Source organism: Flavobacterium bizetiae (assembly GCF_902804475.1).
Lineage (GTDB): Bacteria > Bacteroidota > Bacteroidia > Flavobacteriales > Flavobacteriaceae > Flavobacterium > Flavobacterium bizetiae.
In genome coordinates this window covers 1-57,671 of sequence record NZ_CADCSU010000083.1, presented here as the reverse complement: position 1 = coordinate 57,671, position 57,671 = coordinate 1, and the positions used below count along the sequence as shown (strand labels likewise).

Annotated in this window: 54 protein-coding genes (1 of these 54 running past the window's edge); 36 read left to right on the top strand and 18 right to left on the bottom strand. The window is 34.3% G+C overall.

The window, feature by feature from the left end; all coding sequences use genetic code 11:
- The 6 genes from FLACOL7796_RS09990 to FLACOL7796_RS09965 form a co-directional block, all read left to right on the top strand.
- On the top strand, window positions 1-422 hold the 3' portion of the coding sequence (locus FLACOL7796_RS09990; protein ID WP_173970651.1) for a T9SS C-terminal target domain-containing protein. Its footprint begins 544 nt before the window's first position; the window shows 422 of its 966 coding nt (coding positions 545-966); its start codon lies beyond the left edge, outside the window; it ends in the stop codon at window positions 420-422.
- A 91-nt stretch (window positions 423-513) separates the two neighbouring features.
- Window positions 514-2,376 (top strand): ABC-F family ATP-binding cassette domain-containing protein, encoded by a 1,863-nt coding sequence (locus FLACOL7796_RS09985; RefSeq protein ID WP_173970650.1) that lies wholly within the window; start codon window positions 514-516, stop codon window positions 2,374-2,376.
- A 141-nt stretch (window positions 2,377-2,517) separates the two neighbouring features.
- Window positions 2,518-2,883 (top strand): four helix bundle protein, encoded by a 366-nt coding sequence (locus tag FLACOL7796_RS09980; protein ID WP_173970649.1) that lies wholly within the window; start codon window positions 2,518-2,520, stop codon window positions 2,881-2,883.
- 46 nt (window positions 2,884-2,929) lie between these two features.
- Window positions 2,930-3,382, top strand: a complete 453-nt coding sequence (locus FLACOL7796_RS09975; RefSeq protein ID WP_173970648.1) for an FKBP-type peptidyl-prolyl cis-trans isomerase — start codon at window positions 2,930-2,932, stop codon at window positions 3,380-3,382.
- A 200-nt stretch (window positions 3,383-3,582) separates the two neighbouring features.
- Complete coding sequence (locus FLACOL7796_RS09970) at window positions 3,583-4,125, top strand: hypothetical protein (protein WP_173970647.1); 543 nt, start codon at window positions 3,583-3,585, stop codon at window positions 4,123-4,125.
- Window positions 4,126-4,211: 86 nt separating this feature from the next.
- A complete protein-coding gene (locus FLACOL7796_RS09965) occupies window positions 4,212-4,673 on the top strand; it encodes a GNAT family N-acetyltransferase (protein WP_173970646.1) in 462 nt (153 codons plus the stop codon).
- A 108-nt stretch (window positions 4,674-4,781) separates the two neighbouring features.
- Here the strand turns inward: FLACOL7796_RS09965 and FLACOL7796_RS09960 are convergent, their stop codons facing one another.
- Window positions 4,782-6,332 (bottom strand): SDR family NAD(P)-dependent oxidoreductase, encoded by a 1,551-nt coding sequence (locus FLACOL7796_RS09960; protein ID WP_173970671.1) that lies wholly within the window; start codon window positions 6,330-6,332, stop codon window positions 4,782-4,784.
- A 170-nt stretch (window positions 6,333-6,502) separates the two neighbouring features.
- Between FLACOL7796_RS09960 and FLACOL7796_RS09955 the strand changes: the two genes are divergently transcribed.
- Complete coding sequence (locus tag FLACOL7796_RS09955) at window positions 6,503-7,282, top strand: O-methyltransferase (RefSeq protein ID WP_173970645.1); 780 nt, start codon at window positions 6,503-6,505, stop codon at window positions 7,280-7,282.
- A 54-nt stretch (window positions 7,283-7,336) separates the two neighbouring features.
- On the opposite strand, the gene FLACOL7796_RS09950 is transcribed toward FLACOL7796_RS09955, so the two are convergent.
- Window positions 7,337-7,996 carry a DUF6565 domain-containing protein gene (locus tag FLACOL7796_RS09950; protein ID WP_173970644.1) on the bottom strand — a complete coding sequence of 220 codons (660 nt, stop codon included), beginning with the start codon at window positions 7,994-7,996 and terminating at the stop codon, window positions 7,337-7,339.
- Window positions 7,997-8,311: 315 nt separating this feature from the next.
- On the opposite strand from FLACOL7796_RS09950, the gene FLACOL7796_RS09945 reads away from it, so the two are divergent.
- From FLACOL7796_RS09945 to FLACOL7796_RS09895, 11 genes are all read left to right on the top strand, one after another.
- A complete protein-coding gene (locus FLACOL7796_RS09945) occupies window positions 8,312-8,998 on the top strand; it encodes an ABC transporter ATP-binding protein (RefSeq protein ID WP_173970643.1) in 687 nt (228 codons plus the stop codon).
- 101 nt (window positions 8,999-9,099) lie between these two features.
- Window positions 9,100-9,669, top strand: coding sequence for a cob(I)yrinic acid a,c-diamide adenosyltransferase (locus FLACOL7796_RS09940; protein ID WP_173970642.1), 570 nt, complete (start codon window positions 9,100-9,102; stop codon window positions 9,667-9,669).
- Window positions 9,670-9,884: 215 nt separating this feature from the next.
- A complete protein-coding gene (locus tag FLACOL7796_RS09935; protein ID WP_007138072.1) occupies window positions 9,885-10,106 on the top strand; it encodes a DUF2795 domain-containing protein in 222 nt (73 codons plus the stop codon).
- A gap of 87 nt (window positions 10,107-10,193) precedes the next feature.
- Window positions 10,194-13,538, top strand: coding sequence for a preprotein translocase subunit SecA (gene secA, locus FLACOL7796_RS09930; protein WP_173970641.1), 3,345 nt, complete (start codon window positions 10,194-10,196; stop codon window positions 13,536-13,538).
- Between the two features lie 251 nt (window positions 13,539-13,789).
- Window positions 13,790-14,167: a hypothetical protein gene (locus FLACOL7796_RS09925; protein WP_232067348.1), complete on the top strand. Its 378-nt coding sequence runs from the start codon at window positions 13,790-13,792 to the stop codon at window positions 14,165-14,167.
- A 214-nt stretch (window positions 14,168-14,381) separates the two neighbouring features.
- Window positions 14,382-15,185, top strand: a complete 804-nt coding sequence (locus tag FLACOL7796_RS09920) for an MbnP family protein (RefSeq protein WP_173970640.1) — start codon at window positions 14,382-14,384, stop codon at window positions 15,183-15,185.
- Between the two features lie 232 nt (window positions 15,186-15,417).
- Window positions 15,418-16,458 carry a cytochrome-c peroxidase gene (locus FLACOL7796_RS09915; protein WP_173970639.1) on the top strand — a complete coding sequence of 347 codons (1,041 nt, stop codon included), beginning with the start codon at window positions 15,418-15,420 and terminating at the stop codon, window positions 16,456-16,458.
- Window positions 16,459-16,988: 530 nt separating this feature from the next.
- Window positions 16,989-17,948 (top strand): transporter family protein, encoded by a 960-nt coding sequence (locus FLACOL7796_RS09910; protein WP_173970638.1) that lies wholly within the window; start codon window positions 16,989-16,991, stop codon window positions 17,946-17,948.
- Between the two features lie 242 nt (window positions 17,949-18,190).
- The gene (locus tag FLACOL7796_RS09905) at window positions 18,191-18,568 is read left to right on the top strand and encodes a hypothetical protein (protein WP_232067347.1); all 378 of its coding nucleotides are present in this window, start codon (window positions 18,191-18,193) and stop codon (window positions 18,566-18,568) included.
- A gap of 92 nt (window positions 18,569-18,660) precedes the next feature.
- The gene (locus FLACOL7796_RS09900) at window positions 18,661-20,820 is read left to right on the top strand and encodes a TonB-dependent receptor (RefSeq protein ID WP_173970637.1); all 2,160 of its coding nucleotides are present in this window, start codon (window positions 18,661-18,663) and stop codon (window positions 20,818-20,820) included.
- A 183-nt stretch (window positions 20,821-21,003) separates the two neighbouring features.
- A complete protein-coding gene (locus FLACOL7796_RS09895; protein WP_232067346.1) occupies window positions 21,004-22,602 on the top strand; it encodes a PepSY-associated TM helix domain-containing protein in 1,599 nt (532 codons plus the stop codon).
- A gap of 282 nt (window positions 22,603-22,884) precedes the next feature.
- On the opposite strand, the gene FLACOL7796_RS09890 is transcribed toward FLACOL7796_RS09895, so the two are convergent.
- The 4 genes from FLACOL7796_RS09890 to cysC form a co-directional block, all read right to left on the bottom strand.
- Window positions 22,885-23,547 (bottom strand): TrmH family RNA methyltransferase, encoded by a 663-nt coding sequence (locus tag FLACOL7796_RS09890; RefSeq protein WP_173970636.1) that lies wholly within the window; start codon window positions 23,545-23,547, stop codon window positions 22,885-22,887.
- Window positions 23,548-23,619: 72 nt separating this feature from the next.
- Window positions 23,620-24,579: a sulfotransferase family protein gene (locus FLACOL7796_RS09885; protein WP_173970635.1), complete on the bottom strand. Its 960-nt coding sequence runs from the start codon at window positions 24,577-24,579 to the stop codon at window positions 23,620-23,622.
- A gap of 4 nt (window positions 24,580-24,583) precedes the next feature.
- Entirely contained in the window at window positions 24,584-25,267 is a 684-nt protein-coding gene (locus tag FLACOL7796_RS09880) for an aspartyl/asparaginyl beta-hydroxylase domain-containing protein (RefSeq protein WP_173970634.1), read from the bottom strand.
- 27 nt (window positions 25,268-25,294) lie between these two features.
- The gene (gene cysC, locus FLACOL7796_RS09875) at window positions 25,295-25,816 is read right to left on the bottom strand and encodes an adenylyl-sulfate kinase (protein ID WP_173970633.1); all 522 of its coding nucleotides are present in this window, start codon (window positions 25,814-25,816) and stop codon (window positions 25,295-25,297) included.
- A 285-nt stretch (window positions 25,817-26,101) separates the two neighbouring features.
- Between cysC and FLACOL7796_RS09870 the strand changes: the two genes are divergently transcribed.
- The 4 genes from FLACOL7796_RS09870 to FLACOL7796_RS09855 all read left to right on the top strand — a co-directional run bounded on the left by FLACOL7796_RS09870 (window position 26,102) and on the right by FLACOL7796_RS09855 (window position 31,413).
- Entirely contained in the window at window positions 26,102-26,803 is a 702-nt protein-coding gene (locus FLACOL7796_RS09870) for an SIR2 family NAD-dependent protein deacylase (RefSeq protein ID WP_173970632.1), read from the top strand.
- Complete coding sequence (locus FLACOL7796_RS09865) at window positions 26,800-27,492, top strand: sterol desaturase family protein (RefSeq protein WP_173970631.1); 693 nt, start codon at window positions 26,800-26,802, stop codon at window positions 27,490-27,492. Before FLACOL7796_RS09870 ends, FLACOL7796_RS09865 begins: the two co-directional genes overlap by 4 nt.
- Before the next feature lie 89 nt (window positions 27,493-27,581).
- Window positions 27,582-28,928 (top strand): adenylosuccinate lyase, encoded by a 1,347-nt coding sequence (gene purB / locus FLACOL7796_RS09860; protein ID WP_173970630.1) that lies wholly within the window; start codon window positions 27,582-27,584, stop codon window positions 28,926-28,928.
- 235 nt (window positions 28,929-29,163) lie between these two features.
- Window positions 29,164-31,413, top strand: coding sequence for a cation:proton antiporter domain-containing protein (locus FLACOL7796_RS09855; protein WP_173970629.1), 2,250 nt, complete (start codon window positions 29,164-29,166; stop codon window positions 31,411-31,413).
- A gap of 95 nt (window positions 31,414-31,508) precedes the next feature.
- Here FLACOL7796_RS09855 and FLACOL7796_RS09850 read toward each other — a convergent pair whose 3' ends face one another.
- Both FLACOL7796_RS09850 and FLACOL7796_RS09845 read right to left on the bottom strand, forming a co-directional pair.
- Window positions 31,509-32,147 (bottom strand): peroxiredoxin, encoded by a 639-nt coding sequence (locus FLACOL7796_RS09850; protein ID WP_173970628.1) that lies wholly within the window; start codon window positions 32,145-32,147, stop codon window positions 31,509-31,511.
- A 111-nt stretch (window positions 32,148-32,258) separates the two neighbouring features.
- Complete coding sequence (locus FLACOL7796_RS09845; RefSeq protein ID WP_173970627.1) at window positions 32,259-33,170, bottom strand: AEC family transporter; 912 nt, start codon at window positions 33,168-33,170, stop codon at window positions 32,259-32,261.
- Between the two features lie 118 nt (window positions 33,171-33,288).
- Between FLACOL7796_RS09845 and FLACOL7796_RS09840 the strand changes: the two genes are divergently transcribed.
- From FLACOL7796_RS09840 to meaB, 3 genes are all read left to right on the top strand, one after another.
- On the top strand, window positions 33,289-33,696 hold the full coding sequence (locus FLACOL7796_RS09840; RefSeq protein ID WP_173970667.1) for an Rrf2 family transcriptional regulator: 408 nt from the start codon (window positions 33,289-33,291) through the stop codon (window positions 33,694-33,696).
- A gap of 57 nt (window positions 33,697-33,753) precedes the next feature.
- Window positions 33,754-34,395, top strand: coding sequence for an NAD(P)-dependent oxidoreductase (locus tag FLACOL7796_RS09835; protein WP_173970626.1), 642 nt, complete (start codon window positions 33,754-33,756; stop codon window positions 34,393-34,395).
- Window positions 34,396-34,568: 173 nt separating this feature from the next.
- Window positions 34,569-35,657, top strand: coding sequence for a methylmalonyl Co-A mutase-associated GTPase MeaB (gene meaB, locus FLACOL7796_RS09830; RefSeq protein ID WP_173970625.1), 1,089 nt, complete (start codon window positions 34,569-34,571; stop codon window positions 35,655-35,657).
- A 26-nt stretch (window positions 35,658-35,683) separates the two neighbouring features.
- On the opposite strand, the gene FLACOL7796_RS09825 is transcribed toward meaB, so the two are convergent.
- From FLACOL7796_RS09825 to FLACOL7796_RS09815, 3 genes are all read right to left on the bottom strand, one after another.
- A complete protein-coding gene (locus FLACOL7796_RS09825) occupies window positions 35,684-37,465 on the bottom strand; it encodes an LTA synthase family protein (RefSeq protein ID WP_232067344.1) in 1,782 nt (593 codons plus the stop codon).
- A 213-nt stretch (window positions 37,466-37,678) separates the two neighbouring features.
- Entirely contained in the window at window positions 37,679-37,906 is a 228-nt protein-coding gene (locus tag FLACOL7796_RS09820; protein ID WP_055095484.1) for a hypothetical protein, read from the bottom strand.
- A gap of 177 nt (window positions 37,907-38,083) precedes the next feature.
- Window positions 38,084-39,469 (bottom strand): MATE family efflux transporter, encoded by a 1,386-nt coding sequence (locus tag FLACOL7796_RS09815; RefSeq protein WP_173970623.1) that lies wholly within the window; start codon window positions 39,467-39,469, stop codon window positions 38,084-38,086.
- Between the two features lie 191 nt (window positions 39,470-39,660).
- Between FLACOL7796_RS09815 and FLACOL7796_RS09810 the strand changes: the two genes are divergently transcribed.
- Complete coding sequence (locus FLACOL7796_RS09810; protein WP_173970622.1) at window positions 39,661-40,176, top strand: hypothetical protein; 516 nt, start codon at window positions 39,661-39,663, stop codon at window positions 40,174-40,176.
- A 236-nt stretch (window positions 40,177-40,412) separates the two neighbouring features.
- Entirely contained in the window at window positions 40,413-41,348 is a 936-nt protein-coding gene (locus FLACOL7796_RS09805; RefSeq protein WP_173970621.1) for a DUF6268 family outer membrane beta-barrel protein, read from the top strand.
- A 2-nt stretch (window positions 41,349-41,350) separates the two neighbouring features.
- Here the strand turns inward: FLACOL7796_RS09805 and FLACOL7796_RS09800 are convergent, their stop codons facing one another.
- The 6 genes from FLACOL7796_RS09800 to FLACOL7796_RS09775 form a co-directional block, all read right to left on the bottom strand.
- Window positions 41,351-42,064: a LytR/AlgR family response regulator transcription factor gene (locus FLACOL7796_RS09800; protein ID WP_173970620.1), complete on the bottom strand. Its 714-nt coding sequence runs from the start codon at window positions 42,062-42,064 to the stop codon at window positions 41,351-41,353.
- Between the two features lie 524 nt (window positions 42,065-42,588).
- Entirely contained in the window at window positions 42,589-43,638 is a 1,050-nt protein-coding gene (locus FLACOL7796_RS09795) for a sensor histidine kinase (protein WP_173970619.1), read from the bottom strand.
- 115 nt (window positions 43,639-43,753) lie between these two features.
- Complete coding sequence (locus tag FLACOL7796_RS09790) at window positions 43,754-44,350, bottom strand: porin family protein (protein ID WP_232067343.1); 597 nt, start codon at window positions 44,348-44,350, stop codon at window positions 43,754-43,756.
- Window positions 44,351-44,689: 339 nt separating this feature from the next.
- On the bottom strand, window positions 44,690-46,480 hold the full coding sequence (locus tag FLACOL7796_RS09785) for a cytochrome-c peroxidase (RefSeq protein ID WP_173970618.1): 1,791 nt from the start codon (window positions 46,478-46,480) through the stop codon (window positions 44,690-44,692).
- A gap of 96 nt (window positions 46,481-46,576) precedes the next feature.
- On the bottom strand, window positions 46,577-48,034 hold the full coding sequence (locus FLACOL7796_RS09780; RefSeq protein WP_173970617.1) for a PhoX family protein: 1,458 nt from the start codon (window positions 48,032-48,034) through the stop codon (window positions 46,577-46,579).
- Window positions 48,035-48,228: 194 nt separating this feature from the next.
- Entirely contained in the window at window positions 48,229-49,110 is an 882-nt protein-coding gene (locus FLACOL7796_RS09775) for a PPK2 family polyphosphate kinase (protein WP_173970616.1), read from the bottom strand.
- A gap of 381 nt (window positions 49,111-49,491) precedes the next feature.
- On the opposite strand from FLACOL7796_RS09775, the gene FLACOL7796_RS09770 reads away from it, so the two are divergent.
- The 9 genes from FLACOL7796_RS09770 (at window position 49,492) to FLACOL7796_RS09730 (ending at window position 55,771) form a co-directional block, all read left to right on the top strand.
- The gene (locus tag FLACOL7796_RS09770) at window positions 49,492-49,935 is read left to right on the top strand and encodes a hypothetical protein (RefSeq protein WP_173970615.1); all 444 of its coding nucleotides are present in this window, start codon (window positions 49,492-49,494) and stop codon (window positions 49,933-49,935) included.
- Window positions 49,936-49,944: 9 nt separating this feature from the next.
- Window positions 49,945-50,781 (top strand): DUF6929 family protein, encoded by an 837-nt coding sequence (locus FLACOL7796_RS09765; protein WP_173970614.1) that lies wholly within the window; start codon window positions 49,945-49,947, stop codon window positions 50,779-50,781.
- An 11-nt stretch (window positions 50,782-50,792) separates the two neighbouring features.
- The gene (locus tag FLACOL7796_RS09760; protein ID WP_173970613.1) at window positions 50,793-51,263 is read left to right on the top strand and encodes a hypothetical protein; all 471 of its coding nucleotides are present in this window, start codon (window positions 50,793-50,795) and stop codon (window positions 51,261-51,263) included.
- Window positions 51,264-51,624: 361 nt separating this feature from the next.
- Window positions 51,625-52,125, top strand: a complete 501-nt coding sequence (locus tag FLACOL7796_RS09755; RefSeq protein WP_173970612.1) for an RNA polymerase sigma factor — start codon at window positions 51,625-51,627, stop codon at window positions 52,123-52,125.
- A 2-nt stretch (window positions 52,126-52,127) separates the two neighbouring features.
- Window positions 52,128-53,093 carry a hypothetical protein gene (locus tag FLACOL7796_RS09750; protein WP_173970611.1) on the top strand — a complete coding sequence of 322 codons (966 nt, stop codon included), beginning with the start codon at window positions 52,128-52,130 and terminating at the stop codon, window positions 53,091-53,093.
- Window positions 53,094-53,183: 90 nt separating this feature from the next.
- Window positions 53,184-53,591 carry a TonB-dependent receptor plug domain-containing protein gene (locus FLACOL7796_RS09745; protein ID WP_173970610.1) on the top strand — a complete coding sequence of 136 codons (408 nt, stop codon included), beginning with the start codon at window positions 53,184-53,186 and terminating at the stop codon, window positions 53,589-53,591.
- Between the two features lie 138 nt (window positions 53,592-53,729).
- Window positions 53,730-54,317, top strand: a complete 588-nt coding sequence (locus FLACOL7796_RS09740; RefSeq protein WP_173970609.1) for an LURP-one-related/scramblase family protein — start codon at window positions 53,730-53,732, stop codon at window positions 54,315-54,317.
- Between the two features lie 112 nt (window positions 54,318-54,429).
- Window positions 54,430-55,146 carry a 3-ketoacyl-ACP reductase gene (locus FLACOL7796_RS09735; protein ID WP_173970608.1) on the top strand — a complete coding sequence of 239 codons (717 nt, stop codon included), beginning with the start codon at window positions 54,430-54,432 and terminating at the stop codon, window positions 55,144-55,146.
- Window positions 55,147-55,261: 115 nt separating this feature from the next.
- Window positions 55,262-55,771 carry a hypothetical protein gene (locus tag FLACOL7796_RS09730; protein ID WP_173970607.1) on the top strand — a complete coding sequence of 170 codons (510 nt, stop codon included), beginning with the start codon at window positions 55,262-55,264 and terminating at the stop codon, window positions 55,769-55,771.
- A 281-nt stretch (window positions 55,772-56,052) separates the two neighbouring features.
- Here the strand turns inward: FLACOL7796_RS09730 and mtaB are convergent, their stop codons facing one another.
- Window positions 56,053-57,387, bottom strand: coding sequence for a tRNA (N(6)-L-threonylcarbamoyladenosine(37)-C(2))-methylthiotransferase MtaB (gene mtaB / locus FLACOL7796_RS09725; protein ID WP_173970606.1), 1,335 nt, complete (start codon window positions 57,385-57,387; stop codon window positions 56,053-56,055).
- Window positions 57,388-57,671: the final 284 nt, after the last annotated feature.

Here is a 57,671-nt window from a genome sequence, read left to right as displayed (position 1 = left end):
AGGACAGTATTTATTTGTTTACCAAACAATGGAGTTCTTCTAAAACTACTATTTATGTTTTACCCAAGCAATCCGGCGATCACGTTGCACAACTAAAACATACTCTTGACACCAAAGGTTTGGTAACTGGCGCTACTTATCTGGAAGATAAAAAACTAATTGCACTTTGTGGTTACTCTAAAATTGGTAAACCATTTTTATATCTTTTATACGATTATAGAAACGATGATTTTTTATCCGGAAACAAACGCAGGATTAATGTAAAATTCCCCATACTCCAAATAGAAGGAATTACAACTCAAGATGGTTTGCATTATTATTTAACGAATGAATCTTTGGTGAGAAAACCTATTATTAATGTCCCGCAGCAAATTCATCGTATTGATTTAAGTCCGGTTCTAAATTCCTATCTCCATAAATAATTCGCAAATAGCAATATAAAAGTTTACTTTTGCAAAAAAGTTATGTTTTGCAAAACATTCTTAACTTATAATTTATAACACCTAGTTTATAGTGAATTACTTATCTGTAGAAAATATATCGAAGTCGTTTGGCGAAAAAACGCTTTTTGACAACATTTCATTTGGAATCAATAAAGACCAAAAAATTGCTTTTATTGCTAAAAATGGTTCTGGAAAAACAACCATTATGAGCATTATCAATGGTTTAGATGAACCAGATACTGGTCAGGTAGTTTTAAGAAAAGGCATTAAAATGGCTTTCTTATCGCAAAACAATAATTTGCAGGAAGAACTGACTATTGAAGAAAGTATTTTCGCCTCAGATAATGAGACTTTAAAAGTAATTGAGAAATACGAAAAAGCACTTGAAAATCCGGACGACGAAGAAGCGTATCAAAAAGCTTTTGACGGAATGGACCAACATAATGCATGGGATTTCGAAACGCAATACAAGCAGATTTTATTCAAATTAAAACTGGAAGATTTTAAACTTAAAGTAAAAAATCTTTCGGGTGGACAAAAAAAACGTCTTTCATTGGCGATTATTCTAATCAATCGTCCTGATTTATTGATTCTGGATGAGCCTACCAACCACTTAGATCTTGAAATGATCGAATGGCTTGAAAGTTATTTTGCCAAAGAAAATATCACGTTGTTTATGGTTACGCACGACCGTTTCTTTTTAGAGCGTGTTTGTAATGAAATCATCGAACTTGACAACGGAAAATTATACCAATACAAAGGAAATTATTCTTATTATTTAGAGAAAAAAGAAGAAAGAATCACCTCTGAAAATGCCAGCGTTGACAAAGCAAAAAACTTATTTGTAAAAGAATTAGAATGGATGCGCCGTCAGCCAAAAGCGAGAACAACAAAATCAAAATCGCGTCAGGATGATTTTTATGTAATTAAAGAAAAAGCACAGAGTCGTCGTCGCGAAAACAAAGTCGAGCTTGAAATTAATATGGAACGTATGGGAAGCAAGATTATCGAGCTTCACAAAATTTCTAAAAAATTCAAGGATCATGTTATTCTGGACAACTTTAGTTTCGATTTTCAACGCGGGGAACGTATTGGAATTATTGGTAAAAACGGAACCGGAAAATCTACTTTCTTAAATCTTTTAACCGGAACACTTCCGCTAGATAGTGGTCGCGTGGTAAAAGGTGAAACGATAAAAATTGGTTACTACACACAAACTGGTATCAACCCGAAACCAAATCAGCGTGTAATTGATATTATCAAAGAATACGGAGAATTTATTCCGTTAGCAAAAGGCCGTATGATTTCGGCTTCGCAATTATTAGAGCGTTTTCTTTTTGATGCTAAAAAACAATACGATTTCGTAGAAAAATTAAGTGGTGGAGAATTGAAACGTTTGTATTTATGTACCGTTTTGATTCAGAATCCTAACTTCCTGATTCTGGATGAGCCAACAAACGATTTAGATATTGTTACGCTAAACGTTTTAGAAAGCTTCCTTTTAGATTATCCTGGTTGTTTGCTTGTTGTATCGCACGACCGTTATTTTATGGATAAAATTGTAGATCACTTATTTGTTTTCAGAGGAAATGGTGAAATTGAAAACTTCCCAGGAAACTATTCTGATTTCAGAGCTTATGAAGACAGTGCCGATGTAGCACAAAAAGAAGAAAACAAAGCCGAAAAGAAAGACTGGAAACAAAATAACCCAACAGGAAACCTAACTTTCAATGAGCAAAAAGAATATCAAAAACTAGAAAGAGAAATTAAAGATCTTGAAATAGATAAAACTAAAATCGAACAATTGTTCTCTGACGGAAAAGTAGCCGACGCTGATATCGAGAAAAAAGCAAACGAACTACAAAACATCATCAATAAAATAGACCAGAAAGAAGAACGTTGGTTTGAGCTTTCGGCTAAGATTGAAGGATAAATTTAGTTTTCAGTCTCGGTCTCAGTTTTCAGTCTCAGTTTTCAGTCTCAGTGGCAGTTTTCAGTTTGTCTTTGTAAATACAGCTTCTTTATTAAGTAATCTTTTTCTTTCTTTTTTTTTATTTTTGTAAAAAAGAAAGAAATGGATTTTAAAGAACTATTGGCTTACAAAAAGCCGTTTGAACTTGCAATGGAAATATTTGAACTTTCTAAAGAATTTCCAAAAGAAGAAAGATATTCATTAACTGATCAGATAAGGCGTTCTTCAAGAAGTGTTTCAGCAAATATTGCAGAATCGTATCGAAAGAGAAGATACATCAATCACTTTATAAGTAAATTGACAGATAGTGACGCTGAAAACTCAGAAACCAATGTTTGGCTAGAATTTTCTCTTAGATGTGAATATATCAGTAAGGAAAAATTTGATCAATTGAATATGAAAAATATTGAGATTGGAAAACTAATAAATTACATGATCAACAACCCGGGAAACCGAGACCGAGACTGAAAACTAAATTTTACTATATTTGGAACTTTAAAAAAATCCACACTTTATGAAATACCTTTTAACTTCATTACTGGCATTAACACTTTTTATCTCTTGCTCAAAAGACGACCAAAAAGATTACACTGCCGAAAACGACAAAGAAATCGCTGATTACATCGCAAAAAAAAATCTAACAGCTCACAAAACTGAATCTGGTTTGTATTATGTAATTGATGTTCCGGGAACAGGAACGCAACCTACTGCAAAATCAAATGTTACTGTAGCTTACAGAGGTACATTTACTGACGGAACAGTGTTTGATCAAAGTAGTTCAGATGGACTTTCGTTTAATCTATATGAAGTTATACCAGGATGGACAGAGGGAATTCCTTTTTTCAAAACCGGAGGAAGTGGTATTCTTTTAGTTCCTTCAAGACTTGCTTACGGAAACGACGGTAGAGGAAAAATCCCAGGAGGTGCAGTTCTTGTTTTTGACATTAAACTGATCAAAGTAAACTAAGACATCAAATTTATAATCCATAAAAAGCCACAGCAGAATTATTTTTTGTTGTGGCTTTCTTTTTCTATTAAATAGTCAAAATGAAATAGTAGCAAAAATTTCATTATGTAATGATTCTAAAAAATTGTGTAAAAGATAGTTGGTCTATTTTACGAGCTTTGTTAAAGTGAAAACACATTCACTCTTAAAAACTTATAAAAATGGAAAATTTACATAATCCTGACGGAACGAAACGCGAAGTATTAACTGGAATGTTTTCAGATCGCGACAGTATAGAAAGAGCTTATACTACTTTAAATGATAGAGGTTATACAAAAGATGAAATCAACCTTATCATGTCAGACGAAACCAGAAAAAAACATTATTCTGATAAAGATGATCATTCGGAATTAGGAACAAAAGCAGCCGAAACTGCCGGAACAGGATCTGCCATTGGCGGAACAATTGGCGCTATTGTAGGTGTTGTTGCTGCATTAGGAACAAGTTTAGTTATTCCCGGATTGGGCTTAATTATTGCTGGTCCGCTTGCTGCAGGATTGGCTGGAGCTGGTGCCGGAGGAATTACCGGAGGTTTAATTGGTGCTTTAGTAGGATCTGGAATTCCGGAAGACCGAGCAAAAATTTACGAAGATGGAATTAAAGAAGGAAATGTAGTTTTAGGTGTTCACCCACGTAATAGTGAAGATGCTGAATATTTAGAACAGCAATGGCAAGCTAATAACGGTGTAAATATATACAGATAATCTATTTCTCACTCAATAAAAAAACCACAACAAATAATTTTCTGTTGTGGTTTTTTATTTTTGTCTAAAGAAATATTACGAATAAAATGAAATTTGAAATACAACCTTATAACGACAGATTTAAAGAACAGTTGATTCTTGTTTGGGAAGATTCTGTGCGTGCTACACATCATTTTTTGGCTGCAGCCGATATTGATTATTATAAAACAATTGTATCCGGCATTGATTTTAATTCTTTTCCAGTATTTTGTCTTATAGAAACAGAAACTGATACAGTAGGTGGATTTATGGGCATTGCAGATTATAAAATCGAAATGTTGTTCTTAGCACCGGAACATATTGGAAAAGGATTGGGCAAAACATTATTGAATTTTGCTATTAATGAACTGGATGTAGACAAAGTCGACGTAAACGAACAAAATCAAAGTGCTGTAAATTTTTATTCAAAATTTGGATTTGTACGCTACGATAGGACTGATAAAGATGATGAAGGAAAAGACTACCCTATTTTAAAAATGAAACTAGAAAACGTAGCTAATAAAATTTAAAAGTATCATTTTATAATTTCAAAAAAGCCACAACAAAATTTAATTCTATTGTGGCTTTTGTGGATCAGGCAGAAAACTAATAACTTTGACCGGGACTGAAAACTAATTCTACCACGGAATCGGGTTATAATCTTTCAGGAATTTTCCACACCAATGCTTTCCTGTATTGATTCCGTCAAACAAAGGATCCATAACACGTGCTGCACCATCAACAATATCCAATGGTGGTTGAAAATCTTCTAATTCCTGTTTCTTTTTGGCTAATTCGGCAGGATCTTCATCGGTTACCCAGCCTGTATCAACGGCATTCATAAAAATACCATGTTTGGCCAAAGTTCCGGATGATGTATGTGTTAGCATGTTCAGCGCTGCTTTTGCCATATTGGTATGCGGATGACGATCTTCTTTAAAAAAGCGATGAAACTTTCCTTCCATTGCCGAGACATTAATAATATGTTTTTGTCCTGTATTGTCTTTTTTCATGACTTCCGAAAGTCGGTTGCATAATACAAAAGGCGCAACAGAATTTACCAATTGCACTTCGATCATTTCGGTAGTTTCAATTTGACCTAAACGCAAACGCCAACTATTCGTTTTACGCAAATCAACTTGTTGTAAATCGGCATCGAGTTCTCCTTCAGGAAATACTTCATTAGCAACCAATGCATTATCAAACGAATACGGAATTTGTGACAATTGAGCCGAAGCTCGCAGACCAATTCCAGGTTCAGGTCCGTGCCAGGTTACCGGCATATTTTCGTTGGAAGAAGCTCCAGTTGTCAGGATTTTCAATTCATCCAGACAATTAAGATGATCCGCTAATAATTCCTGAGCTTGTTTTGGCAATGCGCTTAGAGGCAATTCTTCATTTTGCATTAAATGCGAATAAAACCCCGCAGGACGTCTTACCGTTTGTGCTGCATTATTAATTAAAATATCGAGGCGTTCGTATTTTTGCTCAATAAAATTGCAAAAAATCTCCACACTCGGAATATGTCGTAAATCTAAACCATGAATTTTTAGGCGATGCCCCCACTCCATAAAATCTTCTTCTTTGGCAAAACGCAAAGCCGAATCTACAGGAAAACGAGTTGTAGCAATAACAGTTGCTCCGCCACGCAAAAGCATTAATGTAATATGATATCCAATTTTTAAACGAGAACCCGTAATAATTGCAACTTGTCCTTTTACATCAGCGGTCTGGAAACGTTTGGCATAATTAAAATCGCCACAATCTGTACACATTGTATCATAGAAATGATGCATTTTAGTAAATTCTGTTTTACAAACGTAGCAATTTCTTGGAGTTTCAAGTTCTAATTGCTCTTTGTGAGCAAGATCATTAAGAGCTAATAATTTAGGTGCAACAAATATGCTGGCTTCACGTGCATGACGAATTCCCGTTTCTTTACGAGCGGTTTTGTCTTTCTTTTCTTTTTTACGTTTAGCAGCCTGAACTCCGTCTTTTTTTCTTCTGGAAAATTCATCTCTGTCAGGTCTCGAAAACATTCCCGCTTCTTTGATCAGAGCAATTCGCTGTTCTTTCGGAATATCAAATATCTGATCTGTATTGGCATTCAATTGTGCTAAAATAGCAATGCATCGATTAATTTCTTCAGAAGATATCTTGCTTATATCTTCTATTTCTTCCTTCAACATCATAAAAAACGTATTACTATTAGCTTAAATTAAAGTTCGCAAATATAGTCTTTTTAATAGTCATAAAGTTCAAAGTCAAAAGTCGTAAAGTATCGCTTTGTATCTTTAAAACTTTCGACTTTACGACTTTCGACTTTTTTGTATCTTCGCAGCCAGATGTAACTATTTCTATGCTATTTCAGATAAAATCTTATTTAAAATTCCTTTGGAATTCCAAAAACGAACACGGAGTACATTCTCCATTTGTATTTAATTTACTGACGAAATGTTTTTACGATAAAAAATCAAAACCTGAATATTCAATTTTGAAACGGTATCGACAATCACTCACAGAAAATAAAAATTTCATAGAAGTTACTGATTTTGGTGCGGGATCAAAAGTATTCAAATCAAACAGAAGGCAAATATCCAAAATAGCCACAACAGCAGGAATTTCGCCAAAACGTGCCGAATTACTATTTAGAGTTACGAATTATTTTCAGCCAAAAAATATTCTCGAAATAGGCACATCACTTGGTCTTGCCACTTCTGCTTTAGCATTAGGCAATCCAAAAGCAAAAATTATCACACTAGAAGGTTGTCCGGAAACGGGAAATGTTGCTAAAAACCATTTAGATCATTTTGATTGCAAAAATGTTGATACGATTATAACTGAATTTGAAGACTTTTTAGTTCGTACAAATCTTCAGGCTACAGATTACGACCTAATTTATTTTGATGGAAATCATTCAAAAAAAGCAACATTAGCGTATTTCGATCTTTTACTGACTACTATCACCAACGATTCTGTTTGGATTTTTGATGATATTCATTGGTCACCTGAAATGGAAGAAGCCTGGAAAGCCATTAAAGATCATCCAAAAGTTACCGTAACCATTGATACTTTTCAATGGGGATTTGTATTTTTCAGGTACGAACAGGAAAAAGAACATTTTGTAATTAGGGCATAAAAAAAATGGCAACCATTTCTGATTGCCATTCTAATACTAATTCAATATACTTAATTATTTTTTTGCATCCTTGTTTTCTTCAGATTTTGCTCCCATTCTGTTAAGAGTGTACATTGGAGCAAATTTCACTTTCAAACCAGCAATTTTTCTGTTATCTTCAGATGTAAGACCTTCTTTTTCAACCGTATTTTTTCGGCTGTCAAGTGCTTCATACATGATTTTAATTTTATCCCAATCTTCACGGGAATATTTATCTTTATTATTTTCTACGGTATGAACAAATTGTTGGTATACGCTATGAATATTTTTAGCATTTACCCAGTCAAAATTCATATCCTCTCCAATTTTTCCTTCACCAAATAAGGAATTTCTTAATTGTTGTTGCGGGCTTGGAGCCGGAGGGGCAAAAACGGTGGTCATTTCTTTTTTAAACTCTTCGTATTTTGTTTTACTCGCATTTATTTTTTCTGTCGCAGCAGAGTTGTCTTTAATGTCTGCAAGTGCCACCTGAGCTTCTGCAGCTTTTCTGTCATATTCTGCTTCAACATCTTTCCAATCGGCTTTTAGATCATCGGCTTTTACATTTTTAACCGAATCAACGTAGGCTACATAAGCATCGACTGTTTTTTGAGCTTTTTCTTGTTTTTCATCTTTACACGATGTAAAGGCTAGTGCAATAAATGCAATTCCTGATAATAATTGTATGTTTTTCATAATTCTGATTATTTTACGATTAGATATTAACAAATATAGGCTACATAAAAGCGCTTAACATTACATAATTATCACTTTTATAACATTTAAAACATTATAATTCAATAAAATCAAGAAAAAATGGTAATTATACAAAAACAATCCGCAACGATATAACATCTTTTAATAGGATTGGTTTATACTTTAAATAGAAACAGTAAACATGTAAGAGTGATTACTTAAACACAGTCATTTCTGTAACAAAAATCAATTATGGACTACTTATCATTTATTGAAAAGTGTTTTGTACTTTTAAATCCAAAATTGTAAATCGAAATGGCAAACCCATTAATTAAAATAACCGACATTAAACGAAACTTTGTATTAGGCAACGAAATTGTTTATGTATTAAAAGGAATAGACTTAGAAATCAACAAAGGCGAATACGTAGCTTTAATGGGACCTTCAGGATCCGGAAAGTCGACTTTAATGAATTTATTGGGTTGCCTAGATACGCCAACTTCCGGACATTATGTGTTAAACGGAAAAGATGTAAGCCAAATGAAAGATGATGAATTGGCCGGAATTCGAAACAAAGAAATTGGATTCGTTTTTCAGACCTTTAATCTTTTACCCAGAACAACCGCTTTAGATAATGTGGCGTTACCTATGATTTACGCCGGATATTCAAAATCCGAAAGAAATGCTCGCGCTACAGAAGTTTTAAAACAAGTAAATCTGGCCGACAGAATGGATCACCAACCCAATCAGCTATCAGGAGGTCAACGTCAGCGTGTTGCCATTGCCAGAGCTTTGGTCAACAAACCTTCGATTATTTTAGCCGATGAACCTACAGGAAACTTAGACAGTAAAACCTCTGTAGAAATCATGAAACTTTTTGGCGATATTCATGCTCAGGGAAATACTGTAATTCTGGTAACTCACGAAGAAGACATTGCGGCCTATGCACATCGTGTAATTCGTTTACGTGATGGTTTGATTGAAAGCGACACAACTAAATAATTTTAGAATTTTGATTTTAGATTTTAGATTATTTTCTAAATCTAAAATTTGAGCTACAGCATTTCAATCTAAAATCATAAATCTACAATCTAAAATAAAAAATGAAAGTATATACAAAAACTGGAGACAAAGGAACAACTGCTCTTTTTGGAGGCACGCGCGTTCCTAAAGATCACATTCGCATTGACAGTTACGGGACTGTCGACGAATTGAACTCCTATATAGGACTCATTCGCGATCAGGAAATGGATGCGCATTATAAAACCATATTAATCGAAATTCAGGACCGTCTTTTTACCGTTGGAGCAATTTTAGCAACTCCGGCAGAAAAAGAAGTTTTAAAAAACGGTGAACTTCGACTAAAAAATCTCGGAATAATCGATTCTGATATTGAATTATTAGAAAACGAAATAGACAAAATGGAAGAAAGCCTTCCGCAAATGACTCATTTTGTTTTGCCAGGAGGACATCCAACCGTGTCACATTGTCATATTGCACGTTGTATATGCCGTCGTGCAGAGCGTTTGGCAGTACATTTAAGTCATAATGAACACGTTCCTGAAATCGCAATTAAGTACTTAAACCGACTTTCTGACTACCTTTTTGTCTTGGCACGGAAGTTGTCCTCAGACTTAAAAGCGGATGAAGTGAAGTGGATTCCCAGAAAGTAAACAGTCGCAGTTTTAAGTTTTAAGACTACAAGCAGCACCAAAAACTGAATACAAAAAATACAGCAATCAGTAACAAATTTCAGTTTTAAGACTGAAAACTGGCACTGAAAACTGAATACGAGTAGAGACGTTCTTAAATTTTATTAAAATAAATCAAAATTTACTTGTCTTTTTCAGTAAAAAATTTATTTTTGCACAAACTAAACAGATAACAGATGTATTGGACATTAGAATTAGCATCTTATTTAAGTGATGCGCCATGGCCTGCTAACAAAGATGAACTTATAGACTACGCTATTAGAGCTGGTGCTCCATTAGAAGTAGTAGAAAACCTTCAATCAATCGAAGATGAAGGAGAGATATATGAATCAATGGAAGAAATTTGGCCTGATTATCCAACAGACGAAGATTATCTTTGGAACGAGGATGAATATTAAAAAATAAACCAAAGAAAAAAGTCTCATCACCGAGGCTTTTTTTTTGGTTCAAATACACATTTACATAAAATAGAAATACAATAAATCATGAGTTTCATAAACAGTATTATTAAAGTCTTTGTAGGTGATAAATCACAGAAAGATGTCAAAGCTTTACAGCCCTATTTAAACAAAATTAAAACATTCGAAACCAGCTTAATGAGTTTGTCTCACGACGAATTGAGAGCTAGAACCGTATTTTTTAAACAAAAAATAAAAGAAGCAAGAGCTGATAAAGATGCTAAAATTGCTGCTCTTAAAGCAGAAGTTGAAAACATCGAAGACATCGACAAAAGAGAAGATCTTTATGATGCTATCGATTCTCTTGAAAAAGAAGCATACGAAATCTCAGAAAAAACTTTACTGGAGATTCTTCCGGAAGCTTTTTCTGTGGTTAAAGAAACAGCGCGTCGTTTTAAAGACAATTCATTTATTGAAGTTACTGCTACGCCAAAAGACCGCGAATTTTCAGCTACAAAAACTTATGTTACTATAGAAGGTGACAAAGCAACCTGGGCAAACAAATGGAATGCTGCCGGAAAAGAAATTACTTGGGACATGATTCACTACGATGTTCAGTTAATTGGTGGTATGGTTTTACACGAAGGTAAAGTTGCAGAGATGCAAACGGGTGAAGGTAAAACTTTAGTAGCTACACTTCCGCTTTACTTAAACGCTTTAACAGGAAACGGTGTTCACTTAGTAACGGTGAATGACTACTTGGCAAAACGTGATAGTACATGGAAAGCACCTTTATTCGAATTTCATGGTTTAACTGTTGATTGTATCGATAATCACCAGCCAAGTACAGAACAAAGAAAACAAGCATATGATGCTGATATCACTTACGGAACCAACAACGAATTTGGTTTTGACTACTTAAGAGATAACATGGCACACTCTCCTGGAGATTTAGTGCAAAGAAAACACAACTACGCAATTGTCGATGAGGTCGATTCTGTATTAATTGATGATGCAAGAACGCCACTTATTATTTCAGGACCGGTTCCTCAGGGAGATCGTCATGAATTTAATGAGTTGAAACCAAAAATCGAAAACTTAGTTGCACAACAACGTCAGTTAGCAAATGGTTTCTTAGCAGAAGCTAAAAAACTTATCAAAGAAGGAAACACTAAAGAAGGTGGATTCTTATTATTGAGAGCTTACAGAAGTTTACCTAAAAACAAAGCATTAATTAAATTTTTGAGTGAAGAAGGAATCAAACAATTACTTCAAAAAACCGAAAATCAATACATGCAGGATAACAATCGCGAAATGCATAAAGTGGATGAAGCTTTGTATTTTGTAATTGAAGAAAAAAACAATCAAGTTGAATTGACTGATAATGGTATTCAATACCTTTCAGGAGATACAGATCCTGACTTTTTCGTACTTCCGGATATTGGAACTGAAATTGCAGCGATCGAAAAACAAAAACTGGATAAAGATGGTGAAGCAGAAGCTAAAGAAAGATTATTCCAGGATTTTGGAGTAAAAAGCGAGCGTATCCATACTCTTACTCAGCTTTTAAAAGCGTATGCTCTTTTTGAAAAAGATGTAGAATACGTGATCATGGACAACAAAATTATGATTGTCGATGAGCAAACAGGTCGTATCATGGATGGTCGTCGTTACTCTGACGGATTACACCAGGCGATTGAAGCTAAAGAAAATGTAAAAATCGAAGCTGCTACACAAACTTTTGCAACTGTTACATTACAGAATTATTTCAGAATGTACAGCAAATTAGGTGGTATGACAGGAACAGCAGTTACAGAAGCTGGAGAGTTATGGCAGATTTATAAATTAGACGTGGTGGAAATTCCAACCAACCGTCCGATTGCAAGACAAGACAAAGAAGATTACATCTACAAAACTACACGTGAAAAATTCAATGCTGTAATCGAAGATGTTACTGAATTATCAAACGCAGGAAGACCAGTATTAATTGGAACAACTTCTGTAGAGATTTCAGAATTATTAAGCCGAATGTTGAAAATGAGAGGCGTTACGCATAACGTTTTGAATGCTAAAATGCACAAACAAGAGGCACAAATCGTAGAAGAAGCAGGAAAAGCCGGAGTTGTAACTATTGCAACAAACATGGCTGGTCGTGGTACCGATATTAAATTAACTCCAGAAGTAAAAGCTGCCGGAGGTTTAGCAATCGTGGGTACAGAGCGTCATGATTCCCGTCGTGTAGACAGACAGTTACGTGGTCGTGCAGGACGTCAGGGAGATCCGGGAAGTTCTCAATTCTATGTTTCGCTTGAAGATAACCTAATGCGTTTATTTGGTTCTGAAAGAGTAGCTAAAGTGATGGATAGAATGGGACTTCAGGAAGGTGAAGTTATCCAACATTCTATGATGACTAAATCTATCGAGCGTGCTCAGAAAAAAGTAGAAGAAAACAACTTTGGTGTTCGTAAACGTTTATTAGAATATGATGACGTAATGAACTCTCAACGTGAGGTTGTATACAAACGTCGTCGTCACGCTTTATTTGGTGAGCGTTTGAAACTGGATATTGCAAACATGCTTTATGATACTTGCGAATTAATCGTGAGCAACAATAAAATAGCTAATGATTTCAAAACATTTGATTTTGATTTGATTCGTTATTTCGGAATTACATCTCCAATTTCTGAAGCAGATTTTACAAAATTATCAGATATTGAAGTAACTGGAAAAGTGTACAAAGAAGCTTTAGCTTTCTATACTGAAAAAACAGAAAGAAGCGCTAGAGAAGCTTTCCCAATTATTCAGGGAGTTTACGAAGAGCCAAACAATCATTTTGAGCGTATCGTAGTTCCGTTTACTGACGGAATCAAAACGCTAAATGTAGTTACAGACCTGAAAAAAGCATACGACAGCCAAGGTGCTCAGTTAATTGCTGATTTCGAGAAAAACATCACTTTATCTATTGTTGATGAGGCCTGGAAAAAACACTTACGTAAAATGGACGAATTGAAGCAATCTGTTCAGTTAGCCGTTCACGAACAAAAAGATCCATTGCTTATTTACAAATTAGAAGCATTTAATTTGTTTAGAGGAATGTTAGACAACGTTAACAAAGAAGTAATTTCATTCTTATTCAAAGGTGATTTACCAGCTCAAAACGTTCCTGAAATTCACGAAGCAAGAGAAGTTCGCCAAAAAGAAAACTTCAAGTTAAGCAAAGACGAAATTGTAAACAGCGAAGACATCAACCGCGAAGCTGGAGAAACACAACAACGTCAGGTTACAGAAACCATCGTGAGAGACAATCCAAAAATCAATCGTAATGACAACGTAACAATTCAGGAAGTTGCTACTGGTAAAACAGAAACAATGAAATTCAAAAAAGCAGAAACGCTATTAGCTTCAGGAGCTTGGGTTATTGTTAAAGAATAATTTTTTCAGTATTCAGTCTCAGTTTTCAGTTTACAGACTGGTACTTCAAATTATATATCAAACCCGACAGATTTTAAAAATCTGTCGGGTTTTTCTTTTGAATACTTTTCATCATCAAAATAAAACGGAGACTGTGACTGTGACCGAGACTGAGACTGAGACTGAAACAGCGACTAAAACTTTTTTTCAATAAAAACTAAAAACAAAACGAATAAAATGTACTTTTGCTCTCGAAAACAAAAAAACAACTCTTGAAGAAGATATTGATCATATTTCTTTCTATTATGCTTCTGGTGCCATCTTTTGGCAGTTTCTTTGTTTATACCTCTTTCAAATTAAATCAGGAAGAAATTTCGAAAACCATTTGTGTGCAACGCAAAATGCTTTTTAATTCCTGTAACGGTCGATGCGAACTTCAAAAAAGTTTAAAAAAATACGCCGACAACGAAAAGAAAATGCAAAACAATCTAAAAGAAAAAGTAGAGATTGTTTACCTTCAAAATACCATTACAAACGAATTCAAATTAGTCAATCCAATAGAATCTAAAGTAGCACTTTTTGCTACCTTAGATCAAAAACCTATTGCCGTTTCGACTAGTACTTTTCGTCCTCCATCCTATTTTATATAATTTTTAAAATCACATTTCAATTCGTATTGAAATGAATTTTCGTTGTTCCCCAAACAACGAAACCGTGTTTACGCACATTTTATACCAATTCTATTTATATTTTAGTTCAATGTTTTCTGGTATAATGCCGATGTAATATGAAAATAGTACAATGTAATTGGACTATATTGAATATACAATCGGTATTAAATTCAAATTATATAAAATTCATACAATGAAAAACACATTATACAAAGCCCTTGCTCTTGTAGCAATTTCTATAGCATTTATCTCATGTTCAAACGACGATAACAACGAGGCAAGTTCAGGAAACGGAAACCTTACTTTAAAATTCGACAACGCTTTTGGCGCGAACGATTTAATTTTAAACACACAAGGAAACACAACTTCTAACAACGAAGTCCTGAAAATTAGTCTTGTAAAATATATCGTGAGCAACGTTGTACTTACAAAAGCTGACGGAACAACTTTTGCATACCCAAAAAGCAAAAGCTATTTTATTGCTGACGAATCTACCGCAGCCGGACAACAATTTAAACTAACAGATATTCCTGCCGGAGATTACGTAAAAGTAAAATTTGGTATTGGAGTTGACGAAGACCAATGGAAATTAGGCGCAGCCGGACAAGGCGATTTTCTGGCTCAGGCAAATGATGCAGGCATGTTGTGGTCTTGGGCTGCAGGATATAAATTCCTGGCACTCGAAGGCACTTTTACCTCAGCAAATGTTACTACGGCAACCCCTTTTATGATTCACACCGGAAAAACCGGAACCGATTATAATTATACCGAAGTAACCGTAGATCTACCAACAAAAGCTTTGGTTCGCGACAACATCACTCCTGCCGTTCACATTATTACAGATCTTTCTAAAATTATCGACGGTAAAAACAAAATCAAACTTTCTGACAACAACGCTGGCGGAATGGGCGCAATGATCATGGGCGGTGCCAACCTACCCTTAATTACGCAAAACATTTCGGCTATGTTTAAGGTAGATCACGTACATAACGATTAATTTTTTCAGGAGCACAAAAGTTTCGTTTTTCCAGAAGTAATGTCCCGCTATTCACTATATCTTTTGTGGCGAACCCCGCCACAAAAGGATGTCGCTTCTATCGGGGCTAAATCAGAACTTTTTGTGCTTTTAACAACCAAAGAAGCAATCATTATAAGAAATTTAGTCCCATTGTAATTCGCGGGAATTCGTGGCAAAAAAATTACTGTTTTGCTTTTAAACACAAAAAATCATGCTGAAAATAAAATATTTTCTATGGCTGATGATTCCGTTGGTATGGAGCTGCTCTAGTGAAGAAAACGAATATGTAAACATTTCCCTGGAATTTACAGTTCCGTCAAACTTTCCTGCTTTAGCCTACAATATTGCACTGAATCCGCCAACAGAAAAAGGATTTGAACTGGGTAAAAAACTATTTTACGACGGACGTTTAGCGTCTGATGGAGTCGTTTCTTGCGGGTTTTGCCACATACAAGCCAACGCCTTTACGCATCACGGACACACGGTAAGTCATGGTGTCGATAATGCACAAGGAACCAGAAACACACCATCGATTCAGAATCTGGCTTACCAAACTACATTTATGTACGACGGAGCCGCAGACCATTTAGACTTACAGCCTATAATTCCGCTTACGAGTAATATTGAAATGAACGGAAATTTGAACGCTATTCTAAAAATGATGAAAGCCGATAAAGACTATCAAAAATTATTCGGACAAGCTTTTGGCGATGATGCGATTACAACCGAAAATATGTTGAAAGCACTTTCGCAATTTATGGTAATGGTTGTTTCATCCAATTCAAAATTTGATAAATACCGACGTCATGAAACTGGCGGAACATTCTCAACTGATGAATTGGCAGGTTACGATTTGTTTAAATCAAAATGTGCTTCATGCCATGCAACTGATTTACAAACCGACAATTCGTTTCGGAATAATGGTTTAGCTGTAAACCCAATGGTAAACGATGTTGGTCGCTATAAAGTAACCGAATTAGCAAAGGATTATTACAAATTCAAAGTGCCAAGTTTACGAAATGTAGAAGTTTCAGGACCTTATATGCATGACGGAAGATTCGGAACGCTTGAAGGTGTTTTGGATCATTATGCAAGTGGTATTGAAGATGCTCCAACATTAGATCCTATTTTAAAACAGAACGGGAAATTTGGAATATCTCTTAACGCAAATGAGAAAAAACAAATAATTGCATTTTTGAAAACACTGACGGACAATCAGTATTTGACAGATAAACGTTTCTCGGAGTTTTAAGAAATTGGCCCACGGGTTTTAAGGATTGTACGGATTAACGCAGATTAAAAGCAATTGGAAATCATTTTAATCCGTGGAATCTGTGGCAAAAATAATTATGAATAGCGTCCAGCTTTAGCTGGATTTAAATAGTAAAAGACTAAATAGAGGCTTTAGCCAAACTTGTATTTGGCTAAAGCCCAGATTAAATGCAAATGGATTACTCCAGCTAAAGCTGGAGGCAACTCAAATAATAGAAATAAAATTTTGCCACAGATTAAAAAGATTAACACAGATTAAAAATCAATTGAAAATCAGATTTGAAAAAAAATCATTTTAATCTGTGTAATCTGCAGCAAAGAACAAAAATCATAATGAAAACCGGAGTCCTAGCCCCGATTGCAGTGAAAAGCCTTTTTAAAAAAAGACCTAATTTTTCTAGGTTTTATAAAGCGACCAGCGGAAGCTTTGTAAAAACATAGAAAAATGGGATTTTGAGAAAAGCTTGAAACGAAAAGCGGGATCAGCTCCTAAAAATAATACAAATTAAAATGAAAAAAATAATAGTAATGTTGACACTTTTGGTTGGTTTTTCGGCCTTTAGTTTTAATGTAAAAGATAGTATTTCGGCCTTTACTTTTCAGCGTTTGGCAATGATGGAAGATTTTGATTGCGATGCTTGCGGATGTTCGGCAAGTGGCGGAAGCATGGGTTTTGGTTCGATGCTGAACAATAATTTTGTGGGTTTAAGATATATGAAACAAAGTTATACGAGTCGCGACGGAATCTTTGCCAATTCGCCATGGATTGATGAAAACTTCAATACAATTCAGGCTTGGGCGCGAGTTCCTGTGACGGACAAAATTCAGATTTCGGCGTTGGTTCCGTATCATTTTAACGAAAGACAATTAACTGCCGGAACAGAAGATATCGAAGGTTTAGGCGATATTACGGTAATGGCTTTGTACACGGTTTTTGAAACCAAAAAAGACAGCACGTTTTTTACACACAAAATAAATTTGGGTGGTGGTGTAAAACTTCCGACCGGGAAATTTAAAGAAGCGAATAATTTAGGAAGCGTAAATCAGAGTTTTCAATTAGGAACCGGAAGTTGGGATTTCCCGATAGTTTCAGAATATGTGATTAAGCATAAAAACTTAGGTTTAAACACCACTTTAAATTACATTTTTAAAACCGAAAACAGTAAAAATTACCAATACGGCGATCAGTTTAATTATGCAGGAACGTTCTTTTATTTGTTCGATTTAAAATCAGTTCAAATTATTCCGCAAGCAGGTTTGGCGGGCGAAGTTTACCAAACCAATCAACAACACGGATTGGATTTACCTAATACCGCTGGCGATATTTTGTTTAGCAAATTTGGCATTGAAGCCGGAAAAGATAAATTTTCGGTAGGAATAAATGCGATGTTGCCTATTAACCAAAATTTATCAAGCGGTAATATGGAGGCGAATTACAGATGGAGCATCAACTTAAATTATACTTTATAGTTTCATACTAAAGCATAAAATTTTACAATTTGTGCCGTTAGGCACTAAATATTGATAGAAAATAGTAATCAAGAAATAAATTTAGCGTGCCGTAGGTACGCAACAAAACGAGAATCATTGCGTACCTACGGCACGCCAACGAATTTCAAATCAAATAGACTACCAATATTATGTATCTAAAGATACATTTCAACTTTTAATTTGCATTTAAAATAAAGATTCAAAAAACAACGAAAAAAGCTTTGAGAAAAATCGTCATTATATTTCTTTCCTTCATGCTTTTAATGCCATCATTTGGCAGTTTCTGCGTTTATACGGCATTTAAACTCAATCAGGAAGAAATATCAAAGACTATTTGTGTACAACGCAAAATGCTTTTTAATAGTTGTAATGGCCGATGCGAACTTCAGAAAAGTTTAAAAAAATATGATGATAACGAAAAAAGAATGCACGACAATCTGAAAGAAAAAGCAGAAGTTGTTTATATTCAGAATATCATTGTAACCGATTTTAAAATAATACCACCAACAGAATCGAGAGCGAAAATCTTTGCTCCTACGGACAAAAAACCTGTTTCGGTTTCGAATGCTACCTTTCATCCACCGTCTTATTTGATATAGATTTTAGTCCCGCTTTTCAATTCTTTTGAAAAGCTTTTTCGGCATTCTACCAAGAGAATGTCGGGTACTTTATAAAATTTATATCATTTAAAATGAAGAAAATATACTTCGCTCTATTCATTATAGGGCAATGTGTCTTAGCGCAAAACAAAGTCAAGCAAGACACAACACAATCTCAGGAACTGGATAATGTTTTTATCACCGCAAATCGTACCGCTACTTTGCGCAAAGAAACTCCGGTTGCCATAAGCAAATTGACCGCTAAAACGATCAACGAAACTAAGGCAATAGCGGTTTATGAAATCATCAATAAAACGCCGGGAGTTTTAATGGTAAACTTAGGAAACGAGCAGCACATGATGTCTATTCGTCAGCCTATGACAACTAATGCTTATTATTTATATCTCGAAGATGGTTTGCCTATTCGCCCAATGGGAATCTTTAATCACAATGCTTTACTTGAAATTAATCAGTTTAATATACAAAGTATCGAGGTGGTAAAAGGCCCAGTTTCGTCTTTGTACGGACCTGAAGCAGTTGGCGGAACGATTAATTTAATTTCACAAAAACCTCCTGTTGATCCGGAATTTAAATTTGGCGTTCAGGCTGATAATTACGGATACAGAAGATTTCAGGCGGCTGGTGGTGCAACCATTGGTAAAGTTGGTTTTCATATTGCCGGAATTTCGAGTTTGCAGGAAAATGGCTGGATGACGTATTCTGATTATAATAAAGACAATCTGAATGCGAGAATCGATTACAACATCTCCTCTTCGACCCGATTGATTAGCAATACGATGTACGGAAAATATTATTCGGATATGAGCGGAACGGTTAATGAAGATGCTTTTAATAACAGAACCTACCAAAGCACCTCGAATTTTACCTATAGAAAATCTGATGCTTTGCGAACCCGATTAACATTAGAACACGACTGGAACAGCAATTCGAGCAGTTACATTACAGGATATTTGCGTGATAATAAATTGGGACAAAATCCTTCTTACGGAATTAGATGGAGTCCAACCGTAAATCCTACTACAGCAAAAGGCGAAGTCAACTCGAATAATTTTAAAAGTTATGGCGCGATTGGACAACATACTCAAAAATTCGATTTTTTGAACACTAAATTGGTTGCCGGAGCTTTATACGATTACTCTCCCGTGACGTATTGGTCGTATGTTATTGATCTAAAAGCCAATCTAAACCCTGGAGAAGCTGGCAAACAAACTGTTAGTTCGTACGAGATTGTTGCCCAACATCCGGACTCAAAATTAGCCGATTATACAGCTGACATCTTCAACTCTGCCGGATATGCGCAATTGAGTTTTAACCCAATCGAAAAACTGATTATTACGGTTGGCGGACGTTACGATAATATGAAAGTCAATTACAACAACGCACTTGACAATTCGACCGGAAGTAAAGTTTATGACAAAATGACTTTTAAAGCCGGAGCCAACTACAACCCAACCGAATTTGCCGGTTTCTACGGTAATTACTCCCAGGGTTTTGCGCCTCCGGGAATTACGTCGATCTTTAGAACCAAACCCGGAACTGGCGGCACAACTGGCGTTCCTGCTGATTTTTATTATAATCTGGATCCCGCAACTTTCAATAATTACGAGGTTGGAGGATGGCTTTCTTTCTTCGAAAACAAATTAAATTTTGACTACGCTTTATACTATATGGAAGGAAAAAATGAACTTTTAAATATTAAACTTCCTGATAACTCAACAGATTATCGCTCAGCTGGAGAAACGCGACATAAAGGAGTTGAGTTTGGTGCTTCGTATCGTCCTTCAAAACAAATCAACATTCGTCTTGGCGGAACTTACGCACAACATACTTATATCGATTTTAAACTTTCAGACAAACCAAGCGATCCCGTTCAGAATCTGGACGGTAAAGAAATGCCGGCAGCACCAAAATGGTCTGGAAATTCTGAGATAAGTTATTACCCCAACTGGCTTCCAAATCTTAGAACTTCTGTCGAATGGCAATTGGTCGGGAGTTATTACCAGGATCAGATTAATACCGTAAAATACAGTGGTTATAACTTATTCAACGCCAGAGTAGGTTATCAATGGAAGAGGATTGAAGTCTACGGAAATGTACTCAATTTAACCGATAAATTATACGCTTATAATGTTTCGAGGGCCAATACCGCAAACGCTCAACCTACTTATACAGCAGCAGCTCCAAGAACTTTTGTATTTGGAATACAGTATAATTTTTCATTAAAAAAATAGAGTTTTTTTTGCCACAGATTAAAATGATTAGAAGGATTTTTTAAAATAATCTTTTTTAATCCTTTAATCTGTGGCAATAAAATAATAATTATTAGAAGCTAATCCCGCTCTCGGCTTTATCTTTTTATGGCAGAAAAAGCCATAAAAAGGATATCGCCTCCATCGGGGCTAAAAAACCTAACAATGAGTAAAGAAATAAACAAAGACAAAAAATCTAAAAAGAAAGATTCAAAATTTGTCAAGAAAGTCAAGCAGAACATGTACAAATGGCATCGAACAATTGGTTTAATAACTATTGTTCCGGTCATTTTTTGGACTTTATCAGGATTAATGCACCCATTTATGGCGCATTTTTTCAAACCCGAAATTGCGCACGATAAATTGGAAACACCAATAATTGATAAAACTCAACTGCACTTTTCGATTCAGGAAGTTTTACAAAAAAATGAAATCACACAATTCAAAAATTTCCGAATCGTTTCGTTCAACAACGCCACTTTTTATCAGGTAAAAACAATATTTGGCGAACTGATCTATTTCGATACTTCGAACGCAAAAAAATTAGAAAATGGAGATCAAAAATATGCCGAATGGCTTTCGCGTTATTTTCTCGACGATCAAAAAAGCGGCATTAAACAAAGCGAAATCCTAACCGAATTTACATCGCAATACAAATATGTAAATCGTTATTTACCGGTATACAAACTAAGTTTCGATCGTCCGGATGCCATGCAGGTTTATGTAGAAACATCATCGAGCAAACTCGCCACTTATAACCCAACATCGAGACAAGCCTTTATCTGGTTCTTTGATACGTTTCATAACTGGTCGTTTATCGATGCAATATCAAACAATAGTATCCGAATTATTACGATGATTTTCTTGTTATCTATTATTGGATTTTCAGCCATAAGCGGAATCGTGATTTATGGCTTATTATGGAAACAATTTAAAAAAACAGACTCTTTACAACCTAAAAAAGGCATTAGAAAATACCATCGCCAAATTGGTATATGGATTTCGCTTTTTACCCTGACATTTGCTTTTAGCGGTGCTTATCATGCCACAACAAAATGGAATCCGTATACTTTATCGCAAATGGTTTACGAACCAACTTTTAAAACCAAAGAAATTTTGGTTGCCAATATTAATCTGAATTTAGACTGGAGCCGTTTTCAGAATGCGAGTATTATTACCTTAAATGATACAACGTATTTTCGTTGTCAATTGCTTGAAAAACAAAAATTCAAGACCTCAAAATCAGATTCAAATTCAAAATGGAATAAAAAAGAGGATTCAAAATCTGAGGTCGTTTACATTAATGCGGCAACTAATAAAATGATACCCAATCTGGATTTTCAATACGCTGAATTTCTGGCTTATTATTTTACAGACGGAGCTCAAAAAGCCGCTTGTTGCGAAATGGATCATAGTTCAGACGAACCTCAGGTTTCCTTAGAAAACGTAAAATTATTAGATACTAAACTCTTAACTGATTTTAATAGTCGCGAATATGGCTTTGTCAACAAAAGATTGCCTGTTATAAAACTGGCTTATGACACGCCCGAAAAAACAACTTATTTCATCGAAACTTCGACCTCAAGATTAGCCGCAGTAGTTAAAAACAGCGATATGGTCGAAGGTTATTCTTTTGCCATACTCCACAAATTTTTATTTATGGACTGGGCAGGAAAAAACATTCGGGACCTTACAATGGTTATAGCCGCACTGACGATTTTAATTGTTAGTGTTTTGGGGGCTATTTTGTTTTTGAGAAAATAAAAAATCTCGCAAAGGCGCAGAAGCGCAAAGTTTTTTTAAAAGTCAATAATTAGACCTTTAGTTTGTCATTTCGAGGCACGAGAAATCTCCGTTAGACGCTCTACAAAGCTTGGAATCTCGTTAAGGAGTTTCTTGCGAAGATTTCTCGTACCTCGAAATGACATAAAATGAGAAAAACTTTGCGCCTTCGCTCCCGATAGCTATCGGGATTGCGAGATTAAATTTATAATTACTATCAGCTTGTCTGGTACAAGTTTTTTTCCTTAGGGACTTATAGTAACTTTATCTCGGATTATCTTCGAAATAACGCGCTTCAATTCGTTTAATATCTTTAATCGAATTTTTAGCCCATGCCAAACATTTCTCCAGAATTTCTTCTTCGGATAAATGCCAGTTGATATCTGATTTTTGTAATCTGTTGGTTAAGTTTTGAATGATGATGGCTGCAGAAACAGAGATATTCAGACTCTCTGTAAAACCTACCATTGGTATTTTAAGAAAACCATCGGCTTTTTCCAGAATTTCTTCGGATAATCCGTCTCTTTCTGTTCCAAAAAATAAAGCACTTGGTTTTGTAATGTCAAAATCTTCCAGCAAACAATCATTCTCATGAGGCGTTGTGGCAATAATTTGATATCCCTGATCTTTTAATGTCGAAATACAATTCGTTACAGAATCGAACTGATTAATGTCTACCCATTTTTGAGCACCCATTGCAATTTCTTTATCGATCTTTTTCCCGTAACGTTGTTCGATAACATTTAATTCCTGAATTCCAAAAACTTCACAACTACGCATAACGGCACTTGTATTGTGCATCTGAAAAACATCTTCTACAACAACTGTAAAATGCTTTGTACGATTTCCGAGTACTTTTAAGAATTTTTCTTTACGATTATCTGTTAGTATATTTTCAAGGAAAGCGAGGTAATCTAAATCAATCATTTTATTTCTGTTTGCCGCAAAAATACACCATAATTAAAACAGAAAGAAATTTCACCTCAATTTTCAACAATCTTAATAGGCAACTACACTATCATTCAGTTTTTTATGCAAAACATCCAATCTCGAAAAATCAATTTGCAACGCTTCTTCCTTAAACTGATCTCCGGTAAAAACGACACTTTGGTTTTTTGAATGTCTTTTTAAACGATCATAAATTTTTTCTAATGCATCATCAGCATAATCAACTTTTATAAACGATATAAATTTCTCCAGAACGGCTTTCATTCCTTCATTATAATTAAGCATTACCACGTTGGTATCTCTTTTATAAAAATCCAGAAATCCCTGAAAATATTTCTCCAGAACTAATCCGCCGTATTGCTCAAAACTAATTTCATTGATTTCTTTAGCCGAAATTCCAAAAATAATCGAAGGCAATACATGAGGAACCATGTGCATTCCCGCCATTTTCTGATGCGATTTTAAAACTTCTGTTGGGTTTCTATAAAGTAAACCAAATGGAATTTCAGGAAAAAGTGATCTTAAATACGAAGCTTTAAAAATATGCCACGCATCCAATTTTACAATTAAATGTTGCTGCTCCGGAAATCTTTTTTGACCCAATAATTTTAGTACAGACTTTATCAGTACACTTTTTTTATCATCATTAAAAAGATCCCTTCTTAAAATTTGATCAATAAGTGGTGCTTCAGAAACCATTATATTTTCTGAAGACGAAGCTAAAGATTGGCTCAACATAGTAGAACCACATCTTGAAACATGAAAAACCAATGATTTTAAATCAACCGAAATTAACTCATCAGACCATTCTATAAGATTTTCTACGCTACTTACTACCTTAAATGATTTCGAATTAAAAGCGTGACTTTTGCATTTTGCAATCGTTTCATCAAAAAAAGGATCAGCATATTTTAGATCTCCCAAATAAATCCATTCAAAATAAATCTCGTTATCTTTTTCGATTAACTTAACAGGAATCCAATTAAAAAGTGGATGATGTGTGTTTTCCATGATTTTATTTCGATTGTAAATTTGCAATAATTTTATCCCCTGCTTCTGATGGATTTCGGGAAAGTTCAGCAATAATTTGCTGTTTCATCTCATCTGAATATTGTTTATTTTGGGATGATTCATTAATATCAAAACCCATTTTTGTAAACAATTCGTCAGACCAATCGTTTCGAATACAATCAAGTGTAAAATGAATTCGGGGTTCAGCACTTTTATTCTCGACACTATGCGGAAGCTGAAAATTGGCATACCAACATTCTCCCATTTGCATAGGAACACGCTTTTTATCGACGTAAAAAAATACATCATCATTCGTTATAATCGGTATGTGAATTCTAAAAAATCCATCTTCATACGATGTATCATTATCTACATGCTCTTTAATTTCGCTTTTAGGATCTAATCGAAGTAATCTCACGGCTTCTTTTTCGCATTGAAACCAATCCATAATTTCTTTAAAATATTCGCAGCGATCTAATAAGCTGGTATTTTTATAGGCTGCATTTGGAAAAGACAAAATATCATCAGCCAAACCAGATTGCGATCGTAAAGAAATACTGGTCCAGTTTCCTTCGTATCTGTAGGTATTAAAATGTGGTGTCCACAAATCATTCTCGCATACAACAAGGTCATTTTGTAATCTGTCTATAGAAAAAGAAACAGGAAGTTTACTCGAAGAAGGATTCATACGTTTTAAGGATTAAATTACTCGAAATCAGATATTGTCTATTATAAAATTATACAATTTATGGGTTGAAAAAGAAACAGTTTCAAAATCAGTTTTTAAAACTAAATCTGCACTGGATGGCACCTCAAAAACATCGCTTATACCTGTAAAATTATTTATTTTGTCAGGGTCATGACTGGGTAATAAAGCTTTTTTATACAATCCTTTTGGGTCTCTTTTGATAAGGTTGGGTATCGAACAATCTAAATATACAGTTCGAACAAATTCATACGTTCTTAATTCATTTCTCAGATTCTCGTAAGGATTAATAACCGACATTAAAACAATGGCGTCCTCTGCAACAAAATTTTGTCCCACCTGAAACAAACGTCTTATATTTTCGCATCGGTCTTCTTTAGAAAATCCCAAATCCTTGCAAATCGTTTGGCGGTAAACATCTCCATCAATTATTTCGACTTTATAACTTTTATCCATTAGCAAATGGCGAACATTTTCGGCTAATGTTGTTTTACCTGAACCTGACAAACCGGTAAATTGTATTAAAATCATTGAAAATTTGTTTTGGTTTACTTCAAAATAAAAGTAGACATTTTGTAAGACCCTTACAATAAGTATAATTACCTTTTTTTACTATCGGCAAAAAATAAAAAGTAAAAATGTGTTTTGTTAGGTGTATAATATTGATAGTAATTTAGATTTGATATTCGTCTACGTGCTGTAGGTGGGCTAAATTTATTCACCTTCTTATTTTCTAGTAATATCTAATGGCTAAGGGCACAAAGTCTAGGCTTTCATTCTTTTATTCCCTATTTTTATCTTTTTAATTTGAATATGATGAAAAAGAAATTGGTTGTTTTAACCGGAGCTGGAATAAGTGCCGAAAGTGGTATTAAAACTTTTCGGGACAGCGATGGTTTATGGGAAGGACATGATGTAATGGAAGTAGCAACTCCTGAAGGCTGGAGAAAAAATCAGGAATTGGTTTTGGATTTTTATAATAAAAGACGCCAACAACTGAAAGAAGTGAAACCTAATTTAGGACATTATATTTTAGCCGAATTAGAAAAGGATTTTGATGTGCATATTATTACGCAGAATGTAGATGATTTGCACGAACGCGCCGGAAGTACAAAAGTTTTGCATTTGCATGGAGAATTACTCAAAGTACGAAGCATACAAAACCGCGATCTTATTCTGGATTGGACAGACGATTTGTACACGGGCGATCTGGATGAAAACGGGCACCAATTACGTCCGCACATTGTTTGGTTTGGCGAAGATGTTCCGGCTCTTGAAGAAGCTATTGAAATTACAGAAACTGCTGATTATTTTGCTGTAATTGGTACGTCATTGCAGGTATATCCTGCGGCAGGATTAATCTCATATACCTATAGTATTACGCCTGTTTTTTATATTGATCCTAAACCTATTGCAATCCCGAATATTCAGAACAAGGTTGAAGTGATTGCCAAAATTGCTTCTGAAGGTGTTGCGGAATTAAGAGAAAGATTATTTGAAATAGAAAACATATCATGATATTCGAAAGCTGGCTGCAGCAATTATCTCAGTTCAATTTATTTACGCTCTTTATTTTCTTTCTGGCAGAAAATGCAGCCCTGCTGTTTCTTTCTATAATGCTGGGAAAAATAATTGAATATGAAAATACAACACTTAGTAAAACAGATCGAAAGTGGATTTTGTCGACTCTTATTTGTAATACGTTAATAACGCTATTGGGATATGAATTGTACCATTATGAGATCCTCAAAATAGATTTTTCAACCTCACTTGTATCGATATTATCGGATACTTTGCTGTTGATTTTTATAATGGACTTTTTTATGTTTGTTTTTCATTATCTGGTGCATCAGTTAAAATGGTTTTATCCTATTCATCAGCTTCACCATACGCATGTCGAAACAAGTGTTTACAGCTTATTTGTACTTCATCCTGTAGAAACTTTTGGGTTTGGTATTATATGGCTGTTTTCTATTACTATATTTGAGTTTAATTTTATCAGCATTATAATTTATTTGGTTTTAAATCTTTTATACGGAATATTTGGGCATTTAAAAACGGATATTTTTCCGGAATTCTGGTATAAAAGTCTTTTGACAAAATGGATCTCGACAACAAAGTTTCATGCAGACCATCATAAAAATGAATCTCATAATTTTGGTTTCTATTTTACCTTTTGGGATAAAATTTTTAAAACCATAATTTAATTATTAGTTTCTGCTATAATAACTCTTCGGTAATTTTCAGAAGTTTTAACAATAGCTTATATTTGTGCCTTTCGAAAAACAACATAACAATGACTACTTTAAACGAATTGAATGCTATATCACCAATCGACGGACGATATAGAAGTAAAACCCTTTCATTAGCGCCATTTTTCTCTGAAGAAGCTTTAATCAAATACCGCGTATTAGTTGAAATTGAATATTTTATTGCTTTGTGCGAAGTTCCTTTGCCACAACTTGCAGATGTAAATCCTAATTTATTTGACAGCTTACGCGATATCTACAAAAATTTCTCTACTGAAGATGCTCTTTGGATAAAAGAAACGGAGAAAGTAACCAACCACGACGTAAAAGCGGTGGAATACTTTATCAAAGATGCTTTTGAAAAACTAGGCTTATCTCAATACAAAGAGTTCATTCACTTTGGTTTAACTTCTCAGGACATTAATAATACTGCGATTCCGCTTTCTACAAAAGATGCGTTTGAGCAGGTTTATATGCCATCGTTAATTTCTTTAATTTCTAAATTGAAAGAATTAAGCGTAGAATGGAAAGACATTCCGATGTTGGCTCGTACGCACGGACAACCGGCTTCTCCTACTCGTTTAGGTAAAGAGATTTTGGTATTTGTAGAGCGTCTTGAAGAACAAATGCGTTTGTTATTTAATATTCCGTTTGCGGCTAAATTTGGTGGTGCTACAGGAAACTACAACGCGCATCATGTTGCATATCCGCAAATCGACTGGAAACAATTTGGAAATAAATTTGTTGAAACTGATCTTGGTTTACACCACTCTTTTCCAACTACTCAAATCGAGCATTACGATCATTTTGCTGCATTTTTTGATGCTTTAAAAAGAATCAACACTATTGTTATCGATTTAGATCGTGATATCTGGACGTATGTTTCGATGGATTATTTTAAACAAAAAATCAAAGCGGGAGAAATTGGATCTTCGGCTATGCCACATAAAGTAAACCCTATTGATTTTGAAAATTCTGAAGGAAACTTAGGAATTGCAAATGCTATTTTTGAGCATTTAGCAGCTAAATTACCGGTATCAAGATTACAACGTGATTTGACTGATAGTACTGTTTTACGTAACATTGGTGTGCCAATTGGTCATACGATTATTGCTTTTGAAGCGTCGCTAAAAGGTTTAAACAAATTACTTTTGAATGAAGGTAAATTTGCTGAAGATTTAGAAAAAAACTGGGCTGTTGTGGCTGAAGCTATTCAGACAATTTTACGTCGTGAGGCTTATCCAAATCCTTATGAAGCGTTGAAAGGTTTGACAAGAACTAATGAAGCTATTGACAAAAAAGCAATTCATAATTTTATTGCTACTCTTGAAGTTTCTGACGCTGTCAGAGCTGAATTAATGGCAATAACTCCTAGTAATTACGTAGGAATTTAAAGAAAACTAAAAATATTTTCTCAAAAAAAGCTATCTTTATCGAGATAGCTTTTTTTATTTAAAATCGTGAATCTAGCCCAGATTGAAATGAAAAGCCTTTTGAGAAAAAAGCCATATTTTTTTGCAGAGACAGAGCGACCAGCGGAAGCTCCTGTAACTGCTTAAAAAAATAGGCATTTTGAACAAAAGCTTGAAATGGAAAGCTGGATTAGCTCCTTAATACTAAATACCACTTATGATCGCCTTAAGCGCCGCAGCAGAGACTACACACCACTTACAACCACTTATAAGCGACTTGGGATTAATCCTGATGACCGCCGGAATTGCTGTTTTGATATTTAAAAAAATGAAACAGCCTCTGGTATTAGGATACCTAATTGCCGGATTTTTAGCTGGAAATCATTTTGATTTTTTCCCTTCGATAACTGACATGAAAAGTGTGGAGGTTTGGGCTGAAATTGGGGTGATCTTTTTATTATTTAGTCTGGGGCTCGAATTTAGTTTTAAGAAATTGATGAAAGTTGGAGGAACTTCCTCGATTACCGCCATAACGCAAATTTTATTCATGACCCTAATAGGTTATTGTGTCGGGCAATGGATGGGCTGGGGCAAAATGGACAGTATTTTTCTTGGTGCCACGCTTTCGATTTCATCAACAACGATTATTATCAGGGCGTTTGATGAACTGGGCGTTAAGGGAAAAAAGTTTGCCGGAATTGTATTTGGCGCTTTAATTGTTGAAGATATTGTGGCCATTTTGATGTTGGTTTTATTATCGACAATTGCGGTGAGCGATCAGGTTTCGGGCGGTGCCTTATTACAATCGGTTTTAAAATTAGTGTTCTTTTTGATCATATGGTTTTTGGGTGGAATTTTTATTATCCCAACAATCCTGAAAAAAGCCAAACATCTTTTAACGGATGAAATGCTGCTTATTATTTCGTTAGCACTTTGTTTAATGATGGTAATGTTTGCGGCAAATGTAGGCTTCTCGCCTGCTCTTGGTGCTTTTATAATGGGTTCTATTATTGCAGAAACAACTCAGGCCGAAAAAATCGAACACTTGATTCAGCCCGTAAAAGATTTATTTGGTGCGGTTTTCTTTGTATCTGTAGGAATGTTGATTAATCCGGAAACATTGGTTACCTATATGTTGCCGGTTGCTCTTATCACATTATTGACAATTTTTGGGAAAGCGTTTAGTTCATCTATTGGGGCTTTATTATCGGGGCAACCTCTTAAACAATCGGTGCAAACAGGTATGAGTTTAGCCCAAATTGGAGAATTCTCGTTTATTATTGCGACTCTTGGTATGACGCTTAAGGTAACGAGTGACTTTTTGTATCCTATAATTGTGGCCGTGTCTGCAATCACGACATTTACGACTCCGTTTTTGATTAAATATTCTGATCCGTTTTCTGGATATTTAGAACAAAAACTACCTAAAAAATGGATTAAAAATATTAATAGATACAGTGTAAATGCGCAAGCGATAAAATCTGTCAGTACGTGGCAAATTGTGCTTCGTGCTTCGATTACTCAGATTGTATTGCATACGATTATTATTATTGCGATTATTTTATCGTCATCAAAATTTGTAGCGCCTTTAGTGGCTGATACTCGTTTTGGTAATACTTTGGCGGCGTTAATTACATTGGTTGTTATTGCTCCGTTTTTATGGGCGCTTTCGTTACGACGTGTAAAAGTTGCCGAAGTAGAAGAACTTTGGGAAGAACGGAAATATCGTGGCGCACTTTTGATGTTGATTTTGATTAGAATGAGCCTTGGTTTATTTTTCGTTGGATTTTTACTGAATATCTTCTTCTCGCCTTTGGTCGCGTTTGTTGCCCTGATTATTGCTATTGGAGCATATCAATTGTTTCCGAAGAAATTAAACGAGCAATATCATAAAATTGAAACTCACTTTTTAAAGAATTTAAACGATCGCGAGAACAAAAAAATCGACCGAAGATATGCGAATTTAATGCCTTGGGATGGTCACATGTCTATTTTTGATATTGGTAAAGAATCTAACCTTGCAGGAAAAACTCTGGAAGAATTACGCATTCGTGAAAATATGGGAATCAATATTGCTTTTATTCGTCGTGGTGAAATTACAATTCCTATTCCGACTAAAAACGAACGTTTGTTTCCCGGTGACGAAATTTGTGTTATTGGTACCGATGAGCAAATTACAGAGTTTACCAAATACTTGCAAAATGAAGTTGAAGCGGCAAATAACTCACAAGAATCAGATATTGTATTACGCCAGTTAGAAATTTCTACTGATGATTTTATACAAAAAAGAGTGGGTCAGTTTAGAGAAAAAACCGGCGGACTTGTTGTGGGAATTGAAAGAAATGGTAATCGAATTTTAAACCCGGAATCGCATTTGATTTTAGAAAAAAACGATATTATCTGGGTCGTAGGAGATAAAAAACGAATGAACGAACTGATGAAGAAAAGCGTTCATGTCGAGTTATAGATTTTGAATAGCTACTAAGGCACTAAGTTTCTAAGGTGCTGAGTTTTTATAAAACTATAACCTTAGAAGCTTAGTATCTCAGCAACTTAGAAGCTTTACTTATTAGGTTGCGGTGTTAGGCGCAAATAAGGTTTGATAGCCGTATGTCCTTTTGGAAATTTAGCAGGGATATCACTATCCGGAACAGCTGGTGTAATTACAACATCTTGTCCGTCTTTCCAGTTCGCCGGAGTGGCTACACTATAATCTGCTGTTAATTGCAAACTATCGATAACACGCAATAATTCGTCAAAATTTCTTCCTGTCGAAGCTGGATATGTTAAGGTTAACTTTATCTTTTTGTCCGGACCAATAACAAAAACTGAGCGTACTGTAAACTTCTCGCTTGCATTTGGGTGCAGCATATCGTATAAAGTTGCTATTTTTTTATCTTCGTCGGCAATGATCGGGAAGTTAACAGTTGTATTTTGGGTTTCGTTGATGTCTTTTATCCATTCTTTGTGAGACTCAAGTCCATCGACACTTAAAGCAATTACTTTAGTATTTCTTTTTTTAAATTCAGGAACATAATTGGCCACTGTTCCTAATTCAGTTGTACACACAGGGGTAAAATCTGCAGGATGCGAAAATAAAACACCCCAGGAATCACCTAACCATTCATGAAAATTGATTGGTCCTTCGGTTGTTTCTGCATGAAAATCTGGAGCAATATCTCCTAATCTTAATGTTGACATAATTATATTTTTTTAGTTCATCTAAAATTAGTCAAAAAAGGCATAAGGAAAACACGGATTTTGTAAAAAAAAGTTAAAATTCTATTTTCTCTATCGAATTAGTTACGAAGACTAAATAAAACTTACTACAAAGTACCAAATGGCGAGGGTAACAAACGAAATTGGGATTCCAAAACCGATCATCATACTACTTAATTTGGGTTTTAAGCCATAAGTCGAAGCTAAAATTGCGCCTGTAATCATTGGTGCCATTGCCATTTCCATGATAGTAATTTTAATAGCTTCTGAATGTTGGTTGAAAATAAAAACATACAACACGAAAATGATCGAAGGCGTTATAATAAGCCTAAAGAAAAGTCCGAGTCTGAGAAATCGCCAATGCTGACTTTTTCTATTGAAGGTAAGTTGCAATCCTACCGAAAGTAATGCTAAAGGTGTTACCAAACTTCCTATTTTTAGTAAAGCCGTTTGTAGGTTTACCTCTAAATCGTATTGAAAGACATTTAATAAACACGCCACAATAAAGGTAATAAATGGCGGAAAAAATATTATTTTTTTGAAGATACTAAAAGCGTCCGGGCTTCCTTTTGAATAAAAAGCGGCTACAAAAACACCCAAAGTTGATACTACAACAAAAGTTCCCGGTTGATCGACCAGGATGGCGGTTTCTAAACCTTTTTTTCCAAATAAAGCTTCAATAATGGGATATCCCAAAAAAGATGAATTGCTTAATCCTGCAGTGAGAATCAAACAACCAATGAGTTTATTAGACCAGCCTAACCTCTTTCCTAAAAAATGAAAAAATACAAAAGCCAGTATAAAACTAATCCAGCCTGATGCTATCGGGAATAATAATTCGTTACTCCATTTTATTTTAGGAATGTGATATAAGGTAATGGCAGGAAGGCAGATATAAATTACAATCTTATTTAAAACCTTATAGATATGAGTTGGAAATTGCTTGATATGCTGCAAGATCAAACCCAAAGCGAGAAAGAAAAATATAAGGATAAAATTGTTCATATAGTTGAGTAATCACAAAAATAGGGATTTATAAATTGTTGGCGAATTTTAATTTTTCGTTAAAATCTTTTTTTATTTGGTGAAACCTAACTACATTTGTAACATATTTTATTACAGTATGATTTCAGGTAAGTTTGCCATAACGATTCACATTTTAACTTTACTTACAAAGTATCCAAATGATTATTTATCATCTGAGTACATTGCGGGAAGTATTAATTTGAATCCTGTTTTGGTTCGAAAAGAAATTGCCAATCTAAAAGCCAATCATATTGTAGAGAGCAAAGAAGGTAAAAATGGCGGAACAAAACTGGCTGTAGATCCTTCGAAAATTACATTAAAAGAAATATTTGAAATGACTTTTGAAAGTATTAACTTAGGGTATGCTAAAAATACGCCGAATCCGGATTGTCCGGTTGGTAAAAAAATCAATCAAAATCTGGCCAATTTATATTCCGACATGAATCAAAAAGTAAGCGCTCAATTGCAAGAAATTTCTCTTGAAGATTTTTCGAACCAATTTTAGAACTATTTTTTTACTCAAAACTGTAACATTTTTTATTACTAATAAAAATTATATATTATGAAAATCGCAATTATTGGAGCTACAGGATTTGTGGGCTCTGCCATTTTAAACGAATTAGCAAACAGAAATCATGACATTACTGCTATTGCAAGAAACCCAAAAGACACAGCCAATGTAAACTGGAAAAGTGCTGACATCTATAATGTTGATGCTTTGGCTGAAATTCTAAAAGGAAACGATGTTGTAATCAACGCTTTTAATTCAGGTTGGACGAATCCAAACATTTACGATGATTTTATTTCAGGATCTAAAGCGATTCAGGAAGCGGTAAAAAAATCCGGTGTTCAACGTTTCATTACTATTGGTGGTGCCGGAAGTTTGTTTGTTGCTCCAGGTTTGCAAGCCGTAGATACTCCAGATTTCCCAAAAGAATATCATGCTGGCGCAACTGCAGCAAGAGATTATTTGAATATCCTGAAAGAAGAAAAAGAATTAGACTGGGCGTTTTTTAGTCCTGCTTTCGAAATGCATCAGGGCATTACAACCGGAAGAACTGGAAAATATCGTTTAGGTTTAGACAATCCAGTTTTTAATGACGAACAAAGAAGTATTCTTTCTGTAGAAGATTTAGCAGTTGTTATCGCTGACGAAGCAGAAAACGCAAAACATCATCAGGTTCGTTTTACTGCGGCTTATTAATTTTTTTTTTTAGCCACGAATTCACGAATGATTGCGCATAAGTTTCAAACTTTGTCATTAAATTCAAAAATAATTCGTGAATTCGTGGCGAATAAATCCAAACAGTTTCAAAGAAAATCCTTTTTTGAAACTGTTTTTGTTTTCTGTACTTTTACAGTACCAAAAACAATATTTTGTCAAGTTCAAAAAATCCATCAAGCAGTTTACACGAAAAAGCCGGAATTTCACCTCCTGAAATCACCAATGTGGCTGCTATCAATCAAATTAAGAAAAACAGAAGACAACAACCTTCTTCTGCCGAATTGATTGATGGAATTTTAAACGGAAACATTACTTCTCTTAGCCGTGCCATTACTTTGGTCGAAAGCACAAATCCTGAACATACTGCAAAAGCAAACGAAGTGATTAATGGATGTTTGCCTCACGCTAATAAATCGATTAGAATAGGAATTACGGGTGTTCCCGGTGTTGGAAAAAGTACTTTCATCGAAGCTTTTGGAAGTTTCCTGACACAATTAGGCAAAAAAGTCGCTGTTTTAGCGGTTGACCCAAGTAGTTCACTTTCGCACGGAAGTATTTTAGGCGATAAAACCCGAATGGAAGAACTGGTAAAAGATGAAAATGCTTTTATCAGACCAAGTGCTTCGGGAGATACTTTGGGCGGTGTAGCTCGTAAAACAAGAGAATCTATTATTTTATGTGAAGCGGCAGGTTTTGATACTATTATTATCGAAACTGTTGGTGTCGGACAAAGTGAAACTGCGGTACACAGTATGGTTGACTTTTTTTTATTACTGAAAATTTCTGGTGCCGGCGATGAACTTCAGGGTATAAAACGCGGTATTATGGAAATGGCCGATGCTATTGTCATCAATAAAGCTGACGGCGATAATATCAAAAAAGCGAATCAGGCGAAACTGGAATTTAACCGTGCTTTGCATTTATTTCCTCCCAAAAAATCAAACTGGCAGCCAAAAGTTACGACTTGCAGCGCCATTACAAAAGATGGTATTTCTGAAATCTGGGATACTATTTCTCAATATTTTGTACAAACAAATGAATCGGGTTTCTTTCCTGAAAAACGAAAAGAACAAAATCAGTTCTGGATGATGGAAACGATTAATGAACAATTGAAACTGAATTTCTACAATCAGCCTGAGATCATTTCGCAATTAGAACAAAACAAAAAAGCAGTGCAAAACGATGAAATTTCACCTTTTACAGCTGCTCAGAGTTTGTTGTCCGTGTACTTTAAAAAATAATAAGACTTTTTTCCTAACCATATAAGTTATTTCTTTCTCAACTTGTATTTGTTTTCTTTATACAAATTTCCTGCTGTAATTACATGTGCCAAAGCATCTTTTGCTAATTCTTCATTTAATTTTACAGGAACTAAAGTCGTATCATTTTTGATTTCGAATTGTAAAGGTTTCAAATTAGGCTGCATGATTACAACTTGATTTTCGACTCTAAAGGCATTGATGTCATTAAATTGCATGATCGATCTTCCTTGCGTTTTTGGATCTAATTTATTTAGATTTCTTCCTACCATTGGTGTTTCAAACGGAAGTCCTAAATAACTCAACAGAGTTGGCGGAATATCGATTTGACTTGCCAATTTGCTATAAGACGTTCCTTTTGGAACTCCAGGTCCTATAATCAAAGCAGGAATATGGAACTTATTAATTGGTACTAAATTTTTACCATAAGTTCTAGTGTTATGATCTGCAATTACGATGAAAATCGTATTCTTGAAGTAAGGCTCTTTTTTCGCCATTTCAAAGAATTTCCCAATAGAGAAATCGGCATATTTCATGGCGTTATTTACCGTTGCCGGTTTTGCATCATAAGGTTTGATTCTTCCCGCAGGATATTCAAAAGGTTCATGATTTGAAGTCGAGAACATTAAAGAAAAGAACGGTTTATCGCTTTTTGCTTTAAAATAATTATTGGCTTTAGTAACCAAATCTTCATCTGAATAACCCCAGGTTCCTTTGAAAGCGTATTTGTGTCCATCAGATTCAAAATCTTCCTGATCTACAATATCCTGAAAACCGTTTCCGTTGAAAAACGAAGCCATATTATCAAAATTCGCCATTCCACCGTAGATGAAACTAGTATCGTATCCTTTTTGCTTTAAGGCTTCAGCCAAAGTAAAAAATCCTTGTTGTGAGTTTCCTAACTTTACTACACTTTCTGATGGCGATGGTAAAAATCCGGTTACAACTGCTTCGATTCCGCGAACGCTTCGTGTTCCAGTACAATATAAATTGGTAAACAATAATCCTTCTTTCGATAATTTATCAAATTCAGGTGTTAATGGTTTTCCGCCTAAAATTCCAACATACTCCGCTCCTAAACTTTCTTGTAGAAAAATAACCAGGTTATAAGGTTTCTTCACAACAGTATCAGGTTGCTGCACATGCAGAAACGGAATTTCGGCATCTGTAAAATCATTTGGTCCGGCAATCATGTATTTTTTTACACGAGCGATTGCTTCGGCTTCATCCATTTTACCGTACATCTTCGTGTTTCCTTCATTCTTAATCGAATAAGCTGCAAAAGCTACGGTATAAAATGAATTTAATCCCAAAGTATTTGTTAGCTGATCTGTTGAGAAAACAGCATTACTGGCATTGATAGGACGTTTTGAAGTAAGACTTGAACGGGCTCCAAAAAACAATAAAAAAGCAACTAATGGAAATAGTATTAATTTGAATTTATATTCGGTACTTGTAGTATGAAAATACTTCTTCCCTTTCTTGAAAGCAAAGTAAATTACAACTCCCAAAATTATAAAAGTCACAATGATCGAAGTCAGGTAACTTTTTAAAAGCATTCCCACAACTTCTTTAGGATAAATAAGATAGTCTAAGAAAATCTTGTTTGGTCGTGTATCGTATTGTTTCACAAAATCCGGTGAAGCCAATTCTACAAAAAGAATCAGAAACAGAAATAAAAAGCTATAAATTACCAAAAAATTATTGGTAAACTTTAGCCATTTATTGGGCAGAAAAGTAATTAAAACTGCTGGCAGAAACGACAGATAACATAATAATATTAAATCCATTCGAAGTCCGATTGGAAAAATATACCAGAAATCCGGTGTTTGTACTACCCTCTCTCTAAATATAAAAAATAAAAAGATTCTACTTAAAGTAGTAATTAGCAATCCGATTGCTATAAAATTAAAAATGGGTTTTAAATAACTTAATTTTTTCATTAGAAAGATTTAAATATTTTTGGGCTAGGGATACCTTAAAAGATGCATTTAAGCGCGTCTCTACTCTTCGTAACGTTTTATTTCTCTGTCGTAAAATTCATTCGCGAGAACAATTAAACCTTCCATTTCGGCATTCAATTCTGCTTCGTCAAGATCTTCTGCTTCTTCCATAAACTCAACCTCATCATCTTTTAAGTTGATAATGAATCTTGGGTAATCAAGGTGAATGATGAAAATATCATCTGGAAAGTCAGTATTATCTCCGAGTAAAAATTTAGGTAATTCCATATTTATTTATGTATTTGTTATTTTTATTTGTCACAGATTAAAAGGATTAAAAAGATTTTATAATCTGTATGAATCCCTGCAATTTGGCTTATTTATTTTCTACCACAGCTTTACACATTATTTTAAAAAATCATTTTAATCTGTGAAATCAGTGGCAACTTTATTCAAGCTTCAAATTTAACTATTTGAAAGTGAATTTTGGATTAATTTTTTTGTTAGGAAATGAAAGCGAACATAAAGGAAAATTGCAGCAGAAGTTAATCCGGCCAAAAGTCCTATCCATACTCCTTGCGCCTTTAATTCAGTATATTCGGCTAAATAATAAGAAATAGGAAAACCTATAATCCAATACGCCACAAACGTAATATACATTGGAACTTTTACATCTTGCAATCCGCGTAAAGCTCCTAGAACAACAACCTGAATTCCGTCAGAAATTTGAAAAACCGCCGCGATCAAAAGTAATTTTGATGCAATACTGATTACTTCGCTATTGTCGAGAATTTGTCCGGTATTCTCCATATTCAAAAAGATATGAGGAAGGAAATTATGGAAAGCGACAAACAGAATCGCAAAAACGGTTTCGATAATAATGGCCAGCAAAAATATAGAACGGGCTACAACAATTAAGTTTTTAAAGTCCTGCAATCCTCTTTGGTTACTTACACGAATCATCGAGGTAACGCTTAATCCCATCGCAAACATAAAAGTTAACGAAGCCAGACTCAACGCAATTTGATTGGCTGCCTGACTGGTTTTACCAATATTACCACAAAGCCAGATTGATGCAGTAAACAATACCACTTCAAAAAGCATTTGCATCGCTGATGGAAATCCTATGCTAATAATCTTTTTGATGGTTTCTTTTTTAATCTCATCAAAGCTGAAGTTTTTAAAGAAACGTTTTAAGTCATTTCTTCTCGACAACATAATATGCATGAACATTACCAAAAATATTCTTGAGATTACGGTTCCTAAAGCTGCGCCAATAATTCCCATTTTTGGAAAAATCCAGATTCCGTAAATCAACATATAATTGATACCAACGTGCAACACATTGGCCATAATCATTGCATACATAGAATATTTTGTCAACGATAATCCATCGGCAAATTGTTTATATCCCTGATACATAATAAGAGGAATCAACGAGAAAGCCACCCAATCAAGATATGGTTTTGCCAACGCAATAACATCAGCAGGTTGTTGCAGCAATTCCATTATTGGCTTTGCCAAAACAATTACCCCAAAAAGTACCAATCCTAAAATCGTACATAAAAACAATCCGTGATGAAAAGCCGAACGAATTTTGTTGTCATTTTTTTCAGCATCACCTTCGGCTACAATTGGAGTAATGGCTGTCGAGAAACCAATTCCTAACGACATTGCGATAAAAATCATACTGTTTCCTAACGAAACCGCGGCAAGTTCTGTACTTCCTAACTTACCTACCATGATATTATCTACAATACCTATTAAGGTATGCCCCACCATTCCTAATATAATAGGATATGCCAATCTTAAATTATACGAAAACTCTTTGGTATACTGCTTTAAATTCACTGCTACTTCTTTTTTAGTCGGCAAAGATAATCAGAAGCTTTGGATTCTTTGGTATTATAGAAAACATAAGCGAATATTAAGCTGATTTTCCACCAACCCTAATATTATATAACAATTTGTAAAAATTATATAACAAGCTCCAAAGGTCTCTCTTTTACTTTTACATTATTAATAATTCAAAAATACTAGCCATGAAAAAATTACAAATGTTATGCTTATGTGCCTTCGCTTTTTTATACGCCAATACAACTTTTGCTCAGGATAGCGAAATTAAAAATTACGATCAGGGTTTTAGATTAGGTTTTGGGGTGAATGGTGGAATACCAACTGACAATGATTACAGATGGGCACTTGGTGGAGATGTTCGTTTGCAATATGATTTGACAAAGAAAGCATCGTTGACGTTAACTACAGGTTTTACAAACTTGTTTATGAAAGATCAAAATGGAGTTGAAGTAAAAGATCTAGGATTTATTCCGGCAAAAGCGGGTTTTAAAGCTTTCGTTTGGGAAGATCAATTTTATGTTATGGGTGAAGTTGGAGCAGGTTTTGCTGTGACAAACGACTATAATCAAACTACCTTTTTATGGGCGCCGGGAATTGGGTACGCCAACAAATACATTGACATTAGTGTCCGTTATGAGGACTACAATAAATTTAATACCAATCAGGTGGCTTTACGTTTAGCCTATGGTTTTAAATTATAAAAGTTAAGGTTTATTTTATTTTTTTGTTTTTGGTATAAACCCGAGAGATCGCATAGTCTCTCGGGTTTAGTTTTTTATAACATTTCTGTTTTCCTTATAAAGTAACTCTCAAGGAGGTAAATCCTTTTGGGTTTATTGTTGTTTACTACCATTGGTCAAAACAAAACTGCCATTAGTCAAATGATTTTTTAAGATTGATTTGGAACGCGGTAATTCGCAGAAAAATTAATAAAATCATGAACAAAACAGTTTTTTATCTCTCACAACTTTTCCTTTTTTTATTGGCTTCTATTGCCGCAAGATCACAATCCGGAATCTCAGGAGAATTCAAAGTCGATTACGTTCCTTTTTCTAAATACGTTCGGCCAATGGACAGTACTAAAACAAATGCTGAGAGCAATTTTAAAAGAGCTCAGATCACTTTTGAAGTACCAATATCTTTAGAAATGGATAAATACAATCATCCGAAACTCTGGGCCGTTTTTCTTAACGGAAGTTATGCCAAAATGCAAAACAAGAATTACGAAATTCAGGATCTTCCGGTAGAATTTCAGGGCGGATTTCCAACTGAATTACTGAACGCACAAATTGGTGTTAAGCATTTGCGTTCTATTTCTCCTTCGTGGTCTTTATTGATCATGGCTTCTGTAGGTGTATATACCGATATGGTCGAAATTAATAAAGATGATTTACTAATTCAGGGTGGTGTTCTTTTTATCAAACAGTTTAATCCAAATATGGCTTTAGGTCTTGGACCTATTTTAACCAATAGTTTTGGTGTTCCGATGGTACTTCCTGGAATTTATTTTAATTGGGAATCTACAGGAGCTTTACATTTTAAAGTTGCTTTCCCGCAAAGTGCAGAAATTGGTTATAGAATGTCTGATAATTTCGATTTAAAAGCAGTTGTAGAATTAAGCGGAATGACGGCAGAAACCAAAATTGGAAATAAATCTTCGTTATTAGGATATCAGCAAATTATTGCCGGTTTGAGACCTCAATTTAAATTTGGCGAGCATTGGACTCTGGAACCTACTGCAGGAACTACACTGGTTCGTAATTTCTCTACGACGAATAGAAAAATCAAAGATATTTTTAAAGAAAAAGATATGGCCGATCCTAAATTTACGACGACATTTTATGGAGCAGTAGCTCTAAAATGGAAATTCTAGAGCTATCTGCTTAATAAGTTTTTATAGACTACCTCTTTCAAAAGCGCTTCGCGGCGTGTTCTTGAAATAGGTAGTTCTTGTCCTTTTATAAACAATCGTCCGCCGGAAACAGAATCGATATGAGTAATGTTTACCAAAAAGGATTTATGAATTCTAAAGAAAATCTCTGCCGGAAGTGTTTCTTCTAATGAAATCATGGTTTGATGAATAACAATGACTTTATCTTTAAAATGAAGTTTCGCATAATTCTGCATTCCTTCGATATATAAAATATCTACCCAGGAAATTTTCTGAAATCCTTCTTCCTGACGCACATATAAAAAAGGATCTAACTGATTTTGTTTTGGAGACTGAATCATCTGATGCCATTGTCTGGCTTTTAATGATGCCTGATAAAAGCGTTGAAACGTAATAGGTTTTAGTAAATAATCAACAACTTGTAAACGATATCCGTCTAAAGCATGTTCTGAATAAGCGGTTGTAAATATCACCAATGGCGGATTATCTAATGCTTCCAGAAATTCTAATCCGGAAAGGTAAGGCATGTTGATGTCCAGAAACATTAAATCGATTTGCTTTTCCTGAAGGTATGAAGTGGCTTCTAATGCCGAGGCGCAAGTTCCTACTACTTCCAGAAAATCAATTTTAGAAATAAAGTCTACGATTCCGTTTCTTGCGATGGGTTCGTCGTCGATAACGAGGCATTTCATGTTCATAATATTATTTTTGTTTCAGGTTTTCTTTGTTTCAGGTTGAATGTTTGTTTGAAAATTTTAAAATCCTTTTAATCTGATAATCTGTGGCTAAAAAATTTAACCGCAAAGAGCGCAATCCCGATAGCTATCGGGATACGCAAAGTTCGCAAAGTTTTAAGTCTTAAAAAGAATACAAAGGACGCAAAGCATTATGTTCAATTATAACAGATTAAAAATTCGTGATAATTTGTGCAATTCGTGGCGAAAATAAAATCATTTTAATCCTTTAATCTGTGGCTAAAAAAATTAACCGCAAAGAGCGCAATCCCGATAGCTATCGGGATACGCAAAGTTCGCAAAGTTTTAAGTCTTAAAAAGTATGCAAAGAGCACAAAGCGTTATGTTAAATTCTAGCAGATTAAAAATTCGTGTTAATTCGTGTAATTCGTGGCGAAAATAAAATCATTTTAATCCTTTAATCTGTGGCTAAAAATTTAACCGCAAAGAGCGCAATCCCGATAACTATCGGGAGTGGCTAAAAAAAATCATTTTAAATCTAAAGTTACTGTAACCGTAAAATCAGAATTGGTTTTATTGATATTGAATTGATGTTTTTCAGGATACTGAATCGCCAATCTTTTCTTTACATTTTCTAATCCTAATCCCTGGCTTTTAGACGGAATTTTATATTGTTCTGTATATGAGTTTTCGATTTTAAAATTCAATTGATGGTTTATTTGCTCGCAGGATAAATGCACATATCCTTTTTCGTTTGGAAGTCGGGAAACATGTTTAAAAGCATTTTCGATCAGAGGAACCAAAAGCAGCGGCACGATCTGAAGCTGTCCGTCTTCGATATTCCATTTGCTTTTTACTTCCAGTTCATTTCCCCAACGGGTTTCTTCAACAGCAATTAAATCTTTTAGATATTTAATTTCAAGATGCAATGGCACATATTCTTTATTGCATTCATACAACTGATAACGCAAAATATCCGAAAACTGAACCAATAAAGCAGATGCCAATTGTACATTACTCTGCATTAGAATATGAATATGATTCAGGATATTAAACATCAAATGCGGATTAATCTGATCCTGCAAAATCTTGATTTGAGCTTCAAGGTGCACTTGCTGTAACTGCGCATGATTTCTTTCGATGACATTATGTTCCTGATAAAATCGAAGTCCGCAAGCAGTACCGCAAATTAAAATCGCTGATGGAATATTACCGTAAAATCGTGTCCACAAAAAATGAAGAGAATCTACATCTTCTGCTTCAGGATATGCTTTTCTTCTCAAAACCGAATCTGAAAAAACAATATAAATGAATGACAGACAAAATGCCAAAAGCAGTACAACAACAACGCTTTGTAAAGCAAACCAGTTCATTTTATTTTGCTTTAGCGCTTTGGGCAGTATGACATCACTTAAAATATGCGCTAAAACGGCAGAGCAAAACAAAACTAAAACAGCCTGAATTGTGGCCGTAAAAAAATCGTAATCTTCGATCATCTGCGCCCAGATTGTCATACCTAATAAGCTCCAAAAAAAGACTAAAAATATCCAATGCCTATTTTTATAATTTGTAACCATCTCAATAATTTATAAGAAAATTTATATTCAAAATTAACCCTATATTTTTTAAACAAACAGCAAAGAACCAAAAAGATTCTTTGCTGTATATAGGATCGCGTGATAAAATGTAGGGTTATAAGAAAAAATAACCAATACCAACATTGAATGAATTAGGTTTTGAACTGAAATTTTTGTTCACATTATTCAATCCGCCCTGATAGGTAAAATCTACAGTAAATTTCCAAACCTCAACTCCTGCCCCAACCTGATATCCAATATTAGATTTATCGAATTTTCTGTATGAATCTTTCAATTGATTTAATGATGAAAAGTTTTCATCCAAAACATAAGAATAAACTCCACCAGCAAAAACTCTGACATTTAAGGCGGCAAGATCAACTACTTTGTATCCAATAACCAAAGGCACTTCGATACTTCTCCATTTTGCGTTTTTAGATCCCGTTCCTGAAGTTTTATCAATTTTAGACGACTTCTCGCTATACAAGATTTCATTTTGAATATAAAATCTTTTAAAATCAAATCGAGCCATTGCACCACCAAAATAACCTACAGCATATTTTGAACTAAAGCCATCTGAAACTGGTAATTCAGAAAAATTAGATCCTCCTTTTATCCCAATATGAATAGGAAGCGGAGATTGTGCATTCATTTTAGCAACTAATCCTAATAAGAAAATTGTAGTAAGCAATAATAATTTGTTCATGTTCATGATAATAGTTTTTATTAATTTGCTGCAAAGGAGCACAAACCTAAAACGCTATTAAAATTAGTTTGATGAACTACATTGTTGTTTTGACCAATGGAACTATTTTATTTTTTTTGCCACGAATTTCACGAATTAGCACGAATTAATTTTTAAAAATCTGTGGGATCTGTAGCTAAAAAATTTAACCGCAAAGAACGCTAAGAATGCGCAAAGTTCGCAAAGCTTTGTGTTTAAACAGCTTTGCGAACTTTGCGTTTATAAAATCTTATCGTAAAAAACTTTGCGTGCTTTGCGGTAAAATAAAACCACAAACAAGCAAAGCTAATTTCTTTACTCTATTCTCTATTTTCTATTCTCTATTTTCTCCAAATACTTCTTATCCGTCAAAGTTCTCATAAAAGCAATAAGCTGTTTTTTCTCTATATCAGATAAATTTAATTTGTCTTCCGGTAAAGTTTGGTTTGGGAGATCGAATCCTAAACCTAATCCTCCGCCTTCATTATAAAAATCAATTACCTCTTCGAGCGTTTTATAAACACCATTGTGCATATACGGAGCAGTAAGTGCTATGTTTCTGATCGTAGGAGTTTTAAATGAATATTTATGAATCGCAGCTTGCGTGATTACAAACTTGCCCAAATCTCCGTCGAGTTTTTTAGCTTTATTTGGAGTTCCTAAAATTTCACTCTCAGAGCGATCGAAATTTGGCGGAACAGTTCCGTTGGTTAACGGAATAAAATGACATGTCGCACATTTGGCTTTACCGGCAAATAAATTAAAACCTGCTTTTTCATCTGTTGTAAGTTGGGTTTTGTTTTGCATGTATTCGTCAAACTTAGAATCGTAATGACTCAGCGAGCGAATATAAGAAGCTAAAGCATTTTTAATTTCAAATTCATTAATTTCTCCTTTCGGGAAAGCCTTTTTAAAATCCTTCACATAATCACTATTCTTTTGAATCGCCAAAGCCGACTTTTCTAAAGATCCGTGCATTTCGTTTTCATTTTTAATCACCGCTACTGCCTGATCTTCAAGATAACTTACTCTTGAATCGGCAAAAAATACACGCTGAAAAGCAATATTTGTTAATGTTGGCGTATTACGCTGAATCATCGATTTTCCGTCAAGCGAAACCGCTCTTTCTAATCCGTCTGTAAAAGCTTTTTCCGCATGATGGCATGACGCACACGAACGCGTATTATTTCCGGATAAAACCGGATCATTGAATAACTTTTTGCCCAGAGCAATTTTCTCCGGCGTTGTTTTATAATCCGGGAAACCAGAGAATGCTTCAGGATCAAAGGCATCTTTGTCGAATAAAGTTTGAGCTGTTACTCTTAAACCTCTTTGCTCTTTCATAAACGGAATTCCCAATTCAGATTGCGTTTTGTAAATTCCTCTACTCAACGGATTTAAAACTTCTTTTATAAAATAAGCACGATCAAAAGCATTAAAATTGGTATTGGTTTGTAAATACTTTTTTCCTTTTTCTAAAACCTCAAGCACCTCTTTAGAGTTTGAAACCGATTTATTTTCAAGATAAACTTTATAATATTTTTCAATTGTTTCTAAAGCTACAAATGCTTCAGGAATTGAATTTAAAACAACAGGAGAATCAAAACCTGTAATTCCTAAAGTAATAATTCTATACACTTCTAATCGCATGGCATCAAAAACATGCGCATCAGTTAGTTCATTCGACTTCGAAACTTTTTCTAACCGAATTAAATTTGCCGTCAGCACTCCTAATTCCTGTAGTAATTCTTTTTTATTTCCTGTATCGTATTTAGGAAAAACCAATTCCTCAATAACCTGAAAACCTTCGGGTGCAACGGTTACTTTATCATTCTCTTCAAACTCAGGAATGGCCGGACCGTTAATCGATTTAGAAACTGCTGGCGAATAATACTCACTTATCATTTCGACCTTTTTATAGCTTTTATGCGCTTCCAGAAATTGTCGCTGAATTTGCGCTTCGGTAGAATCTGCTTGTACCGAATATTTTAGTTTGGCTACTTTTTCAATCAACAAAGTAATATCTGACTGAAATAATTCATTAACTTCCTGATGTTTGCTTTTTTTCTGACAAGCAACAAATACAACCAGAAAGAACAAACAATATATTTTTTTCATGATCTAATAAAAATTAAAAAGAGGAATATTCAGAAAAACAGAAACCACTACTTCAAATAGAAATAGTGGATGACTGTTTTATAATGACTTAAAAATTTATCTCGCTAAACCTTTAAGTACTAATATTTGACTTGCCTGATTTTCTTTCGGGCGATTTGTTCCTCCATCAGGACTTAAGTATTTATCACCAGTCCATGTATGTGGCTGAACGCTCAACATAAAAGTATCCGGAATACCTAACTGATCCGATACATCGATCAAAGCACCATATTCCCAATCTCCAAATTTAGAAGTTCCGCCTACGTTATATTTCGCAGCATCTGTTGCTGTACGACGGTGGTCTAATTCTACTACAACTTTCAAAGCTTTTGTAGCAATGTTGTATTGGTAGATGTAAGCATCGTGAGTTTCATCACCGTATCCGTTAGCATCTTCCTGAACGTAAACGTAGTTTTTAGTTACACAAATGTTATCCGGATTCTGAAATTTACCAGCAATTCCAGAACGGTTATCTCCGTCAAGAATAACTTCAAGAGTTCCTTTTAATGGGTCAGCAGCATCCAGGTTTAATTTGTAAACTCTACCGTATTTAGTTCTAGAACCATCAGCATTTGTTCCTGTTGTATTTTGTCCTGTTACGTTAAAATACAATTCACGATCAGCAGCGTCACCACCTTTACGGTAATCTAAATCTTCTACACGACCAAATTTAATCGCTTTTAGAGTATTTACTGATGCATTGATTTGCGCACCTGTAAGCGTTGTATGATTGTCGATTTTCACAAAAGAAACCGGGTATGATTTATTAACCTCAATATCTTTTTCTCTTTGGTTATCATCGTTTCTTTTTAGCATGTACAAAGAACCACTAGTTAAATCACCTACAGCATTCGATACATACATAAAAACCTGACCTCCGTAAGTTCCAGAATCGTCATCACCAATAACAACTACCGTTTTCCCTTTATAGGCAGATGTACGTAATGGTAAAGCATTCTCAGCACTTAAGCGACCAAAACCAGATAATTCTTTAGATACAGATGCTGAACCTACACTTCCGTAAGGATCTAATGCATGCGTGCGAGATTCTTCTCCAGACTCTCCACAAGTTAAATAAACCGGTCCAAAACCATGCTCTTCTTTTGTAGCCATAGTTGCACCGCATAATCTCCATGTTCCTCCACTAGAGTTCAACAAATATTCTCCTTTAGTAGGTTTAAATGTTTTGTCAAGTGTAATTCTCGAAACAGCAAAATTGTCCTCGTTGTTTACTAAAAAAGTAAAAGTTCCGTCAGTGTTTTTCAATAAACCTGAACCATCGGCAGAACCTCCAAAAACAAATTTAGGACTGTCCGGAAATACATCATCTGAACTAAAAAGAGAATAGATTTTCAAACTCTCAAAACCTGCCTGTGCCTTCAATAAACTTGGCGTTACAGATTGATCCTTCAATACAACACTTGTTGGTGTTTCAGTTTCGTCTTTAGAGTCGTTATCATTACAAGATGCAATCAACGAACCCAAGATAACCAGGGGTAGAATAATTCTTTTCATTAGCTAAAAATTGGTTTTATTTTTTTTACAAAGTAAACCCCTACTCTTTAACTTAAAATGACTTCGATATTATCAAAAAAATAAGACTATGCATAAAATCACGTCTTTATGCCAAAAAAAATTAACATTAAATTAGTAATACAAAACATTCATAAACTTACAATAACATTGAAGCAAAAAAAAGAGCCTTATTTCTAAGACTCATTTTCTAACTGTTTTTTATAAATTCCTATATTTTCCTGAATATCCTCAGGCAGCTCAGGTTCCTTAATATCAGTATGTTTCTGCATTACTTCCCATATAATTTTGGCTACAATATAACGCGCCATTTCTTTATCATCAGCAGGAACAATATACCACGGAGCATCTTTAGTCGATGTTTTGTTTATTGCCTCTTCATAATATTCCTGATATTCATCCCAATGTCCGCGTTCCTTCAAATCTCCCAAAGAAAACTTCCAGTTGTGTTTTTCCTTTTCCAGTCGGCGTAATAATCTTTGGCGTTGTTCCTCTTTACTTAAATGCAAATAAAACTTAAGCACAATAATTCCGTTTTGCGAAATATGCTTTTCAAAATTATTAATTTGTTCAATTCTGTCTTTCCAGAAATCTTTCGGAATATCTTCAACCGTTTCAATTTCCGGCAAATTCTCCGCCAGAATAAATTCAGGATGCACACGCGTTACCAAAACATTCTCATAATGCGTACGATTAAAAATCGCATACTTTCCTTTTTCAGGCAAAGCCATATAATGTCTCCATAAATAATCATGCTCTAATTCAGTCGAAGTTGGCGTTTTAAAACTATGCACCACGACACCACGCGGATTAAACTCCTTAAAAACCTCCCGAATCAAACTATCCTTACCCGAAGTATCCATACCCTGCAAGCAAATCAAAACCCCGTATCTGTTATGAGCATACATCGTATCTTGCTGCTTGCTCAATTTCGATTGCACCTTATCCAGCTTTTCAATCTTGTCATCATCATCACCATTTACCTTGAGCAAAGTCGGAATTTTAGATAATTTTATTTTTTCAGTAACTTTAAAATCATTCGGATCTATCGATTTCATATATCTTTCATTTTAATTATTATAAATATACTAATTTTACGAAGCATATTCCTGCTATTCATTACAATACTTTTAGATAAACTGTTTTTTTCCAAAGCCATAACAAGAGCTTCCTCCGGTCGCTTTGTTCTGTCAGGAAAAAATACAATTTCTCTTCAAAGTATTTTCATTGCTATCAGGGCTAGGCATTGGTTTTTAAAATAAATTTCCTTTAATCAAGAAATGCAAAGATTCAACATTTACAAAAAGTCAAAAAAGTTTCATTGGAATAATACTTTAATAATTTTTACAGCAATACTTTCATTGTATATAATATCAATTATAAAACAGACATTTTTTAATCCTGAAAAGGGAATATTTGAAGATATAATGATAGCATTAATGCTTTTACTCGCTTTTATAGGATTAGCACTAAAATCAATTGGATTAGTAAAACCGGAAAATTTAAGTGGAGAATTTACTGGCTTTTTAGAATTCTATAAAAGTCACATTGTGGTAGATCAGGAAAAATTTCACATAGATGAAATTAAATCAATTGAGATTACAAATAATGATTATTACGGAAAACCAAATGGCGCAACAGGTTTTGCATCGTCATTATCGAACGGAATCAATAATCAAATATTATTAAGATTTAATTCCGGAATATCAAAATCTTATAACTTTGAATTGTACAACGAAAGCGATATGGAAAAAGTAGAAGAAGAACTCTTTTCGTATTATTCTCAAGGAAAAATTGATTTTTTTGAATTGGTCAAAATATTAAAAATAAAAAGTAAAACAGAAATAGAAGATTTTAGAAATAAACTAGCTCTTCTAAAATAAAAAACATTCATGGAAAAATTCACATTAGAAATATTATTTCAAATCATAGGCATCGGTTCTGCATCAGGATTATTTTTTAATAATGATTCATTATATATTATTGGCGACAACAGCGGATTTTTATACGAATACAATATGCAAAATCAACAATTAAACCAACATGCTTTAATTGACAATCCAACACAAAATATCCCTAAAAATCTAAAACCAGATTTTGAATCCCTAACACATCATAACGATACCTTATATGTTTTTGGTTCTGGATCTACCGAAAACCGAAACAAGATGATTGAGTTTGACCTTAAAAACAAAAAGGTGTTGCAAAAAAATAATCTGGTCGATTTATACGGTTTAATGCAAAGTTTTGGCGAAATAAAACCGGAAGATTTTAATCTTGAAGGTGCAATCTTCGATGGCGAAAACTGGTATTTATTCAATCGCGGCAACGGAATCTCAAACAAAAACACCATTTTTACCATTCATGCCAAAAGTTTGGGAGAAGAATTTGCCTTAGTAGCCACTAATTATAAATTACCAAAAATAAAAGGTATTCGCTCTAGTTTTACCGATGCTATTTTGGTCGAAGACAAAATCTATTTCCTTTCAACCACCGAAGACACCAAATCAACTTACGACGACGGAGAAATCTTAGGAAGTTTCATTGGCCGAATCGATCTTAAAACCATGAAAATAGATTTTACGCAAAAAATTACCTCAACGAATAAATTCGAAGGATTGACTTTCTATAAAAAAGAAAACAACAAAATCGAGTTTTTGCTTTGTGAAGATAATGATACTGACTTGTTAGAAACTAAGATTTTTAAGTTGACTTTGCCGGTTAAGTAACAATAACTTTCATGAGAAAAATACTTCTTCCTTTATTAGTAGTCATCATTCTTTTGAGTGGCAGTTATCTATTTTATAATTTTAAAATAAATAAAACAAAAAAGGAATATTATAAAAATTTATCACCAAAAGATCTAGATCCAAAATCATTCATTGAACTTTTTAAAGAAAGATACAATAAAACGCCAATAAATAGTATATCTATGGTGGGGGATTTTCCCGAGAATTGGGTAAAATCAAATGATGTGGAATATTTAATGTCGATTATGAATTCTCGTGAAAAATGTTGTGGGTATATGAATGTATTTTCCTCTTTTATTTCGAATGAAAATGCTGAGGTTGGAGGTTTTGCAATAATTTTTCTAAATTCTTATATCTCAAATACTAAAATTAATTTGGGTTTGAATTGTAATCCCAAAACAGATGAAGAATCTGTTAAAAAAATAGAAAATTGGTATAGAAACATGAAAGATAAAAATTAATCTCAGTTTTTCTCATTGGGAGAACGAAGCAACCACATTAACAAAAGCAAATTTGCTAGTCAAAAAAATACTGGATGAGATTGCTTCGTTCCTCGCAATGACTCCTATAATAATGTAGAGAAGCACAGTAGTGCGTCTCGCGCAAAGAATATCCGCCAATAAAACAATAAAACGAAGACGCATTGGGCGAAGACGCACAGCAGTGCGTCTCTACAAAAAACCTCTGTACCTTTGAACCTTTGCCACTTAGAACCTTTAAAAAAAATTTAATAACCGTCCCAACCTTTTTATCTTTTTAACCCTCTTTAGTATAAAGACAACAATTGTGATAAACGAAACGCTAATTTCTAACTGCAAAAAAATGAACCGAGATGCTCAGCGTCAGGTTTATGAGCATATGGCTCCAAAATTGTATCGCCTTTGCAAACGATACCTAAAAAAGGAAGAAGAAATAGAAGAAGCTATGGCTGACGCTTTCTATACCATATTTACAAAACTGGAACAACTAAAAGAAGTTCTGGCTTTTGAGGCCTGGGCGCGAAAAATAACGGTTAACCATTGTTTGGCCACCATCAAGAAAAACACCAATTTCAATATGTATCTTGATGATGTTAAATTGCTTTCGCAACCTTTTACGGATGAGATCAATACGCTGGAAGAAGAAGATTTACTTAATTTACTAAACCATATACCAGACGGCTGTAAAACTGTTTTTAACCTTTTTGTTATAGAAGGTTTTGGGCATAAAGAAATTGCGGCAATGCTAAGCATTTCTGAAGGCACATCAAAATCACAATTGAATGCCGCTAAAACCAAGCTAAAAGATTTAGTAAATAAACTGTATTACCAAAAAGCAAAATAGTCATGGACAATCAAGATAAAATATTCGATAAATTTAAAAAAGCCGCAGAGAACTCGGAGCAAAAGGACTTTCCCGGAATGGATAAGGTTTGGGCCCGTGTTGAAGAAAAACTCGATAAAAAAGAAGACAAAAAAGCGATCTCATTATGGAAAAAGATTGCCATTGCAGCTTCTGTTTTACTACTAATTTCGATAGGATCCCAGTTTATAAAATCAGATAAGGCAATGAATACTACAAGTGATGAAGTTGTCGTTACCGAATCAAAGGACGAAATGAATCAAAATTCTGATATAGAAAAAAATAGTACTATTGTCTCCTCAGAATCACCAATAGTACCAAAAGCCGAGGCTGCTGAAATTTTAGACAAACAAATAAAACGACAACAAGAGGTCGTTGCAAATGGCTATGAAGCGCCTGCTTATTATGAGCCAGTAATATCTCAATCAGCTAGTGCACCTGTTGCTGACGCTGTTATTACTGCACCAATAGAAGAAGATCATTCAACCGAAGATGAAAATGCGCTTTCTAAAGACAAAGCAGTTCAGGGTTACAGTTCTTATAAAACCGCAGAAAGAGAATCGGCCAGAGTTGGGTTTGCCGATAAGCAACCGCAAATGGCGAAAAAAAGTGCTCCATTAATTATCCTTAACGGAAATGCAATCTCGCACAGCGACGATACAAAACGAGATCAGATGATGCAGAGAGAACTTCCTAATTTGCAACCTGAAAATGTAGATTCTCTAGTAGTTTTAGATGCTCCGTTATATATTATAGACGGGATTTATTATTCTGAAAATGATTTATTTGGTACAAACCCAACAAGTCCTTACGCACCTTTGAACAAACAGGAAATTAAAACTATCACTGTACTTCAGGACTTAGAAGCCACCTCTAAATATGGCGAAAAAGGAAAAAAAGGTGTTGTAATTATTACCACAAAAAACGGAAAACCAGCTCCTAAAAAATAGAATAAAAACTCAGAATTCAGTCTTAAAATCTTTGTCAGAGTTCTACACTCTGACAAAGATTAATTCCAAAATTTATTTAAAATTTCGATCATGAAAAACATAAAGTTTATTTCATTAGCATTTTCTATGCTTATATGTTTCGTAGCGAAAGCGCAGGAAAAAACAATTTCTAAAGACCATGTAGAAAAAAAGCCTACAGAAATAGAAACCAAACCTTTTACAAAAACAAAGGACACAATTCCTGCAGTAAAAATTCCTTCAAATTTGGTTCAAAATAAAACTTCAACCACACGAATTGTATGTGCAAAATCTATTTCAAATGTAGATGAACCACTATACATTTTGGACGGAACTTTGATAAGTGCAAATAAATTTTCTAAAGTAAATCCTAATGACATTGAAAGCATTAAAGTTTTGAAAGGAATCGAAGCGACTTCTATTTATGGAAGCAATGCTATGAACGGAGTTATTATTATTACATTAAAAGAAAAAGAATAATGATTTCAATTTCGTCAATTTCAAACCTATTTAATATTGATTTATTAACAAAATTATTTTTACATTTGACCTCCTTTTGAAAATCCTTCAAAACTTATTCAAGTAAAAAAAATACAAATCAACATCAAATAAAATTTAATGAACCCTATTTTAAATCAAAACTTATTTCTTGTAAAAGAACATATCGGAATGTTTAAAGCTGCTAACAATTATGACATTTATGATCCTGAAACCAATCAGATTATAATGAATTGCAGAGAAAACAATCTGGGCTTTTTTACTAAAGTATTCCGCTTTACAGATTATAAAAGAATGACACCTTTTGATATTGAAATTACAACTGCTTCGGGCGAAAAATTAATTTCGGTAAAACGTGGTATTGCCTGGTTACGTTCGACTGTTGAAGTTTTTGATGAGAAAGATCGTTTAGTGGGAACCTTTAAACAAAAATTATTTTCGATTGGAGGAAAATTCGAAATTCTGGATAAAAACGAAAGAACCGCAGCAACGCTTCAGGGAAAATGGACGGGTTGGGATTTTAAATTCAGCCATGAAAATAAACAATTGGCTCAGGTAAGTAAAAAATGGGCAGGAATGGGTAAAGAGTTTTTTACCAGCGCTGATAATTATGTACTGCAAATCGAAGAAAGTGTCGCGCCTGATAGTCCGCTTAGACAATTAATTCTGGCGGCAGTAATGTGTATCGATATGGTTCTGAAAGAATAAATAAGTTGTTAAACTTAGATTAAGAAAATAACTTAAAGCATCGTTTTAGGAAGCAAAAACTGTATTTTTGTGTTACTAAAATGATGCTTTTTGCATTTCTAAAAAATAAATCATGACAGACTTAAAAAATAAAAATGCCTTAATTACCGGAGCTGGAAAAGGAATTGGAAAAGCGATTGCAATCGCGCTTGCTAATGAAGGTGTAAACGTAATTTTAGTTTCACGAACTCAGGCTGATGTTGATCAATTGGCAAAAGAAACGGCTGCTTTGGGCGTAAAATCTTTAGCTTTATCTGCTGATGTTTCGGACATTAATTCTATCAATAGTGCTGTAGAAAAAGCTTTCGCTGAATTTAAAACAATCGACATTTTAATTAATAATGCCGGTATCGCAGCTTTTGGAAATTTCATGGAATTAGAACCAACGGCTTGGGAAAAAATTATTCAGGTAAATTTAATGGGAACGTATTATACAACACGCGCCATTTTACCTAATATGATCGAAAGAAAAACAGGTGATATCATTAATATTTCTTCGACAGCAGGATTAAACGGAAACGCATTAACAAGTGCTTATAGCGCATCGAAATTTGCTGTTCTGGGATTAACCGATTCTTTGATGCAGGAAGTGAGAAAACACAATATTCGTGTTACAGCTTTAACGCCTAGCACGGTTGCTACAGATTTAGCTTTAGATTTAAAATTAACCGATGGAAATCCGGATAAAGTAATGCAGTCTGAAGATATTGCCGAATTAATTATCGCGCAATTGAAATTAAGCCGTCGTGTTTTTATTAAAAACAGTAGTATCTGGTCTACGAATCCTTAAAAGTAAAACAACTAAATTTCAAACTTTTAAATTCCAAATTTCAATTCCTGGAGCAGGTTAAAATTTCAACAATTGGAATTTGGAATTTTAAAATTGGAATTTTAAAAAAAATAAGATGGAACAATATTTAAGACAATTAATTGCAATAGAATTTACGGATAAGAAGGAGATTTTTACCGGGTTCCTTATTGATTATTCGGATGATTGGATTTTGCTTCGAAATAATCCTGAAGATTTTATATTGGATGGTTATGTGATTTTGAAAAACAAAAACATCGAAGAAGTTCACAGAGATCATGATCTTCAATTTACTGAAAAAGTAATTCGCCTGAAAGGTTTAAAAACAAATGCCGAGGATATTATTCCTATTCGCGATTTGAGTTCGATCCTTACTTATGTGAATAACAAATATGGTATTTTTCAGATTTCGAAAAAATCAGCTAAATCAGCTTATTTAGGAAAATTGCTGGAATTAAACGACGAAGAACTTACTATTGACTTCTTGGATATAAAAGGTCAGTTTGGTGGTGAATTGAGTTTTAATCCGGAGAAAATCAGGGTTATTGAGTTTGATACGGATTATATTAATTCATTGAAGTTGGTGATTCCTGAAGATCAGAAGTAATATTTATTCTAAATACAACTAACATTCAACTTTGTCAAAGTTTAAAACTTTGACAAAGTTATAGAAAACAGAAAAGCCCTTTTTTACAAAGGGCTTTTCTGTTTTTATTAGTGTGGTTGCTTCGTTCCTCGCAATGACAAATCACACGGAAATAATATTATGACAATGATTGCCCTAGCCCCGATAGAAGTGGAAATCCTTTTGTGCCGGTGTTCGGCACAAAAGATTGAAACGGATAGCGGGATTAGCTCCTGAAAAAAAATAGTTTTATCAAACTAGATTTAAACCTCAGCCAATTTATTTAAAAACTCTAAACGAACGCTTCCGTCTTCGTCGATTTTTGTTAAGTTGATTTCTTGTAATGTATTTACTAATTCAGGATTCCACGGTGTTTTTACTTTTACGTAATTTTCGGTGAAACCGTGAATGTATCCTTCTTTATTTTCACTTTCGAACAAAACGGTTCTGTTTGAGCCTAATTGACTTTCGTAAAAAGCGCGACGTTTTTTAACGGATAATCCGCGTAACATTTTACTACGTTTTGCTCTTACGTTGGCAGAAACAATTCCTGGCATATTGGCCGCTTCTGTATTATCTCTTTCAGAATAAGTGAATACGTGCAGGTATGAAATATCCATTTCGTTAAGGAAATGATAGGTTTCTAAAAAGTGTTCATCTGTTTCGCCAGGGAAGCCAACAATTACATCGACACCAATACAGGCATGTGGCATTACTTCGCGAATTTTATTTACACGTTCTGTATATACTTCACGTAAGTAACGGCGTTTCATTAATTTTAAAATATCATTGCTTCCTGATTGTAACGGAATATGAAAATGCGGAACAAATGTTCTGCTTTTAGAAACAAATTCTATCGTTTCATTTTTCAATAAATTAGGTTCGATTGATGAAATTCTCAAACGTTCGATTCCGTCAACTTTATCTAAAGCCTGAACTAAATCAAGAAAAGTATGTTCGTGTTTTTTGTTTCCGAATTCTCCTTTTCCGTAATCTCCAATATTAACTCCGGTTAAAACAATTTCTTTGATGTTTTGAGCTGAAATTTCTTTGGCATTTTGCAAGACATTTTCTAAAGCATCACTTCTTGAAATTCCTCTTGCTAACGGAATGGTGCAATACGTACATTTATAATCACATCCGTCCTGAACTTTCAGGAAAGCACGGGTACGATCTCCAATAGAATAACTACCTACATAAAAATCAGCTTCGGCAATCTCGCAAGAGTGAACTTCTCCCATGTCGTTTTTGCTCAAATCGTTGATATAGTCGGTAATTTTAAACTTTTCTGTAGCGCCCAAAACTAAATCGACACCATCAACTGCGGCCAATTCTTCGGGTTTTAATTGTGCATAACAACCTACTGCTGCAACAAAAGCCTTATCATTTAGTTTCATTGCTTTTTTTACTACCTGCTTAAATTGCTTATCAGCATTCTCAGTAACTGAACAGGTATTAATAACATATATATCGGCGATTTCTTCAAAATCAACACGGTCAAAACCTTCGTCATTAAAGTTTCTGGCAATTGTAGAAGTTTCTGAAAAATTCAGTTTGCAACCAAGCGTATAAAAGGCAACTTTTTTTCTATTTTCCATGAGAATAAACTACGTTTTAAGTAGTAAGATATTATATTTACATCTCTTTTAAAGAGTTTGCAAATTTACGTACAATATTCTTTAAAATAAAATCAATAATGTACTATATATCAATATTTTGAAGCAAACCAATATTTAGTCTATCCTAAAAAACTATAAGTTAAACCAAACAAATAAGAAATAAATTTTATTTACAAAGGAGACAATTCTTAATTTCAATAAGAATAAAATGACAAAATTATCGATTAAATGCAAATATCATCGATTTAATACATTTTTTTATG

Bases quoted from the DNA above. Each gene is read 5' to 3' on its own strand.
- FLACOL7796_RS09775 (WP_173970616.1), bottom strand. From the start codon at position 49,110: ATGAAATCGATAGATCCGAATGATTTTAAAGTTACTGAAAAAATAAAA.
- FLACOL7796_RS09805 (WP_173970621.1), top strand. From the start codon at position 40,413: ATGAACAAAACAGTTTTTTATCTCTCACAACTTTTCCTTTTTTTATTG.
- FLACOL7796_RS09755 (WP_173970612.1), top strand. From the start codon at position 51,625: ATGAACCGAGATGCTCAGCGTCAGGTTTATGAGCATATGGCTCCAAAA.
- cysC (WP_173970633.1), bottom strand. From the start codon at position 25,816: ATGATTTTAATACAATTTACCGGTTTGTCAGGTTCAGGTAAAACAACA.
- FLACOL7796_RS09865 (WP_173970631.1), top strand. From the start codon at position 26,800: ATGATATTCGAAAGCTGGCTGCAGCAATTATCTCAGTTCAATTTATTT.
- secA (WP_173970641.1), top strand. From the start codon at position 10,194: ATGAGTTTCATAAACAGTATTATTAAAGTCTTTGTAGGTGATAAATCA.
- FLACOL7796_RS09975 (WP_173970648.1), top strand. From the start codon at position 2,930: ATGAAATACCTTTTAACTTCATTACTGGCATTAACACTTTTTATCTCT.
- FLACOL7796_RS09900 (WP_173970637.1), top strand. From the start codon at position 18,661: ATGAAGAAAATATACTTCGCTCTATTCATTATAGGGCAATGTGTCTTA.
- FLACOL7796_RS09970 (WP_173970647.1), top strand. From the start codon at position 3,583: ATGGAAAATTTACATAATCCTGACGGAACGAAACGCGAAGTATTAACT.
- FLACOL7796_RS09820 (WP_055095484.1), bottom strand. From the start codon at position 37,906: ATGGAATTACCTAAATTTTTACTCGGAGATAATACTGACTTTCCAGAT.
- FLACOL7796_RS09855 (WP_173970629.1), top strand. From the start codon at position 29,164: ATGATCGCCTTAAGCGCCGCAGCAGAGACTACACACCACTTACAACCA.
- FLACOL7796_RS09765 (WP_173970614.1), top strand. From the start codon at position 49,945: ATGGAAAAATTCACATTAGAAATATTATTTCAAATCATAGGCATCGGT.
- purB (WP_173970630.1), top strand. From the start codon at position 27,582: ATGACTACTTTAAACGAATTGAATGCTATATCACCAATCGACGGACGA.
- FLACOL7796_RS09750 (WP_173970611.1), top strand. From the start codon at position 52,128: ATGGACAATCAAGATAAAATATTCGATAAATTTAAAAAAGCCGCAGAG.
- FLACOL7796_RS09880 (WP_173970634.1), bottom strand. From the start codon at position 25,267: ATGAATCCTTCTTCGAGTAAACTTCCTGTTTCTTTTTCTATAGACAGA.
- FLACOL7796_RS09890 (WP_173970636.1), bottom strand. From the start codon at position 23,547: ATGATTGATTTAGATTACCTCGCTTTCCTTGAAAATATACTAACAGAT.
- FLACOL7796_RS09945 (WP_173970643.1), top strand. From the start codon at position 8,312: ATGGCAAACCCATTAATTAAAATAACCGACATTAAACGAAACTTTGTA.
- FLACOL7796_RS09935 (WP_007138072.1), top strand. From the start codon at position 9,885: ATGTATTGGACATTAGAATTAGCATCTTATTTAAGTGATGCGCCATGG.
- mtaB (WP_173970606.1), bottom strand. From the start codon at position 57,387: ATGGAAAATAGAAAAAAAGTTGCCTTTTATACGCTTGGTTGCAAACTG.
- FLACOL7796_RS09760 (WP_173970613.1), top strand. From the start codon at position 50,793: ATGAGAAAAATACTTCTTCCTTTATTAGTAGTCATCATTCTTTTGAGT.
- FLACOL7796_RS09870 (WP_173970632.1), top strand. From the start codon at position 26,102: ATGAAAAAGAAATTGGTTGTTTTAACCGGAGCTGGAATAAGTGCCGAA.
- FLACOL7796_RS09920 (WP_173970640.1), top strand. From the start codon at position 14,382: ATGAAAAACACATTATACAAAGCCCTTGCTCTTGTAGCAATTTCTATA.
- FLACOL7796_RS09785 (WP_173970618.1), bottom strand. From the start codon at position 46,480: ATGAAAAAAATATATTGTTTGTTCTTTCTGGTTGTATTTGTTGCTTGT.
- FLACOL7796_RS09795 (WP_173970619.1), bottom strand. From the start codon at position 43,638: ATGGTTACAAATTATAAAAATAGGCATTGGATATTTTTAGTCTTTTTT.
- FLACOL7796_RS09895 (WP_232067346.1), top strand. From the start codon at position 21,004: ATGAGTAAAGAAATAAACAAAGACAAAAAATCTAAAAAGAAAGATTCA.
- FLACOL7796_RS09845 (WP_173970627.1), bottom strand. From the start codon at position 33,170: ATGAACAATTTTATCCTTATATTTTTCTTTCTCGCTTTGGGTTTGATC.
- FLACOL7796_RS09780 (WP_173970617.1), bottom strand. From the start codon at position 48,034: ATGAAAAGAATTATTCTACCCCTGGTTATCTTGGGTTCGTTGATTGCA.
- FLACOL7796_RS09910 (WP_173970638.1), top strand. From the start codon at position 16,989: ATGAAAAAAATAATAGTAATGTTGACACTTTTGGTTGGTTTTTCGGCC.
- FLACOL7796_RS09840 (WP_173970667.1), top strand. From the start codon at position 33,289: ATGATTTCAGGTAAGTTTGCCATAACGATTCACATTTTAACTTTACTT.
- FLACOL7796_RS09745 (WP_173970610.1), top strand. From the start codon at position 53,184: ATGAAAAACATAAAGTTTATTTCATTAGCATTTTCTATGCTTATATGT.
- FLACOL7796_RS09790 (WP_232067343.1), bottom strand. From the start codon at position 44,350: ATGAACATGAACAAATTATTATTGCTTACTACAATTTTCTTATTAGGA.
- FLACOL7796_RS09800 (WP_173970620.1), bottom strand. From the start codon at position 42,064: ATGAACATGAAATGCCTCGTTATCGACGACGAACCCATCGCAAGAAAC.
- FLACOL7796_RS09740 (WP_173970609.1), top strand. From the start codon at position 53,730: ATGAACCCTATTTTAAATCAAAACTTATTTCTTGTAAAAGAACATATC.
- FLACOL7796_RS09915 (WP_173970639.1), top strand. From the start codon at position 15,418: ATGCTGAAAATAAAATATTTTCTATGGCTGATGATTCCGTTGGTATGG.
- FLACOL7796_RS09810 (WP_173970622.1), top strand. From the start codon at position 39,661: ATGAAAAAATTACAAATGTTATGCTTATGTGCCTTCGCTTTTTTATAC.
- FLACOL7796_RS09940 (WP_173970642.1), top strand. From the start codon at position 9,100: ATGAAAGTATATACAAAAACTGGAGACAAAGGAACAACTGCTCTTTTT.
- FLACOL7796_RS09955 (WP_173970645.1), top strand. From the start codon at position 6,503: ATGCTATTTCAGATAAAATCTTATTTAAAATTCCTTTGGAATTCCAAA.
- FLACOL7796_RS09885 (WP_173970635.1), bottom strand. From the start codon at position 24,579: ATGGAAAACACACATCATCCACTTTTTAATTGGATTCCTGTTAAGTTA.
- FLACOL7796_RS09735 (WP_173970608.1), top strand. From the start codon at position 54,430: ATGACAGACTTAAAAAATAAAAATGCCTTAATTACCGGAGCTGGAAAA.
- FLACOL7796_RS09835 (WP_173970626.1), top strand. From the start codon at position 33,754: ATGAAAATCGCAATTATTGGAGCTACAGGATTTGTGGGCTCTGCCATT.
- FLACOL7796_RS09965 (WP_173970646.1), top strand. From the start codon at position 4,212: ATGAAATTTGAAATACAACCTTATAACGACAGATTTAAAGAACAGTTG.
- FLACOL7796_RS09850 (WP_173970628.1), bottom strand. From the start codon at position 32,147: ATGTCAACATTAAGATTAGGAGATATTGCTCCAGATTTTCATGCAGAA.
- FLACOL7796_RS09980 (WP_173970649.1), top strand. From the start codon at position 2,518: ATGGATTTTAAAGAACTATTGGCTTACAAAAAGCCGTTTGAACTTGCA.
- FLACOL7796_RS09825 (WP_232067344.1), bottom strand. From the start codon at position 37,465: ATGGATTTAATATTATTATGTTATCTGTCGTTTCTGCCAGCAGTTTTA.
- FLACOL7796_RS09950 (WP_173970644.1), bottom strand. From the start codon at position 7,996: ATGAAAAACATACAATTATTATCAGGAATTGCATTTATTGCACTAGCC.
- FLACOL7796_RS09770 (WP_173970615.1), top strand. From the start codon at position 49,492: ATGCTTTTACTCGCTTTTATAGGATTAGCACTAAAATCAATTGGATTA.
- FLACOL7796_RS09730 (WP_173970607.1), top strand. From the start codon at position 55,262: ATGGAACAATATTTAAGACAATTAATTGCAATAGAATTTACGGATAAG.
- FLACOL7796_RS09960 (WP_173970671.1), bottom strand. From the start codon at position 6,332: ATGTTGAAGGAAGAAATAGAAGATATAAGCAAGATATCTTCTGAAGAA.